At 70.8% G+C, this 57,319-nt stretch carries 46 protein-coding genes (2 of these 46 only partly in view); 30 read left to right on the forward strand and 16 right to left on the reverse strand.

The window, feature by feature from the left end; translation table 11 throughout:
• On the forward strand, positions 1-527 hold the 3' portion of the coding sequence (locus tag OF380_RS04115) for a polyprenyl synthetase family protein (protein ID WP_264049519.1). The gene continues 436 nt to the left of window position 1, outside the view; only the last 527 of its 963 coding nucleotides appear in the window; the start codon falls outside the window, past its left edge; its stop codon occupies positions 525-527.
• Positions 528-575: 48 nt separating this feature from the next.
• Positions 576-1,682, forward strand: coding sequence for a 3-isopropylmalate dehydrogenase (gene leuB, locus OF380_RS04120; RefSeq protein WP_264049520.1), 1,107 nt, complete (start codon positions 576-578; stop codon positions 1,680-1,682).
• 78 nt (positions 1,683-1,760) lie between these two features.
• On the opposite strand, the gene OF380_RS04125 is transcribed toward leuB, so the two are convergent.
• Entirely contained in the window at positions 1,761-2,168 is a 408-nt protein-coding gene (locus OF380_RS04125; protein ID WP_244013682.1) for a hypothetical protein, read from the reverse strand.
• Positions 2,169-2,271: 103 nt separating this feature from the next.
• Positions 2,272-3,138 (reverse strand): hypothetical protein, encoded by an 867-nt coding sequence (locus OF380_RS04130; protein ID WP_264049521.1) that lies wholly within the window; start codon positions 3,136-3,138, stop codon positions 2,272-2,274.
• A gap of 217 nt (positions 3,139-3,355) precedes the next feature.
• On the opposite strand from OF380_RS04130, the gene OF380_RS04135 reads away from it, so the two are divergent.
• From OF380_RS04135 to OF380_RS04150, 4 genes are all read left to right on the forward strand, one after another.
• Entirely contained in the window at positions 3,356-4,366 is a 1,011-nt protein-coding gene (locus OF380_RS04135) for an LLM class flavin-dependent oxidoreductase (RefSeq protein WP_264049522.1), read from the forward strand.
• Between the two features lie 227 nt (positions 4,367-4,593).
• Positions 4,594-5,628, forward strand: a complete 1,035-nt coding sequence (locus OF380_RS04140; RefSeq protein WP_264049523.1) for an aspartate-semialdehyde dehydrogenase — start codon at positions 4,594-4,596, stop codon at positions 5,626-5,628.
• Between the two features lie 471 nt (positions 5,629-6,099).
• Positions 6,100-7,203 carry a hypothetical protein gene (locus OF380_RS04145; protein ID WP_264049524.1) on the forward strand — a complete coding sequence of 368 codons (1,104 nt, stop codon included), beginning with the start codon at positions 6,100-6,102 and terminating at the stop codon, positions 7,201-7,203.
• A complete protein-coding gene (locus OF380_RS04150) occupies positions 7,203-7,886 on the forward strand; it encodes a hypothetical protein (RefSeq protein ID WP_264049525.1) in 684 nt (227 codons plus the stop codon). The genes OF380_RS04145 and OF380_RS04150 overlap by 1 nt, the downstream gene beginning before the upstream one ends.
• A gap of 59 nt (positions 7,887-7,945) precedes the next feature.
• On the opposite strand, the gene OF380_RS04155 is transcribed toward OF380_RS04150, so the two are convergent.
• Positions 7,946-8,614: a CatB-related O-acetyltransferase gene (locus OF380_RS04155; RefSeq protein ID WP_264049526.1), complete on the reverse strand. Its 669-nt coding sequence runs from the start codon at positions 8,612-8,614 to the stop codon at positions 7,946-7,948.
• A gap of 487 nt (positions 8,615-9,101) precedes the next feature.
• Here OF380_RS04155 and rimP point away from each other — a divergent pair, with 487 nt between their 5' ends.
• From rimP to truB, 7 genes are all read left to right on the forward strand, one after another.
• Positions 9,102-9,905 carry a ribosome maturation factor RimP gene (gene rimP / locus OF380_RS04160; protein ID WP_264049527.1) on the forward strand — a complete coding sequence of 268 codons (804 nt, stop codon included), beginning with the start codon at positions 9,102-9,104 and terminating at the stop codon, positions 9,903-9,905.
• An 84-nt stretch (positions 9,906-9,989) separates the two neighbouring features.
• A complete protein-coding gene (gene nusA, locus OF380_RS04165; protein WP_264049528.1) occupies positions 9,990-11,594 on the forward strand; it encodes a transcription termination factor NusA in 1,605 nt (534 codons plus the stop codon).
• 41 nt (positions 11,595-11,635) lie between these two features.
• Complete coding sequence (locus OF380_RS04170) at positions 11,636-12,376, forward strand: RNA-binding protein (protein WP_264049529.1); 741 nt, start codon at positions 11,636-11,638, stop codon at positions 12,374-12,376.
• Positions 12,377-12,449: 73 nt separating this feature from the next.
• Positions 12,450-15,395 carry a translation initiation factor IF-2 gene (infB, locus tag OF380_RS04175; RefSeq protein WP_264049530.1) on the forward strand — a complete coding sequence of 982 codons (2,946 nt, stop codon included), beginning with the start codon at positions 12,450-12,452 and terminating at the stop codon, positions 15,393-15,395.
• Positions 15,396-15,867: 472 nt separating this feature from the next.
• Complete coding sequence (locus OF380_RS04180) at positions 15,868-16,743, forward strand: hypothetical protein (RefSeq protein ID WP_264049531.1); 876 nt, start codon at positions 15,868-15,870, stop codon at positions 16,741-16,743.
• Positions 16,744-16,899: 156 nt separating this feature from the next.
• Positions 16,900-17,334 (forward strand): 30S ribosome-binding factor RbfA, encoded by a 435-nt coding sequence (gene rbfA / locus OF380_RS04185; protein WP_264049532.1) that lies wholly within the window; start codon positions 16,900-16,902, stop codon positions 17,332-17,334.
• Positions 17,335-17,468: 134 nt separating this feature from the next.
• The gene (truB, locus tag OF380_RS04190) at positions 17,469-18,494 is read left to right on the forward strand and encodes a tRNA pseudouridine(55) synthase TruB (RefSeq protein WP_264049533.1); all 1,026 of its coding nucleotides are present in this window, start codon (positions 17,469-17,471) and stop codon (positions 18,492-18,494) included.
• A 13-nt stretch (positions 18,495-18,507) separates the two neighbouring features.
• Here truB and OF380_RS04195 read toward each other — a convergent pair whose 3' ends face one another.
• The 4 genes from OF380_RS04195 to OF380_RS04210 all read right to left on the reverse strand — a co-directional run bounded on the left by OF380_RS04195 (position 18,508) and on the right by OF380_RS04210 (position 24,331).
• Complete coding sequence (locus OF380_RS04195) at positions 18,508-19,680, reverse strand: M20 aminoacylase family protein (protein ID WP_264049534.1); 1,173 nt, start codon at positions 19,678-19,680, stop codon at positions 18,508-18,510.
• 92 nt (positions 19,681-19,772) lie between these two features.
• Complete coding sequence (locus OF380_RS04200; RefSeq protein WP_264051179.1) at positions 19,773-22,331, reverse strand: heavy metal translocating P-type ATPase; 2,559 nt, start codon at positions 22,329-22,331, stop codon at positions 19,773-19,775.
• A gap of 95 nt (positions 22,332-22,426) precedes the next feature.
• On the reverse strand, positions 22,427-23,314 hold the full coding sequence (locus tag OF380_RS04205) for an alpha/beta fold hydrolase (RefSeq protein ID WP_264049535.1): 888 nt from the start codon (positions 23,312-23,314) through the stop codon (positions 22,427-22,429).
• A gap of 270 nt (positions 23,315-23,584) precedes the next feature.
• The gene (locus tag OF380_RS04210) at positions 23,585-24,331 is read right to left on the reverse strand and encodes a glucose 1-dehydrogenase (RefSeq protein WP_264049536.1); all 747 of its coding nucleotides are present in this window, start codon (positions 24,329-24,331) and stop codon (positions 23,585-23,587) included.
• Positions 24,332-24,451: 120 nt separating this feature from the next.
• Between OF380_RS04210 and OF380_RS04215 the strand changes: the two genes are divergently transcribed.
• Positions 24,452-24,820, forward strand: a complete 369-nt coding sequence (locus tag OF380_RS04215; RefSeq protein ID WP_264049537.1) for an ArsR/SmtB family transcription factor — start codon at positions 24,452-24,454, stop codon at positions 24,818-24,820.
• 43 nt (positions 24,821-24,863) lie between these two features.
• Here OF380_RS04215 and OF380_RS04220 read toward each other — a convergent pair whose 3' ends face one another.
• Both OF380_RS04220 and OF380_RS04225 read right to left on the reverse strand, forming a co-directional pair.
• Positions 24,864-27,362: a PBP1A family penicillin-binding protein gene (locus OF380_RS04220; protein ID WP_264049538.1), complete on the reverse strand. Its 2,499-nt coding sequence runs from the start codon at positions 27,360-27,362 to the stop codon at positions 24,864-24,866.
• An 87-nt stretch (positions 27,363-27,449) separates the two neighbouring features.
• Positions 27,450-28,088 carry an HdeD family acid-resistance protein gene (locus OF380_RS04225; RefSeq protein ID WP_264049539.1) on the reverse strand — a complete coding sequence of 213 codons (639 nt, stop codon included), beginning with the start codon at positions 28,086-28,088 and terminating at the stop codon, positions 27,450-27,452.
• A gap of 220 nt (positions 28,089-28,308) precedes the next feature.
• Between OF380_RS04225 and OF380_RS04230 the strand changes: the two genes are divergently transcribed.
• Both OF380_RS04230 and OF380_RS04235 read left to right on the forward strand, forming a co-directional pair.
• Positions 28,309-29,544 carry an HlyD family secretion protein gene (locus tag OF380_RS04230; protein ID WP_264049540.1) on the forward strand — a complete coding sequence of 412 codons (1,236 nt, stop codon included), beginning with the start codon at positions 28,309-28,311 and terminating at the stop codon, positions 29,542-29,544.
• Complete coding sequence (locus OF380_RS04235; RefSeq protein WP_264049541.1) at positions 29,541-31,130, forward strand: DHA2 family efflux MFS transporter permease subunit; 1,590 nt, start codon at positions 29,541-29,543, stop codon at positions 31,128-31,130. The genes OF380_RS04230 and OF380_RS04235 overlap by 4 nt, the downstream gene beginning before the upstream one ends.
• Positions 31,131-31,187: 57 nt before the next feature.
• Here OF380_RS04235 and OF380_RS04240 read toward each other — a convergent pair whose 3' ends face one another.
• Positions 31,188-32,378, reverse strand: coding sequence for a lytic transglycosylase domain-containing protein (locus OF380_RS04240; protein WP_404810597.1), 1,191 nt, complete (start codon positions 32,376-32,378; stop codon positions 31,188-31,190).
• A 318-nt stretch (positions 32,379-32,696) separates the two neighbouring features.
• Here OF380_RS04240 and OF380_RS04245 point away from each other — a divergent pair, with 318 nt between their 5' ends.
• The 11 genes from OF380_RS04245 to OF380_RS04295 are packed head-to-tail and all read left to right on the forward strand — an operon-like array spanning position 32,697 to position 44,583.
• Positions 32,697-33,890: an inositol-3-phosphate synthase gene (locus OF380_RS04245; protein ID WP_264049543.1), complete on the forward strand. Its 1,194-nt coding sequence runs from the start codon at positions 32,697-32,699 to the stop codon at positions 33,888-33,890.
• Positions 33,890-34,813, forward strand: a complete 924-nt coding sequence (locus tag OF380_RS04250; protein WP_264049544.1) for an HD domain-containing protein — start codon at positions 33,890-33,892, stop codon at positions 34,811-34,813. The genes OF380_RS04245 and OF380_RS04250 overlap by 1 nt, the downstream gene beginning before the upstream one ends.
• A gap of 31 nt (positions 34,814-34,844) precedes the next feature.
• A complete protein-coding gene (locus OF380_RS04255) occupies positions 34,845-36,026 on the forward strand; it encodes a class I SAM-dependent methyltransferase (RefSeq protein WP_264049545.1) in 1,182 nt (393 codons plus the stop codon).
• On the forward strand, positions 36,026-37,027 hold the full coding sequence (locus OF380_RS04260) for a Gfo/Idh/MocA family protein (RefSeq protein ID WP_264051180.1): 1,002 nt from the start codon (positions 36,026-36,028) through the stop codon (positions 37,025-37,027). Before OF380_RS04255 ends, OF380_RS04260 begins: the two co-directional genes overlap by 1 nt.
• A 19-nt stretch (positions 37,028-37,046) precedes the next feature.
• Positions 37,047-38,636: a YcaO-like family protein gene (locus tag OF380_RS04265; protein ID WP_264049547.1), complete on the forward strand. Its 1,590-nt coding sequence runs from the start codon at positions 37,047-37,049 to the stop codon at positions 38,634-38,636.
• Positions 38,633-39,478 carry a sugar phosphate isomerase/epimerase family protein gene (locus OF380_RS04270; RefSeq protein WP_264049548.1) on the forward strand — a complete coding sequence of 282 codons (846 nt, stop codon included), beginning with the start codon at positions 38,633-38,635 and terminating at the stop codon, positions 39,476-39,478. The genes OF380_RS04265 and OF380_RS04270 overlap by 4 nt, the downstream gene beginning before the upstream one ends.
• The gene (locus OF380_RS04275) at positions 39,475-40,698 is read left to right on the forward strand and encodes a glycosyltransferase family 4 protein (protein ID WP_264049549.1); all 1,224 of its coding nucleotides are present in this window, start codon (positions 39,475-39,477) and stop codon (positions 40,696-40,698) included. The genes OF380_RS04270 and OF380_RS04275 overlap by 4 nt, the downstream gene beginning before the upstream one ends.
• A 4-nt stretch (positions 40,699-40,702) precedes the next feature.
• On the forward strand, positions 40,703-41,464 hold the full coding sequence (locus OF380_RS04280) for a PIG-L deacetylase family protein (protein WP_264049550.1): 762 nt from the start codon (positions 40,703-40,705) through the stop codon (positions 41,462-41,464).
• A complete protein-coding gene (locus OF380_RS04285; protein ID WP_264049551.1) occupies positions 41,454-42,158 on the forward strand; it encodes a uracil-DNA glycosylase in 705 nt (234 codons plus the stop codon). Before OF380_RS04280 ends, OF380_RS04285 begins: the two co-directional genes overlap by 11 nt.
• Positions 42,159-42,215: 57 nt before the next feature.
• Positions 42,216-43,259: a lysylphosphatidylglycerol synthase domain-containing protein gene (locus tag OF380_RS04290; protein WP_264049552.1), complete on the forward strand. Its 1,044-nt coding sequence runs from the start codon at positions 42,216-42,218 to the stop codon at positions 43,257-43,259.
• Between the two features lie 43 nt (positions 43,260-43,302).
• Entirely contained in the window at positions 43,303-44,583 is a 1,281-nt protein-coding gene (locus OF380_RS04295; protein ID WP_264049553.1) for an ATP-binding protein, read from the forward strand.
• Between the two features lie 27 nt (positions 44,584-44,610).
• Here the strand turns inward: OF380_RS04295 and OF380_RS04300 are convergent, their stop codons facing one another.
• The gene (locus OF380_RS04300; protein WP_404810535.1) at positions 44,611-46,104 is read right to left on the reverse strand and encodes an AMP nucleosidase; all 1,494 of its coding nucleotides are present in this window, start codon (positions 46,102-46,104) and stop codon (positions 44,611-44,613) included.
• Positions 46,105-46,367: 263 nt separating this feature from the next.
• Here OF380_RS04300 and OF380_RS04305 point away from each other — a divergent pair, with 263 nt between their 5' ends.
• Positions 46,368-48,749, forward strand: coding sequence for a bifunctional diguanylate cyclase/phosphodiesterase (locus OF380_RS04305; protein ID WP_264049554.1), 2,382 nt, complete (start codon positions 46,368-46,370; stop codon positions 48,747-48,749).
• A gap of 72 nt (positions 48,750-48,821) precedes the next feature.
• Positions 48,822-49,322, forward strand: a complete 501-nt coding sequence (gene tsaA, locus OF380_RS04310; protein WP_264049555.1) for a tRNA (N6-threonylcarbamoyladenosine(37)-N6)-methyltransferase TrmO — start codon at positions 48,822-48,824, stop codon at positions 49,320-49,322.
• Positions 49,323-49,433: 111 nt separating this feature from the next.
• On the opposite strand, the gene OF380_RS04315 is transcribed toward tsaA, so the two are convergent.
• From OF380_RS04315 to OF380_RS04325, 3 genes are read right to left on the reverse strand one after another with little or no spacing between them, the layout of a single operon-like run.
• Complete coding sequence (locus OF380_RS04315; RefSeq protein ID WP_264049556.1) at positions 49,434-52,547, reverse strand: efflux RND transporter permease subunit; 3,114 nt, start codon at positions 52,545-52,547, stop codon at positions 49,434-49,436.
• A 54-nt stretch (positions 52,548-52,601) separates the two neighbouring features.
• Entirely contained in the window at positions 52,602-53,675 is a 1,074-nt protein-coding gene (locus OF380_RS04320) for an efflux RND transporter periplasmic adaptor subunit (RefSeq protein WP_264051182.1), read from the reverse strand.
• 41 nt (positions 53,676-53,716) lie between these two features.
• On the reverse strand, positions 53,717-54,850 hold the full coding sequence (locus OF380_RS04325; protein WP_264049557.1) for an efflux RND transporter periplasmic adaptor subunit: 1,134 nt from the start codon (positions 54,848-54,850) through the stop codon (positions 53,717-53,719).
• 190 nt (positions 54,851-55,040) lie between these two features.
• On the opposite strand from OF380_RS04325, the gene OF380_RS04330 reads away from it, so the two are divergent.
• A complete protein-coding gene (locus OF380_RS04330) occupies positions 55,041-55,634 on the forward strand; it encodes a TetR/AcrR family transcriptional regulator (protein WP_264049558.1) in 594 nt (197 codons plus the stop codon).
• A gap of 16 nt (positions 55,635-55,650) precedes the next feature.
• Here the strand turns inward: OF380_RS04330 and OF380_RS04335 are convergent, their stop codons facing one another.
• Both OF380_RS04335 and OF380_RS04340 read right to left on the reverse strand, forming a co-directional pair.
• Positions 55,651-56,484, reverse strand: coding sequence for a sterol desaturase family protein (locus OF380_RS04335; protein ID WP_264049559.1), 834 nt, complete (start codon positions 56,482-56,484; stop codon positions 55,651-55,653).
• A gap of 96 nt (positions 56,485-56,580) precedes the next feature.
• Positions 56,581-57,319, reverse strand: partial view of a creatininase family protein gene (locus OF380_RS04340; protein WP_264049560.1) — the 3' portion only. Its footprint extends 128 nt past the window's final position; 739 of the gene's 867 nt are visible here — the last part of the coding sequence; its start codon lies beyond the right edge, outside the window; it ends in the stop codon at positions 56,581-56,583.

The raw sequence follows: 57,319 nt of genomic DNA on the forward strand, positions 1-57,319 counted from the left end.
TTCTCGCCGACGCCACCTGGCAGCCCGATCCGGCGATCCGCGCGGACCTCGTCCTTGGCCTGGCGAAGGCGTCGGGGCTCGGCGGCATGGTCGGCGGCCAACTCCTCGACCTTGGCGCGGAAGGCCGCTTCGGTCCCGTCTCCCTCGGCGTCGACGAGACGCTCCAGCTCCAGGCGATGAAGACGGGCGCGATCCTGGCCTTCTCCGTCGAAGCCGGCGCCATCGTAGGCGGTGCGACGCCGGACCAGCGCAAGGCGCTGTTGCGCTACGGTCATGCGCTCGGCCAGGCCTTCCAGATCGCCGACGACATCCTCGACCGCGAGGCCTCGCCTGAGGCCATGGGCAAGGCGACGGGGAAGGACAAGGATGCCGGCAAGGCCACCCTCGTCGACCGCCTCGGCCTCGACGGCGCACGGGCCGAGTGCGACCGTCTCGTGGGCGTCTGCGACGACGCCGTCTCGGCCTGGGGCGACAAGGCGGAGATCCTGCGGCAGGCGGCCCGTTTCACGGTGGCGCGCAAGGTCTGACATCGGAACCCATTTCGATTCTACGAACCCCTTCTGCGAGTTGATCCCATGACCCCCTACAAGCTCCTGCTCCTGCCCGGCGACGGCATCGGCCCCGAGGTGATGGCCGAGGTGGAGAAGGTGATCGGTACTCTCGCCGAGATGGGTCTGGCCAGATTCGAGATCGAACGCGACCTCGTCGGTGGCAGCGCCATCGACGCGCACGGCAAGCCGCTCACCGACGAGGCCCTGGCGCGGGCGGATGCCGCCGACGCCATCCTGCTCGGCGCCGTGGGCGGCCCGAAATGGGCCGACGTCGCCTACGAGATCCGGCCCGAGGCGGGCCTGCTTCGCCTGCGCAAGGATCTCGGGCTCTTCGCGAATCTGCGCCCGGCCATCTGCTACCCGGCTCTGGCCGACGCCTCGGCTCTCAAGCGCGAGCTGGTCGAAGGCCTCGACATCATGATCGTGCGTGAGCTCACCGGCGGCGTCTATTTCGGCGAGCCGAAGGAGATCACGCTCCTGCCGGACGGCTCCAAGCGCGCCGTCGACACACAGGTCTACACCACGTCCGAGATCGAGCGCATTGCCCACGTGGCCTTCGATCTCGCGCGCAAGCGCTCTGGCCGGGTCGCCTCCGCGGAGAAGCACAACGTGATGAAATCCGGCGTCCTCTGGAAGGAGGTCGTCACGAAGGTCCATGCCGAGTACAGCGACGTCACCCTCGAACACGTGCTCGCCGACAACTGCGCCATGCAGCTCGTACGCCGCCCCAAGCAGTACGACGTCCTCGTGACCGACAACCTGTTCGGCGACGTCCTCTCCGATGTGGCGGCGATGCTCACCGGGTCACTCGGCATGCTGCCCTCCGCCTCTCTCGGCGCGGTCGATACCAGGGGGAGCCGCAAGGCGCTGTACGAGCCCGTGCACGGCTCGGCCCCCGACATCGCGGGCAAGGGCTACGCCAACCCGATCGCCATGATCGGCTCGCTCGCCATGTGCCTGCGCTACTCCTTCGGCCTCGGGGAGGCCGCCGACCTTCTCGAATCGGCCGTCACCCGCACCCTCGCCTCGGGCGCCCGCACTCGGGACATCGCTGGCGAGGGCGTCACGCCGATCAGCACCGGTGAGATGGGCGACGCCATCCTCCGCGAACTGAAGCACGCGGCCACCTGAAGGCCGCGAACTTCCGGTCGGCGCAAACGAAAACGGGCCCCGCAAGGGGCCCGTCGCAGATCCGACTTGCGTCGGAGTTCAGTAGGGGTTGCCGTAGCGCGAGACGTAGGAGGTCGGGTCGATTGCGTCGACCGCCGAGAAGTCCACGTTGCGGATTGCGCTCGACCGGGCGCCGATGAACGGACCGTTGGTGATCGGATCGGGCAGGATGCCGCCACCGAAGCGATCGTTGCGGCCGTAGGGCGGGGAGTTCAGGTAGCTGGCGGTGATGAAGTGCGGGTTCGTGGCCGGGTTGCCCACGGAGCCGTTATTGGCCTCGACCACGTTGCCGGCATCGAGCCAGCTGCGCGGACGAATGCGAATCGGCAGCGGGGCACTGACGCGGTAGCCGGCCGGAGCGTAGCGGCCCTGGGCCTCGGCAGCGGTGTTCGCGCCGACGGCAGCGAGGGTAAGGGCGCCCATCAGGGCAATCGAGGCTGAGCGCATGACGCACCTTCGTTGAGACTGGGGGACTGTAGGCCGCGCTTCCTTAAGAAACTCGGCCTTCTCTCTGGAGGGAAGACGTGCCAGCGCGGCCGTTGTTCCCGCATTATGGCCGCGCTTGGCCCGACGGCCGTAGTTTGGCCTCATTTTTTCGTGCGCGCCGACTCGGGATCGAACCCGTTTCGCCGCCCACATCCCGTTCCGCGACAGCGCGGGGGCCACAGGCCGGATCGCGCAGGGGCGCCAAGGCCGCGAAGGCGCCCTCCCCTTCCGGCCAAGCTTGACCGTTCAGAGTGACCTTGTCGAGGGCGCAGACGACCGCTCGGGGTTCGGGCGCCTGTCCGAGGGGCGCGCAGAGCCACCCATCGAGGCGTAGCAACCCTGGTTTGCGGCTGGTGAAGCCGGCGCAGGTGCGCTTGCCCTCGCCGCCGAGGGTGATCTCGAGGGTCTCGATCGCACCGAACTTGGTCTCGATCGATCCGCGCTCGCCGGTGCGGAGGACGGCGAGGCCCTGCGCCTCGGCCGCGCGCCGGGCAAGGGTGACGAACAGGCTCTGCCCCGCCTCCGAGCCGGGTGTTTCGGTCAGTGTCAGGCGCAGATAGGGCATCTCGATGCTGGCGAAATCGCCCTGAACGAGCACGTCTTCGCGCTGACCGCTCAAGGGGTTGAGCCGGGCAGGCTCCGCGCGCACCGGCTCGAGTGCGGCGGGATCGTCGAGGTGAAAGCGCGGCGCTGTGAGGGCGAGCGGCAGCGCCGGGCGGGCCGCGCGCAGCGAAGGCGCGATGCCGGATCCGGTGGCCTGGGCGGAGGGCGGAGGTACGGCTGGTGCCATTTCCCGTTTCTCACGGGCGAACAGGCTGAGGAGCGCGATGGCGCAGCCCGCGACCGTGACCTGGGCAAGCCGTCTCAGGATCGGGAACGGGCGCACGGGCTCGAGCGCCATCGGGTCGCCAGGATCGAGTGTCGTCGGCATCGCGGTCCGGGGTTCGCCGGCGGCAGGGCTTCGCCACCGGATGCGGATCCTGCGGCGAGGGCCCGACCATCCGGTTTCCGCGTGGGTCGGAGGCGGGGTTTTTCGGTGGGTAGGGTGAATCGTCCGTGCCGGCGAACGGGGTGCCCCGCCTTGAAGCGGCGGGGTGCCGTGGCGATCTGAGGCGAGGGGCACCACCGCGACAGCACACCAGGAATCCATGATCCCCTTGTCCGTCCTCGACCTCGCCTTCGTGCCGGAGGGTGCGACGCCCGCCGATGCGCTGGCCAACAGCGTCGACCTCGCGCGGCATGCCGAAGGGCTCGGCTACCGCCGGTTCTGGCTCGCCGAGCACCACAACATGGTGGGTGTGGCCAGCGCCGCGACCGCCGTGGTGATCGGCCATGTGGCTGCGAACACACGTGAAATCCGCGTCGGCGCCGGCGGGATCATGCTGCCGAACCACGCGCCCCTGGTGATCGCCGAACAGTTCGGCACCCTGGAGACACTGTTCCCCGGCCGGATCGACCTCGGCCTCGGACGGGCGCCCGGCACCGATCCGCGCACGACCCGGGCCCTGCGGCGCTCGGGCGATGCGGACAGCTTCCCGCAGGACGTGCTCGAGGTGCAGGCGCTGCTGGGGGATCCGCTGCCCGGGCAGGCGGTCCAGGCGGTGCCCGGCACCGGCACGAAGGTGCCCCTGTGGATCCTCGGCTCGAGCCTGTACGGGGCGCAGCTCGCGGCGATGCTGGGCCTGAGCTATGCGTTCGCGTCGCATTTCGCGCCCGATCAGCTGCTCGCCGCCGTTGCATCATACCGCGCGCGCTTCCAGCCGTCGCTGCATCATGCGGCACCTTACGCGATGATCGGCATCAACGTCGTTGCAGCCGACACCGACGCCGAGGCGCATCGCCTGTTCACCTCGGCCCAGCAGCAATTCACCAACCTCGTGCGCGGTACGCGCGAGCGCCTGCCCCCGCCGATCGACGACATCGAGGCCTATTGGGCGCCGCACGAGAAGGCCCAGGCCTCGCGGATGCTGGCGCGGTCCCTGGTCGGCTCGCGGGAGACGGTGGCGCGGGGGCTCGCCGACCTCGTGGCCGAGACGGGGGCCGACGAGATCATGGTGGCGAGCGCGATTCACGACCCGGCGGCGCGGCGGCGCTCCTACACGATCCTGGCCGAGGCGCGGGACGCGCTGAGCCGGGGCCCGGCCGCCCGGGTGGCCTGAACCGCGCGACGGCGCTTGACAGCGGCGGGAGCGAGGCGTCTTGCTCCCGCCCTTGGCGACTCATGCTGCGGTGCGCACGCCGCAAGGGGCATGAGCGTCGCGATGCGGCGGACCGGAGGACGGGCCGCCCTCCCCCCGATGGCGCGGAGCGGGGAGGCGAACAGGAGCCGCGCCGGGACGGGACGCCGCGGGCGCCGTCCCCGGGCGCGAGAGTGGAGTGAAGAACCATGGGTTACAAGGTCGCCGTCGTCGGTGCCACGGGCAATGTGGGCCGCGAGATGCTGGACATCCTGTCCGAGCGCGCCTTTCCGGCGGACGAGGTGGTGGCGATCGCGTCGCGCCGCTCGGCCGGGCAGGACGTGTCCTTCGGCGACAAGATCCTGAAGGTGAAGGCGCTCGACACCTACGATTTCTCCGACACGGACATCTGCCTGATGTCGGCCGGCGGCGAGACCTCGAAGGAGTGGTCGCCCCGGATCGGTCAGACCGGCTGCGTGGTCATCGATAACTCGTCGGCCTTCCGCTACCACCAGGACGTGCCGCTGATCGTGCCCGAGGTGAACCCGGAGGCGATCCACGGCTTCTCCAAGCTCAACATCATCGCCAACCCGAACTGCTCCACGGCGCAGCTCGTGGTCGCGCTGAAGCCGCTCCACGACGCGGCCACGATCAAGCGCGTGGTGGTGGCGACCTACCAGTCGGTCTCCGGCGCCGGCAAGGACGCCATGGACGAACTGTTCCAGCAGACCCGCTCGGTCTTCACCGCCGGCGAGATCAAGGCCGAGAAGTTCCCCAAGCGCATCGCCTTCAACGTCATCCCGCACATCGATGTGTTCATGGAGGACGGCTACACGAAGGAAGAGTGGAAGATGGTGGCCGAGACCAAGAAGATGCTCGACCCCAAGATCAAGCTCACGGCCACCGCCGTGCGCGTGCCGGTGTTCATCGGCCACGCCGAGGCGGTCAACGTCGAGTTCGAGCGCCCGATCACCGCCGAGCAGGCCACGGCGCTCCTGCGCTCGGCCCCCGGCATCATGGTGGTCGATAAGCGCGAGCCCGGCGGCTACATGACCCCGCACGAGGCCGCCGGCGAGGACGCCACCTACGTCTCCCGCATCCGCGAGGACGGCACGGTGGAGAACGGCCTCTCGTTCTGGTGCGTCGCCGACAACCTGCGCAAGGGCGCGGCGCTCAACACCGTACAGATCGCCGAGATGCTGGTGAACCGGAAGCTGTTGAAGCGGGCCCAGGCGGCCGCCTGAAGCCAATTTTTCCGACGTCGGCCGCTGGATCACCAGCGGCCGCCAGCGTTGCGACCGACGCCGTCCCATCCCGTGGGGCGGCGTTCTGCGTTTCAGGCGCATCAATGCCTCAGACGGCTTCCGGTTGACGGGTTCGCCAGGTCGAGACGCCTGACGCGGGGCTCCCCGAGAGATGTGGCGGCGAGAGCCTTCGGGCAAAGCGGGGTCATTCATCCCGGTTCTGTCGTGAGAGCGCCACGGTGCTCCTTCTCCGGGAAGGCGTGGCTGCGAGCACCATTCGGGAGAACGAGGGATGCCGACGAATTCGATTCGGTCGGGCAGCGCTTCAGGGTTCCCTTCCGTGGACGCAGAGGGAACGCTTCGTGGGCGCGGCTCCGAAGCGATCAATAGAGCTTGATCTAAGATAATAATCCTTGAAATTTTTCCTAGGCTGAGTTAGAAAAGAACATAACATGAACATAGGCGGTCACGATGTCAGGTCCTCAGCGCCCGAGTCCGTCGTTTCCTGCCAACGAGGCGCGTGATCTGCGCCTACTCCTCGCGGTCCTGAGGACCGAGACGAAGCTGGTTCGGCTGCGCCGCGCCCTGAGCCACAAGTACAATGCCGATCAGCCGCGGGTGCAGGCCGGACAGAGAGACGGCGGGCGCTGGGTCTCGGACGGAGGCGGCTCCGGCGACCCCATCGGCTCGTCGCCCCGAACGGGCGGCCGGTGGGCGTTGCTGGAGGGCGACCCGGATGCCGGGACGCCGCAAAGAACGATGTTGGACGGCGGCGGGGAGGTTCTGTCGATCCGGGTGCGCTCCCGTCGGGGCGAGTGGGACGAGCAGCACGCCGTCGTCACCCCGGACGGCGACAGCCGCGTCTTTGAGAACGCGGGCGAGGTGCAGACGATTCGCGATGGGCAGACCGGCGAGGTGTTGTCGCGATCGACCTTCGCGGGCGTTGGCACCGCGCCCGCAGCGACAGTGCAACCGGCCTTTCTGCCGGCCGTGCCCTTCGTCGTGGCCCCTGCCATCGCGACGACGATCGAAGCTGGCGCGCTGCTTTTCACGTATCTGCGAACGCGGCCGGGCACATTCGGGCGGCAACCGGGTCGGACGGCTTTCAAATATGATTTCCAGGCAGATGCAAAGAATACAGTTTCAAAAATCTGGATCGGGCACGTCGATCAAACGACCTTGAATGTATATTGCCCGCTCAATCCCGAAGTTCAGGAGGTAACCGATGAGGCGACGCGTCGGCTGAAAGCCCTAAATTCCCATCTGAGCGATCCGGAACTGGGTACCCTGATTCATTACGATATCGGCGAGACATTTAAACTGCGGAACTATCCGAACGTTCGTGTCGAATACTCGATCGATAAGACTCAGGGAACGGGAGTTAATTACGGGGAGCATAATTCTGTTCGCCTGGACTTATATGAGTATACCCCCAATCGGATGGTTTGCGTCTACGATTACAAGACGGGCAAAAGAGGCCTTAGCGCGACGAGAGCCCTCCTCCTGGCAAGGATCGCACAGGTGCATTTCCCGGACGCCAAAGGCGTCGTCATTATCCAGGTGAGGCCGAATTGATGACGACGAAACAGCAAATCAAAGGCTTGTACGCGCCACTTCTCCAAGCAAACCCGGATCTGGTCCCGGCCGGCAGGAACAGGGTTTGGCTGAAGCCCGTGGGGCCTGTGGGACGGATGATCCTCGTCGATCGGATCTCGAATCCGCGAGTCTGTGTGGTGAGCTGGCACCTGGTCCCGTTCTTCATGCACGAAACGCGATCCTGGCAAGATCTGGGACGAGGCGGAGATAGAATCCAGCGATCTGCTCACTTCCCCGGAGGCTATGGTTGGTTCTGGTCTGATCCCACCATCTACGAGGATTTCGTGCATCAGGTCGATGCGGTGGCCCTCTCGGCGTTCCGAACCCTGGATACTGGCCGCAAATGCTTGGAATTCGCGAGCACACACCCGGACCGTAAAGGTTTTCTCAATCAGGACTGGCATCTCGCGGCCTGCATTGCCCTCGATGAGCTCAAGAGAGCCCAGGAGATCTGGGCCGAGATGAGGCCTTTCTACTTCAGCGATCACGTCCCGGAGCACGCCTCCCTGCAGCGGATGCGCGACCGGCTCCGCTTGCTCGATCAACCCTTACGCGCGGGAAACCGAGACGTGCTCTTCGCGATCCTGCGCCGCTGGGAAGCGGAGACCATCGCCGGATCGCCGCTGGAACCGTACTGGTCTCCCGGACAATACCCCCTTTGAAGCCGATTGGCGTGTCGAGCCCGGCCGAGGGCAAGACGGCTATCGAGGCCTGGGTCTGGTCAGGTGCCGGTCAGGCTTCCGGTCGCCTCGGCCTCCAACGCCGCCACATCCCCACCGCTGATCGCCGGCAGGCAGCGCGTGATCCGCTCCGGCGTCCAGTCCCACCACGCCAGGGCCTGCAGGCGCTCCGCCACCTCCGGCGGCACCCGCATCCGCACGAAGGTGGCCGGGTTGCCGGCGACGATGGCGTAGGGGGGCACGTCGCGGGTCACCACGGATTTCGCCGCCACGACGGCGCCGTTGCCGATGGTGACGCCCGGCAGGATCGTCGCGTCATGGCCGAGCCAGACATCGTGGCCGATCACCGTATCGCCCCGGTTCGGAAAGACGGTTTCGTCCGCGAAGCGCCCGATCCAGGCCCCGCCGAAGATGGCGAAGGGGTAGGTCGAGGGCGCATCGAGGCGGTGATTGCCGCCGTTCATGAGGAAGCGCGTGCCCGCCGCGAGGGCGCAGAAGCGGCCGATCCGCAGCCGGTCGCCCAGGAAGGCGAAGTGGTAGAGGATGTTGTCGAGGAAGGCCTGCGGCCCGGCGGGATCGTCGTAATAGGTATAGGCGCCGACCTCGACGTTCTCCGGCAGGGGCAGGTTGCGGAGGAAGGTGACGCGCGGGTGGTCCGGCAGGGGGTGCAGGCTGTCGGGGTCGGGGCCGAAGCGGGGATCGTGGGGCATGGTGGGGGCTCCGAGGAGGGCTCGTGTTCGCGCAAGATCGCACGATCCGCTCGTCCCGACGCATCGGCGCGCGTCGACGCCGCCGGACCTGTCGACACCCCTCCTTCTTGAGGAGAGCGCCGCGTCATTCCGGGGCGCCAGAGGCGAGCCCGGAGCCGAAGGGGCGCGCCGGAGGCGTGCAATCCCGGTCCGCCGACGGAGCCGGGCCTTGTACCACCTTCGGCTCTGGATTCCGGACTCCGCTGCGCGGCCCCGGAATGACGGGGTGGTTCGTCCGCCCGCGACGCGCGACGCGACGTCCACGGTGATCGGATCGGCCGAAACCGCTTGAAAATCGAAGTGAACCGGACTACTTTCATCGCATCAGTTCTGGTTGCAGTTGTGAGACTGCGGTTCGGGAGTGGGCCCCACCGGGTCCGCTCTTTTTTATTGCCGCAAGGACTCCCGCGCCGGATCGCCGCCGACAGGGCCGGACCACAAGCGCAGCATGGCAAACACGATCGACAGCGACCTCTCGGAAAAGCGCCTCATCACCGAGACGGGGGTGGCCGCGCGGGTGGTGCAGGTCATCGAGGCCTCGATCCAGGGCCTGGGCTATCGCGTGGTCCGGGTGAAGGTGTCGAGCGCCAACGGCTGCACGGTGCAGATCATGGCCGAGCGGCCGGACGGCACCATGACGGTGGACGATTGCGAGGCGGTGAGCCGGGCGATCTCGCCGCTCCTCGACCTCGATGACCCCATCGGCAAGCCCTACTACCTCGAGATCTCCTCGCCGGGCATCGACCGGCCCCTGGTGCGGGCGGTCGATTTCGCGCGCTGGGCCGGCTACGAGGCCAAGGTGGAACTGGCCGTGCCGATGGAGGGGCGCAAGCGCTTCCGGGGCATCATCGGCCCGCCGAATCCGGACGGGCTCACGGTGCCGATCGACCTGCCCGACGTGAAGGAGGGCCTGCCGAGCCGGATCGACCTGCCCCTGCGCGATCTCGGCGACGCCTACCTCGTGCTCACCGACGAACTGGTGCGCGAATCCCTGCGCCGGGGCGGCCCGCCCGACCTCGACGCGGATGACGACGCGGACGCAGACGACGTGGAGCAGGACGAGACGGAGGCCGAGCCGGCCCCCGCCCCGCTCAAGAAGAAGGTCTCGCGGCCCCTGAAGCCGAAGGCCTCGCAGAGGCCCAAGCCCGTCAAGGTCGAGACCGAGGCGAGCCTCGCCATCAAGGCGAAGAACAAGGCCAAGCCCGTCCGCACCAAGGCGGTGCGGGTGAAGGACGACGGCAAGCTCCACTAGATCTTTCGCGCTCGCTTCCGGTGCCGCAGGGCGGCCCGGGACGGCGGATCCGAACACCCTACGACGAAGAGAAGGACGAAACCGATGGCCGTCGTCAGCGCCAACAGGCTCGAACTCCTGCAGATCGCCGAAGCGGTCGCCCGCGAGAAGGTGATCGACCGCTCCATCGTCATCGACGCGATGGAGGAGGCCATCGCCAAGGCCGCGCGCTCGCGCTATGGCGCCGAGACCGACGTGCATGCCGAGATCGACCCGAAGACCGGCGCCCTGCGCCTCTCGCGCCACCTCGTGGTGGTGGACGAGGTGGAGAACGACGCCCGCGAGGTCACCCTGGAGCAGGCCCGCCGCTACAACCCCGGCGCCCTGGTCGGCGACGTCATCTCCGACACCCTGCCGCCCTTCGATTTCGGCCGCGTGGCCGCCCAGTCGGCCAAGCAGGTCATCGTCCAGAAGGTGCGCGACGCCGAGCGCGACCGCCAGTTCGACGAGTACAAGGACCGCATCGGCGAGGTCGTGAACGGCCTCGTCAAGCGCGTCGAGTACGGCAACGTCATCGTGGATCTCGGGCGCGGCGAGGGCATCGTGCGCCGCGACGAGATGATCCCGCGCGAGACCTTCCGGCCGGGCGACCGCATCCGCTCCTACCTGTTCGACGTGCGCCGCGAGGTGCGCGGACCGCAGATCTTCCTGTCGCGCTCGCATCCGCAATTCATGGCCAAGCTGTTCGGCCAGGAAGTGCCGGAGATCTACGACGGCATCGTCGAGGTGAAGGCGGTGGCCCGCGATCCGGGCTCGCGCGCCAAGATCGCGGTGATCTCCCGCGATGGCTCCATCGATCCCGTCGGCGCCTGCGTGGGCATGCGCGGATCCCGCGTCCAGGCGGTGGTCGGCGAACTCCAGGGCGAGAAGATCGACATCATCCCGTGGTCCGAGGACCAGGCGACCTTCATCGTCAACGCGCTGCAGCCGGCGGAAGTCGTGAAGGTGGTGCTGGACGAGGAGGCCGACCGCATCGAGGTGGTGGTGCCGGACGACCAGCTCTCGCTGGCCATCGGGCGGCGCGGCCAGAACGTGCGCCTCGCCTCCCAGCTCACCGGCTGGGACATCGACATCCTGACCGAGGCCGAGGAATCCGAGCGCCGGCAGAAGGAGTTCGCCGAGCGTACCGCGATCTTCATGGAAGCCCTCGACGTGGACGAGACCGTGGGCCAGCTCCTCGCGGCGGAGGGTTTCCGCAACGTCGAGGAGATCGCCTACGTGGAGGCGGGCGAGCTCGCCAACATCCAGGGCCTCGACGAGGAGAGCGGCACCGAGATCCAGGCCCGCGCGCAGGACCACCTCGCCCGCGTCGAATCGGAGTTCGATGCCAAGCGCCAGGAACTCGGCGTGCAGGACGAGCTGCGTGAGATCGACGGCATCACCACCCCCATGCTGGTGGCGCTCGGCGAGAACGACGTGAAGACCATCGAGGATCTCGCCGGCTGCGCCACCGACGATCTCGTCGGCTACACGGAAGGCCGCGGCCCCGAGGCCAAGCGCCATGCCGGCTACCTCGACGGCTTCGAAGTCTCCCGCGCCGAGGCGGAGGCCATGGTGATGGCCGCGCGCGTCCATGCGGGCTGGATCGAGGCCCCGGTCGAGGCGGACGAGGCCACCGACGCCCCCGAGGACGAGGCGACCCCGGCCTGAGCGCCGCGCCCCCTCCCGACCCCACAGGATCCCGACGCCGCATGACGGGCGACCCCGCCGACACCGAAGACGCCACCGAGGCCGACCCGGGCACCCTGCTCGATGCCGGCCTCGGGCGGGGTCGCGGCAATGCCCTGCGCACATGCCTCGTCACCCGGGTGGCGCAGGCGCCGGCGGGGATGATCCGCTTCGTGCTCGGGCCCGACGGCGCCGTGGTCCCGGACCTGCGCGCCCGCCTGCCCGGGCGCGGGGCCTGGCTCACGCCGACGCGGGCAGTGGTGAACAAGGCGGTGAAGCGCCGCGCCTTCCAGCGCGCCTTCAAGACCAAGGACGCCACCGCCCCCGATCTCGCCGACCGCATCGCCGAGAGCCTGCGGGCGGACCTGCGCCAGTCCCTGTCGCTGGCCAACAAGGCCGGGGCCGTGGTCGCGGGATTCGCCAAGGTCGAGGCGGCGATCGGCGACAAGGCCAGCGTCGCGGCGGTGATCGAGGCCTCCGACGGAAGCCCCGACGGACGCCGGAAGATCGTCGCGGCATTGCACCGGCGGCATGGCAGTGCCATATCCGGCATTCCCGTCATCGATGACCTGTCCAACGAAGAATTGGGCGTGGCCTTGGGTCGGGATCATGTGATACATGCGGCTCTCGTCGCAGGAGTCGGAGCTTCCGGCTGCCTTGCGCGTTGGCGTCGGCTCCGCTCCTTCGAAGGATTGGCGACGACGGCCGAGGAGGCCGGCTCCGCTCCCGACGGGCGGGCCGCTTCCGATCTGCACGATGACTGAGATGACGGCTTTACCCGGCGCACAGCGGTCTGCCGGTTCACGGGACGATGGAAACCCTCAGGGTTTGGACTGAATGAGCGATACGAACAATCCGGGCGACAAGACGCAGGCGAGACCCCCTTCGAAGCCGCTGTCCTTGAAGCGCCCGATCGAGCAGGGAACGGTGCGTCAGAGCTTCTCCCACGGCCGCACCAAGCAGGTCGTGGTCGAGACCGTGAAGCGCCGTGTCATCGGCGCGGCACCGACCGCACCCGCGCGCGAGACGACCCCGGTCGCCCCGGCGACCCGCGTGGCCCCGCCGCCGCCGCCCGCCGCACCGCGTCAGGCCCAGCGTTCCGCCAACGGCGTCGTGCTGCGCACCCTGAGCGAGCAGGAGAGCAACGCCCGCGCGGCGGCGCTCGCCGACGCCAAGCGTCGCGAGGCCGAAGCCCGGCAGCGCGCGGAGGCCGAGGCTGCCGCCGAGCGCGAGCGCCTGGCCGCCGAGCAGCGCGAGCGTGAGGCCGCCGAGGCCCGCAAGCGCGAGGAGGAAGCCCGCCGCCGCAAGGAGGAAGAGGAGCGCCTCGCCGCCGAGGAGGCGCGTCGCGCCGCCGAAGCCGCCGCGCAGGAGGCCGCCCGGGCCTCCAGCGCCGCCGCGAACGCGCCGGCCCCCGCCCCTACGGTGTCGAAGACCGCCCCGATGCCGGCGGCCCCGACCATCGTGCGTGCGGCACCCCCGACCGCCGCGACGCCGCCGGCCGCCGAGCGTCCCGCCCCGGCTCGCCCGGCCGCCCCCGCTCGCCCGGCTGCCGCAGCCGCCGCCCGTCCCGGTGCTCCGGCGGCGCGTCCGCCGCTGACCGCCCGGCCGACGCCCGCCGAGCCGCGCAAGACCATCACGGCCGACGTGCGCAAGCCGCGCGACCTGAACTTCATGGCCCGTCCCGCCCCGGCGCCGGAGCCGGAGCCCACCGCCCCGACCGCGGCCACCGCCGCGCGTCCGGCCGGTGCTGCCACGACCGCCCGCGCGCCGGGCCGTCCCCAGGCCGCTGAGGAGGAGAACGAGCAGAAGCGCGTGATCCGCCGCCCCGGCATGCCGCTCAAGATCATCACGCCGCCCAAGACCCCGAAGCAGCCGGGCGGCGACCGGAACCGCGGCCGACTCACCATCGCCACGGCCACCTCGGGCGAGGACGAGCGCACGCGCTCCGTCGCTTCGTTCCGCCGGCGCCAGCAGCGCATGAGCGGCAACCGCCACGTGGAGCAGAAGGAGAAGCTCTCGCGTGAGGTGACGATCCCGGAGACGATCACGATTCAGGAACTCGCCAACCGCATGTCGGAGCGGGCCGTGGACGTCATCCGCCTGCTGATGAAGCAGGGCGAGATCCACAAGATCACCGACGTGATCGACTCGGACTCGGCACAGCTCATCGCCGAGGAGCTCGGCCACACCGTCCGCCGCGTGGCGGAATCGGACGTGGAAGAGGGCCTGTTCAGCGACGAGCCGGAGCTGGAGGAGGATCTCGATCCGCGTCCCCCGGTCGTCACGATCATGGGCCACGTCGATCACGGCAAGACCTCGCTGCTCGACGCCATCCGCAAGACCACCGTGGTCTCGGGTGAGGCCGGCGGCATCACGCAGCACATCGGTGCCTATCAGGTCGCGTCGCCGAGCGGCGACATGGTCACCTTCATCGACACCCCCGGCCACGCGGCCTTCACCTCCATGCGCGCCCGTGGCGCCAAGGTGACGGATATCGTCGTGCTCGTGGTGGCGGCCGATGACGGCGTCATGCCCCAGACGGTGGAGGCGATCTCCCACGCCAAGGCGGCCGGCGTGCCGCTCATCGTGGCGATCAACAAGATCGACAAGCCCGACGCGAACCCGCAGCGGGTCCGCACCGAGCTGCTCCAGCACGACATCCAGGTCGAATCCATGGGCGGCGAGACCCTCGAATTCGAGGTTTCGGCCAAGACCGGCGACGGTCTGCCGGACCTCCTCGAGGGCCTGCAGCTCCAGGCCGAGATCATGAACCTGCGCGCCAACGAGACGCGCGATGGTGAAGGCACGGTCATCGAGGCCAAGCTCGATCGCGGTCGCGGCCCCGTGGCCACGGTCCTGGTCCAGCGCGGCACCCTGTTCACCGGCGACATCGTGGTGGCCGGCGCCGAGTGGGGCCGCGTCCGCGCCCTCATCGACGACAAGGGCGAGAACGTTCCGTATGCGGGGCCGTCGGTGCCCGTGGAGGTGCTCGGCTTCAACGGCACGCCGGATGCGGGCGACCGCGTCGTGGTGGTTCCGAACGAGGCGCGGGCCCGCGAGGTCACCGAGTACCGTGCCCGCCAGAAGCGCGAGCGCATCGCCGCTCGCACCGGTGGCGCGAACCGCTCGCTGGTCGACATGATGCGCGACCTCAAGGAGGGTGCGGGCCGCAAGGAACTCGCCCTCGTCGTCAAGGGCGACGTACAGGGTTCGGTCGAGGCCATCAACGGCGCGCTGGAGAAGCTCGGCAACGACGAGGTGTCGGCGCGCATCCTGCTCGCGGGCGTCGGCGGCATCACCGAGTCGGACGTCACCCTGGCCGAGGCCTCCAAGGCCGTGGTCATCGGCTTCAACGTGCGGGCCCACAAGGAAGCGCGCGAGTCGGCCGAGAGCAAGGGCGTCGAGATCCGCTACTACAACATCATCTACGACCTCGTGGATGACATTAAGTCGACCCTGTCGGGCATGCTGCCGCCGACGCTTCGCGAGGAGCGCCTCGGCGAGGCCCAGATCCTGCAGATCTTCGACGTGTCGAAGGTCGGCAAGATCGCCGGTTGCCGCATCACCGACGGCATGGTCCAGCGCGGCGCCCACGTTCGCCTCATCCGCGACAGCGTGGTCATCCACGAGGGCAAGCTGTCCCAGCTGAAGCGCCTGAAGGACGACGCGAAGGAAGTCACCGCCGGCTACGAGTGCGGTATGTCCTTCGAGAACTTCCAGGACATGCGGGCCGGCGACACCATCGAGTGCTACCGGGTCGAGGAGATCCGCCGCACGCTCTGAGCGTCCGGCGCTTCATCGAGAACCGAACGGGGTCGCGACATCGGTCGCGGCCCCGTTCTGCGTTTTGGGCTCGCGTCTACCGCTCCTCTTTGTGGGAACGCTTTCTCCGGGGATCATCCCGGTTCGGTCGTGACGCATGCGGGCCTTCCTCTCCTGGAAGGCAGAGCGACGGCGCAGTGCCATCTGCGATCGCCCCGCCTGGACGGAGAGGGAACCGGCACATCTTGCGACAGGCGTCGGTGCGCAAGCCCCGGGGAACCGAGCGCCATCGCGCAGACCGCGCCTCGGTGAGACGCGACACGCATCCTCGCGCGGACACCGGGGTCCCCGACCCAAAGCCCCACTGCCCGCCGCCTTAACCCCATCGGCGAGTTTGCCTGGGGGAAGCGTCCCATCCGCCCCGTCCCGTCGCGCGGGCCCCGTTATGATCGTACGCAGGCGGCCGGCATGGCGGCGCGATCGAGGCGGCACGATGCTGAATTCCTACGCCCTGCGGCGGGCCCTGTCGGACAACAAGTACCGGAAGATCTTCGTGGAGCGGCTCACCGAGCCGCTGCACCTGAACCTCATCTCGGCCGGCGTGGCCCTGTTCGGCAGCTACCGGGCCAAGGTCGCCTTCGACCTGATCGTGCGCCAGCAATACGCGTTCCCGGTGCTGTTCGCGGCCGACGAGGCACGGAAGCTCGGGCTCTCCCGCATTCAGGTGCTCGAATTCGGCGTGGCCACCGGTGCCGGACTGATGAACCTCTGCGACTGCGCCGCCCGCACGGAAGCCGCCACCGGCATCGCCGTCGATGTGATCGGGTTCGACACCGGCAGCGGCATGCCCCCGGCGATCGATTACCGGGACATGCCGGAATATTTCCAGGAGGGCGATTTCCCGATGGATTTCGAGGCCCTGCGCCGCTCCCTGCCCGGGCGCTGCCGGCTCATCATCGGCGATGTCGCCGAGACGATCCCGGCCTATCTCGCCGGCGTCACGGCCGAGGCCCCGATCGGCTTCGTCTCGGTGGACGTGGACTATTACTCCTCCGCCGCGAGCACCCTGACGGTGCTCGACGGGGGCCCCGAGCAGTACCTGCCGCTCCTGCCCGTCTACCTCGACGATGTCGGCATGGACGGCGCGAATCCCTGGACCGGCGAGTTGCTGGCGGCGGCCGAATTCAATGCGCGCCAGCCCCTGCGCAAGATCGCGCCCTTCAACCTCCTGCGCTCGAAGCGGGTGTTCAAGAACGCCCAGTGGATCGACCGCATGTTCACCGCGCATATCCACGATCACCCGGCGCGGACCCCCGCGACGGCGAAACGTGCGCAACAGGCCTATATCCCGAACGAGTATTTGCGCTAAGAGAGGCGCCTTCGGCGTCCGCTTCGTTTCGATCCGCGCCCGGCTTCGGCCGCGCGGCGGCGCATCGCCGTTCCGTTTCAACAACGCTCTCGCGGGCGAGAAACCCATGCGGGCCGGTGTCGAACCGTTTCGACGACAAGACGATCAGAACCCTTCATGGCCCAGAGACAGACCCCCACCGGACCCTCGCAGCGCCAGCAGCGCGTCGCCGAGCTGATCCGCCACGCGATCGCCGAGGTGCTCCAGCGCGGAGACATCCAGGACGCGGTCCTGAACGCGCACGTCATCACGGTGCCGGAGGTCCGCATGTCGCCCGACCTGAAGCTCGCCACGGCCTACATCATGCCGCTCGGCGGCCTCAACGAGGCTCCGGTGATCGCGGCCCTGGAGCGCAACAAGAAGGCGCTCCGGCAGGAGGTCGCCCGCCGGGTGAACCTGAAATTCGCGCCCGACCTGCGCTTCCTGCGCGACGAGACCTTCGACGAGGCCGACCGGATCGACGCCCTGCTGCGCACTGATAAAGTGCGGCGCGACCTCGAATCGCCGGCGTCCGACGACGCGGCCGAATCGTCGGATCCCGACGCGGCCTGACGCGAACCCGACGCGGCCCGCACCGGTTTTCCGGCCCGAGGCGGCGGACGGACCCATCGCAAACGTCCGACCGGGGCGGATGACGGCGCAGCGCGTGCCGCCCGCCCCTCAAAGACCCTTGACCGAGGACCCCCATGATCAACGAACCGACCGTCGAGCGCACCGAAGGCGCCCCCCCGCCGAACCCGGTGGACCGGCCCGCGGCCGCCGAAGGGCGCCGCCCGCCGCGCGGGGCCCCGCGCCCCGACCGGCCCAAGCGCCGCGACGTCAACGGCTGGGTGATCCTCGACAAGGGCGTGGGCATGACCTCGACCCACGCGGTCGCGGTGGTCAAGCGCGCCTTCAACGCCAAGAAGGCGGGGCATGCCGGCACCCTCGACCCGCTCGCCTCCGGCATCCTGCCCATCGCGCTGGGCGAGGCGACCAAGACCGTTCCGTTCGTGATGGACGGGCGCAAGGCCTACGTCTTCACCGTGACCTGGGGCATCGAGACCGACACGGACGACGCCGAGGGGCGCCCGGTCGCCACCAGCGAGGCGCGCCCGACCCGGGAGGCCGTCGAGGCCGCGCTCCCGACCTTCATCGGCGCCATCGAGCAGGTGCCGCCGCGCTACTCGGCGATCAAGATCGCGGGTGAGCGCGCCTACGACCTCGCCCGTGACGGCGAGGAGGTGGTGCTGGTGGCCCGCCCCGTGCAGATCGACCATCTCGGCGTCGTCGAGCACACGCCGGAGCGCACCGTGATCGAGGCCGCCTGCGGCAAGGGCACCTATGTCCGTGCGCTCGCCCGCGATCTCGGCCGCCTGCTCGGCTGCTACGGCCACGTCTCGGGCCTGCGCCGCACCCGCGTCGGCCCCTTCACGGAGGCCGATTCGTGCCAGGTCGCCGCCCTCGAGGCGGCGGGCCCGGACGGCAATGCCGGCCACCTGCATCCGGTCGAGACCGCCCTCGACGCGGTGCCGGCCGTGCCGGTCTCGCGCGACATGGCCCTGCGCCTGATGCGCGGCCAACCGGTGATCCTGCGCGGGCGCGACGCGCCGGTGGAGGGCAAGGCCTTCGCCACCTGCGGCGGCATCCTCGTGGCGGTGGGCGACGTGGAGCGCGGCGAACTCGTGCCGCACCGGGTGTTCCACCTCGGCGGGACCGCGCGCCCGGCCTGACCGGGACGGGGCGTCAGCCCCGGATCGGCAGCCCCGCCTCGATCACCCGCGCCCAGAGGGAGGCGCCGTAGGGGGCGGCGGCGTCGTTGAAGTCGTAGTGCGGGTGGTGCAGGCCCGCGCTGTCGCCGTTGCCGAGGAAGATGTAGGCACCGGGCCGGTGGGCGAGCATGTAGGAGAAATCCTCGGCCGCCATCATCGGCGCCACCGCCCGGTCCACCGCCGCCTCGCCGACGAGGCTCGCCGCCACATCGGCGATGAAGTCGGTCTCGGCCGGATGGTTCTCGGTGACGGGATAGCCGGAATTGAACTCCATCTGCCCCACCGCCCCGAAGGCCCGGGGAACATGGTCGACGATCCCGGCGATGCGAGCCTGGACGAGGTCGCGCACCGGCTGCGACAGGGCCCGCACGGTCCCGCGCAGGCTCACGGTCTGCGGCAGCACGTTGAACGCATCGCCCGCCTCCAGGGCGCAGACCGAGACCACGGCGCTCTCCAGGGGATCGACGCTGCGCGCCACCACGGATTGCAGGGCGACGATGACGTGGCTCGCCACCAGCACGCTGTCGACGGCGTTGTGCGGCTGCGCGGCATGCCCGCCCTTGCCCTCGATGGTGATGGTGAAGCGGTCGGTGGAGGCCATGATCGGGCCCGGCCGGATCGCGAAGGTGCCGAGCGCCTGCCCCGGAATGTTGTGCATGCCGTAGACGGTCTCGACGCCGAAGCGCTCCATCATCCCGTCGCGGACCATGGCCTCGCCGCCGCCGCCGCCCTCCTCCGCCGGCTGGAAGATCAGCACCGCCGTGCCGTCGAAGTCGCGGGTCTCGGCGAGGTACCGGGCCGCGCCGAGCAGCATCGCGGTGTGCCCGTCATGCCCGCAGGCGTGCATCTTGCCCGGCACGGTGGAGCGGTAGGGCAGGTCGCGCACCTCCGCGATGGGCAGCGCGTCCATGTCGGCCCGCAGGCCGATGGCCCGGTTGGAGCCGTGGACGCGCCCCCGGATGACCCCGACCACGCCGGTGCGGCCGATGCCGGTGGCGACCTCGTCGCAGCCGAATTCCCGCAGCTTGTCGGCCACGAAGCCGGCGGTGCGGTGGACGTCGTATTGCAGTTCCGGGTGCGCGTGGAGATCGTGGCGCCAGGCGGCGATCTCGTCCGCGAAGGCGGCGATCCGGTCGAGGACGGGCATGGGAGCGACTTTCGAGAGGCGACGGCTCTCAGGAGGGGACGCGCCGAGGTTGCGACGACGCACCCGCAGCAAACAAGAGGCCAAGGACGCGGTCAACGCATCCTTTGGCCCGCGGGCCCGCGCGGTCCGGCGGCGGCGCGGCGCAGGCGCAGGGCGTTGGCGAGGACGAAGACGCTCGACAGGGCCATGGCGCCGGCCGCCAGCACCGGCGAGAGCAGCGGTCCGCCGAGCGCATGGAGCAGGCCGGCCGCCACCGGGATGAGCGCGACGTTGTAGGCGAAGGCCCAGAACAGGTTCTGGCGGATGTTGGCCATGACCGCCCGCGAGAGCCGCAGGGCCGTGACGATGCCCCCGAGCGCCCCCGACATCAGCACCACGTCGGCGCTCTCCACGGCGATGTCGGTGCCGGTGCCGATGGCGATCCCCACATCGGCCTCCGCCAGGGCCGGCGCGTCGTTGATGCCGTCGCCCACGAAGGCCACCGGTCCAAAGCAGGTGCGCAGGGCCTGCACGGCCGCGACCTTGCCGCCGGGCAGCACCCCGGCCGAGACCTCCGCGATGCCGAGCCGGCGGGCCACGCTCGCGGCGGGCCCCGGCGCGTCGCCGGTGATCATCGCGACCGTGAGGCCCCGGGCCCGCAGGTCGGCCACGGCCTCGGCGGCGCCGGGCTTGACCGGGTCGGACACCGCCACGAGGGCGGCGAGGCGTCCGTCGAGCGCCACGTAGAGGGGGCTGCGGCCTTCGGCCCCGAGGCGTTCCGCCTCCGCCGCCAGGGCCTCGCTGGCGATGCCGTGGCGTGCGAGGAGGCGTTCGGCCCCGACGATCACCGCGCGGCCGTCGACGGTGCCGGCGATCCCGTAGCCCGGCTCCGCCGCGAAGCCGCTCACTGCCCCGAGACCGAGCCCCCGCGCCTCGGCGGCCGCCACGATGCTGCGGGCGACCGGGTGCTCGGAGCGCGATTCGAGGCTGGCGGCGAGGCGCAGGGTCTCGTCGGCGGCAAAGCCCGGCGCGGGCACGAGGTCGGTGAGGGTCGGGCGGCCCTCGGTGAGCGTGCCGGTCTTGTCGAGGGCGACCACCCGGACGTCGCGCAGCCGCTGGAGCGCGCCGCCGTTGCGGAACAGCACGCCCAGTTCCGCCGCCCGGCCGGTGCCCACCATGATGGAGGTCGGGGTGGCGAGCCCCATGGCGCAGGGGCAGGCGATGATGAGGACCGCGACGGCGTTGACGAGGGCGAGTCCCAGGGACGGGCTCGGCCCGAAGGCGAACCAGCCCGCGAAGGTGAGGCCGGCGGCGGCGAGCACCGCCGGGACGAACCAGCCCGTGACCCGGTCGACCACGGCCTGAATCGGGAGCTTGGCCCCCTGCGCCGCCTCGACCATGCGCACGATCCGCGCCAGCACCGTGTCGGCGCCGACGGAGGTGACGCGGAGGTCGAAGCCCCCGTGGGTGTTGAGGGTGCCGCCCACCACCGCGTCGCCCACCCCCTTGGCCACCGGCACCGGCTCGCCCGTGACCATGGCTTCGTCGACGTAGCTCGCACCGGAGACGAGCACGCCGTCGGCGGCCACCCGCTCGCCGGGCCGGACCCGGACCACGTCGCCGAGCGCGAGCCGCGCCTGCGCCACCTCGGCCTCGCGCCCGTCGCGGATCACCCGCGCGGTGGCGGGCGCGAGCCCGACGAGGCGCGCGATCGCCGCCCCGGTCCGGCCCTTGGCACGGGCCTCGAGGGTGCGGCCGAGCAGGATCAGCGTGACGATGAGGACCGCCGCCTCGAAGTAGAGATGCGCCGTGCCGGGCGGGAGCAGGCTCGGGGCCAGCACCGAGACCAGGGAGTACAGGTAGGCGGCGCCCGACCCGAGGGCCACGAGGGCGTTCATGTCCGGGTGCCCGCGCAGCAGGGCGGGCAGGCCCTGCCGGAAGAAGCGGGCGCCGGGCCCCGCGAGCACGAGGGTGGCGAGCACGGCCTGGACCAGCCCGAGCACGGTAACCCCGAACGCGCCGTGGAGGGCATGGGCGAAGGCCGGGGCGAGGTGCCCGCCCATATCGAGGACGACGATGGGGGCCGACAGGATCGCGGCCCGGACGAGGTCGCGCCACAGCGTCCGCATCTCCTCGGTCCGGCGCGCCGCGAGCGCCCCGGTCGGAGACGTCGCCGCGGGCGCCCCCGTCGTGGACACGTCCGTGTCGCCGGCGCCCAACGCCTCGTAACCGGCCTTGGCGATGGCGGCTTCGAGGTCGGCCCGCGTGACGCTTCCCTCGGGATGGTGAATCTCGGCGCGCCCGGTGACGAGATTGACCGAGACGCGGGTGACGTTCGGCAGAGCGGCCAGCGCCCTCTCGACCCGTCCCACGCAGGACGCGCAGGAGAGGCCGCCCACCTCGATCACGGTCACCGCCTCCGGCACCTCGTATCCGGCCTTCACGATGGCGGCGACCGCCTCTGACGCCGATCCGGTCAGGTGAAGGTCGGCCCGTCCGGTCGCGAGGTTGACCGAGACGTCCGAGGCACCGGGCAGCGCCGCCAGCGCCCGCTCGACGCGACCGACGCAGGATGCGCAGGACAGGCCCTCCACCGGGAGGCTGAGGCGCCGGGCGGATGAGGGCGGCAGGGATGAGGGCGGGGCGGAGTCGAGGGTCGGGCGCAGGTCCATATCCGTCATGTGGGGATTGCGGGCGCGGATCGGTCAAGGATGGCGCGCGGCCAGCGCAGGGCTGATGCGGGCTGTGCGCCGGTCCGAGGGATCGCTCAGTCCTCCGCACCCAGCCAGTCGCGGATCCGGGCATGGATGCGCGCGGGCTGCTCCAGGTGCAGCCAGTGGCTCGCGTCGGGCACGAACTCCAGTTTGCCGCGGTCGCACAGGGCCAGCGCGGCTTCGGCCACGTGGGGTTCGAGGAAGGCGTCGTCGGCGCCCCAGAGGATCAGCGTCGGCGGGGCGATGCGGGCGGGCCGCGTGGAGCGGGGCCGGTGGCGCAGGGCCCGGTAGTAGTTGAGCATGGCGGTGAGCGAGCCCGGATGCGCCCAGGCCTCCGCGTAGCGGTCGAGGGCGCCGGGCTCGAAGGTGCCCGCCCGGGCGCTGCGTGCCATCATGCCCCGCAGGCCGGCGAAGTCGAAGCCGCTCAGGGCCGCCTCCGGGAGCCAGGGCAGCTGGAACAGGGCCACGTAGGTGCTGCGCAGGGCCTGGGTCGGGTGGGTCAGGGCCTGGCCGGCCCAGGTGTCCGGATGCGGGCCGTCCATGAGCACCACGCGGCCAAGGCGCTGCGGGTGCCGGGCCGCCACCCACCAGCCGATCACCGCGCCCCAATCGTGCCCGACGAGGTGGATGCGCTCGGCGCCGAACGCATCCGCCAGCGCCACCACGTCGGCCGCGAGGGTGTCGAGGTGGTAGGCGCCGACCGCCTGGGGTGCGTCGCTGGTGTTGTAGCCGCGCAGGTCCGGCACGACGACGTGGTAGCCCGCCTCCGCCAGGGGCGTGATCTGGTGCCGCCACGCCCACCAGAATTCCGGAAAGCCATGAAGCAGGACGACCACCGGATCGCCGGCCCGCCCCGCCTCGACCACGTGGAGGGAGACGCCGTTGACCGCGTGCCGCGCTTCGCGCCAGCCTGCCTCCAGCAGGGTTTCAGTGTCGGGCATGCACGGGATCCTCGGCGACGGCTCGCCCTGCGAGAACCGGCTCCGTGCCGCCGGGGTCCATGTCGTGGCGTCCATGTGTCAGCGTCCATGTCGCAGGAATCGGTGCCACCGGGGCGCAACGCTGCGGGCGGACCGTGTGACCCGGCCCACCCCGCTCGGTTCGAAGGGAATCGTGCCCGCGATGCGAACGCGATCCCGGCCGTCATCCGCGGCGCCGCCCCCACGCACGGCCTTCGTGCACTGTCTTCGCGCGGGGGGCGGACGCGTGGCTCAGTGGACGCCGCCGCTGGCGCCGATCTCCTCGCCGGTCACCCAGCGGGCATCGTCGGACGCGAGGAAGGCCACGAGGCCGGCGATGTCGTCGGGACGGCCGGCGCGGCCCAGCGGGGTCTGGGCGACCATGCCGGCCTCCATCTCCGAGCCGACGATGCCGGCCGTGTGCGTGCCCTCCGTCACCACGTAGCCGGGGCTGACCACGTTGACCCGGATACCGCGCGGAGCCAGCTCGTTGGCCAGCACGCCCGAGATCGCGTTCACGGCGCCCTTGGTGCCCGTGTAGACCGCCGTGGTCGCCGGCTGCACGCTGGCGGCCACCGACGAGATGTTGATGATGCTGCCGCCCGCGCCGAGGTGCCGGGTGGCCGCCTGCGTGGCGAGCAGGACGCCGAGCACGTTGACGTCGAACAGCCGGCGGTAATGCTCCTCGGTCACCTCCCCGATCGGCGCGAATTCGTAGACGCCGGAATTGTTGACGAGCACGTCGAGGCGGCCGAACTCGGCCACCGCCGCATCGACGAGGGCCTGGGCCTGGGCCGCCTTCGAGACGTCCGCCTGTACCGCGATGGCCCGGCCGCCCTCCGCTGCGATCGCCGCCACCACCGCGTCCGCGCCCGCGCGGCTCGACGCGTAATTCACCACCACCGCCGCGCCGTCCTGCGCCAGGGCCTTGGCGATCGCGGCGCCGATGCCCTTCGAGGCGCCGGTGACGACCGCGACCTTGCCATTCAGCTTCGACATCTGTGCTACTTTCCGATCTGGGCTGGCGCCAGGATGGTCGCCTTGGTCCCATAGTTCGGAATTTCGGAACTAATGGCCCCGGGTTCAAGCCCCCGGGTGCACGCCCCATATGGATTGATCATGAGGCCCCTGGTTCACCCCGCCATCGACGACATCCGGCCGGAGGCGGTCCTTCACGCCCTGTCCGATCCGAACCGCGCGGCGATCTTCGCGCGGATCACGACGGCGGGCTGCGTCGACACCTGCACGGCGGTGGCCGCACTAGGGGAACGGGTCATCCCGAAATCCTCCCTGTCCAGCCACTTCAAGGTGCTGCGCGAGGCCGGGCTGATCCGCAGCGAGCGCCACGGCGTCGAGATGCGCAACCATTCGCGCTGCGCGGAGGTGAATGCCCGCTTCCCGGGCCTGCTCGCCGCGATCATGACGGCCTACGCCGCCGAGGGCGGCTCGGGAGCGCCGTCCGCCGACGTGGAGTCCGGTTCGGCCTAGGACCGCGCGTCGGAGCGGCTGCGCGACGCGATCGGGAACGGCCCTAGCGCCGGCCCCAGATCCCGGCGCGCTCCGAGCGGGCCTGCTCCTCGGCGGCGAGGAGGTCGGCCGGGGCGTCCTCGGCGGCGCGGGCACCGCCGGCCGTGAGGATCAGCGAGGCGAGGTCGTCGCCGTCGATCTGGCAGCGCAGCAGCGCGCCGCCCGCCTCGACCCCGGCGGGCGGGGCGCAGCTGACCTCGCGGCGGCGCAGATAGCGGGCGAGCTGGCGGGCGAGCGCCCCGCCCTCCCCCTCGACGCCGAGGAGGCGGACCGTGCGGCCCCGGAAGGCCAGGGTGCCGGTGTCGATCACCTCGGGCACGCCGCGCAGGGCCGCGGCGGGGTTGACCGCGACCTCCTTGGCCGGCGCGGGTTCGGCGCGGGCGGCGGAGGGGCGCTTGCGGCCCTTGGCGAGCTGCGCCGTCGCCCGCTGCACGAAATCGCGAAAGATGCTGGCGGGGATGTCGCCGCCGCCGACGCGGTTCATCGAGGCATTGTCGTCGTTGCCGACCCAGATCCCCACGATGAGGTCCGGCGTCATGCCGATGAACCAGGCATCCCGATAATCCTGCGTCGTACCGGTCTTGCCGCCCACCGGCAGGCCGGAGACGCGCGCCCCCTTGCCGGTGCCGCCATCGACCACGGCCTGAAGCGAATCGAGCATCATCGCCCGCGCCTCGGTGGGGATCGCGGCGCCGGCCTTGGACTCGGCGCGCAGATACAGCGGCTGCGGCTGGGCGCCCCGGATCGCGTGCACGCTGTGCGCGTCCACCGGGGCGGCGCCCGCGAGCACGCCCGCATAGGCGCGGGTCATCTCCAGCAGGGTCACCTCGGCCGAGCCGAGCGCGAGGCTCGGCACGTTGGGCAGGTCCGAGGTCACGCCCATGCGGCGGGTGGTGGCGATGACGGCGGGGATGCCGACCTCGTCGGCGAGCTGCGCCGCCACCGTGTTGACCGATTGCGCGAAGGCGCTGCGCAGGGGCATCGCACCCTTGAAGCGGCCGGTCGAATTCTGCGGCTCCCAGTCGCCGATCTGGATCGGCCGGTCCACCAGCACCGTGTCGGGGTTGAAGCCGTTCTCGTAGGCCGTGAGGTAGACGAACAGCTTGAAGAGCGAGCCGGCCTGGCGCTTGGCCTGGGTGGCGCGGTTGAACTGGCTGTCCTCGTAGTCGCGCCCGCCCACCATGGCGAGGATCGCGCCCTCCTTGTTGAGCACCACCATGGCGCCCTGGCCCGCCTTCTTCTTGGCCCCCTCCGCGTCGAGGCGGCGGGCGACGACGCCCTCCGCCAGGCTCTGGAGGTCGAGGTTGAGGGTGGTCCGCACGGTGACGTCGCCGGGCGCGTCGGCGAGCTTCTTGGCCTCGTTCGAGACCATGTCGAGGAAGTAGTTGGTGCCCGGCGGCGTCTCCGGGGGCGTGCGCAGGGTGATGGTCTGGGCCCGGGCCTTGTCGGCCTCGGCCGCCGTGATCGCGCCGGTCTCCACCATGGTCTGGAGCACCACGTCGGCGCGCTCCTTGGCGCCGCCGAAGTTGCGCGTCGGGGCGAGTTGCGAGGGCGCGCGCACGAGGCCCGCGAGCATCGCGGCCTCGGGCAGGGTCAGGGCCTTGGCGCCCTTGCCGAAGTAGCGCCGGGCGGCGGCGTCGATGCCGTAGGCCCCGGCCCCGAAATAGGCGGTGTTGAGGTAGCCGAGCAGGATCTCGTCCTTCGACATCGTGGCTTCGACGCGCAGGGCCAGGAACGCCTCCTGGATCTTGCGGCGCAGGGTCTTCTCCTGCGTCAGGGAGGTCAGGCGGACGTATTGCTGGGTGATGGTCGAGGCGCCCTCGCGCACGCCGCCGCCGACCACGTTGCGGTACATCGCCCGCAGCATCCCGCGCGGATCGATGCCCCAGTGGGAACGGAAGCGCCGGTCCTCGATGGCGATGACGGCCTGCGCGAGGTGGGGCGGCATCTCGGCGGCGGTGAGCTTCTGGCCCTGGAAGGCGCCGCGCGTGGCGAAGACCCGGCCGTCATCGGCCTCGACGGTGAGCGCGCGCTGGCCGGCCTCGAGCACGGCGCCGCCGAGCGGCGGCAGGGTGGCGAAGCTGTAGATGACGAGCCCGGCCAGCAGGGCGAGCGGGACGAGGACGAGGGCGAGGGCCGCGGCGAGCCAGGGCTTGCGGCGCAGGCGCGCAGCGCGGGACGTGGCCGGCGGCGTCTCGCCGGCCGTCGCGGCGGGCGGCTCGGCGGCGGATGCGGGACCTCGGGCGCGGAAGCGCCGGGCAAACCCGGTCCAGGCCGGCCCGGCCGCCCGCGCCGCGCCGGCGGCCCGGCGTCCGGCTCCGCGCGCGGCGCCCGCCGCCAGGACGCCGAGTTGCCGCCCCAGCACCTTGGCGGCCGCCGCGGCCTCGCGGGCGGCGGCGCGGGTCTCATCGGTCTCCCGGTCCGGCGCGCCGGGTTGACGGGGCGCGGATGGGTTCGGGTCCGGCCTCTCGTGGCTCGGGCGGTCCGGATCGAGAGGGGTCATCGGGGGCCATGGTCGTGGGAACCGGCGCTCGACGGAGAAGCGCCGTATCGTGTCACGCCGGTTCTAGACCATTCCCGGACGCCAAAGCTACGCCGTTCCGGCCCGTCCGAGGGGCGCCGGCCGGCCGGCCTCCGCGTGGCGCCCGCGCAGGCGGAAGGCCAGGAGGATCAGCAGGATTCCGAACGCCACCGTGTAGCTGCCGATCCACCACGTCAGCACCAGGGCCGACACGCCCGGATTGATGAGGAGCGCGATGCCGAACAGGATCGAGACCGCGCCGCCGAGTACCAGCCACCAGCGCCCGTAATGCGCATGCAGGCGGAACGCCGCCGCGATCATCAGGCCGCCGGTGACCAGCGCCCAGAACGCCACGAGGTAGACGAAGGCCCAGATCGCGGCCGCCGGCACCAGCACGGCCGCGACGCCGACCACGATGTCGAGGAGCCCCTCCAGGAGGAGGAAGCCCCAGCGCTCGTGCCGCTGCGCCGCCCGGACCGAGGCGACGACGCCGACCACGCCGTCGACCAACATGTAGGCCGCGAAGAACAGGACGAGGGAGAGCACGAAGGCGCCGGGCGCCACGAAGGCGACGAGGCCGAACAGCACGGCGATCACGCCGCGCAGGGCGACCAGCCACCAGTTGCGGGCCAGCACGATGCTCATCGCGTCGAGGCGCTGGAGGCCGAGGGGCGGCGCTCCGGGCGGGAGGTTGGATCCTGCGGACATGCGGGTCTCCTGCTGCGCGCGACCGCACGGGAAGCGGCCGCGTCTTGGCCCGAGAACGCCGGTCCGATTCCGGACGTTCCGCAGGTTCCGCGCGGGAAACCGGGTCCTCGACCCCGTGAAGGAACAATGCGGTGCGCCGCCCCTTCATCCCATCGAGGCGGGTTATTTGCGTTTCGCGGGATGATTTCGCGAAGCGCGTCGTGCGCGTGGATCGTCATCGATGCTCGAGGACCAGCAGGACGTGGATCGCCGGATCGAGGCCCGGCGGTCCGAACCCGGCGAGACCAGGACGATCCCCGAGGCACGCGAAGGGGACGATCGCAAAGGGGACGATCGCAAGGGGCACGACCGCGGGCCCGATAACGGCGACGATGCGGGCGAGGGAGCGAACGGAGAGCCGGACCCGGATGCCGAGGGGCGCTCCAAGCCCAACATCCTGCGCCGGCATCCGTTCTGGGCCCTGGGAATCGCGGTCGCGGTCCTCGCCCTGGTGGCGGGGGCCTATGTCTACTGGCTGACCTGGCTGCACCCGTTCGAATCCACCGACGACGCCTTCGTGGACGCCCGGCAATTCTCCATCGCCCCGAAGGTCGCCGGCTACATCGTAGACGCGCCGGTGACCGACAACCAGCACGTGGAGGCCGGCACGATCCTCTTCCGGATCGACCCGCGCGACTACGAGGTGGCGCTCGCGCAGGCGCGCGCCCAGGTCGCCTCGGCCGAGGCCGCGATCGCCAATTACGACGCGCAGATCGAGGGCCAGAAGGCGCAGATCGAGGCGTCGCAGGCGGAGGTCACCCAGGCGGAGGCTTCCCTGACCTTCGCCCGCGAGGACGCGGCGCGCTACCGGGATCTCGCCGAGAAGGGCGCCGGCACCATCCAGCGCTCGCAATCCTCCCGCTCGACCCTCGACCAGCAGCAGGCGGCGCTCGCCCGCGCGCAGGCGGCTCTGGCCGGCGCACGCACGCTGGTCGGCGCGCTGGCCGCCCAGAAGGCGGGGGCTGAGGCGAACCGCGCGCAGGGCCAGGCCCAGGTGGCACAGGCCGAACTCAACCTGGGCTACACCACCGTCACGGCGGCGCAGGCGGGGCGCCTCGTCCAGCTTTCCGGCGCCAAGGGACAGTTCGCCCAGGCCGGGCAGACGCTCTCCACCTTCGTGCCCGACGACATCTGGGTGGTGGCGAACTACAAGGAGACGCAGATCACCGACATGCGGCCCGGCCAGCACGCCGACATCACCATCGATGCCTACCCGGATCGCCGGATCACCGGGCACGTGGATTCGGTGCAGCCCGGCTCCGGAACCGCCTTCAGCCTGCTGCCGGCCCAGAACGCCACCGGCAACTACGTGAAGGTGGTCCAGCGCATCCCCGTCAAGATCGTCGTCGATGCGTGGCCCACCGACGTCGCCATCGGCCCCGGCATGTCCATCGTGCCGAAGGTGCATGTGCGATGAGCGCGGCGGCGCTGCCGAAGGCGCCCGGCGGCCACAATCCCTGGGCCATCGCGCTCGTGGTCTCGCTGGCGACCTTCATGGAGGTGCTCGACACCACCATCGCGAACGTGGCGCTGCGCTACATCTCGGGCGGCCTCGCGGTCGGGCCGGACGAGGCGGCCTGGGTGGTGACGAGCTACCTCGTCGCCAACGCCATCGTGCTCACCGCATCGAGCTTCCTCGCCAAGCGCTTCGGCCGCAAGGCGTTCTTCATGTGGAGCATCGCGCTCTTCACGGTGGCGTCGATCCTGTGCGGCTTCGCCTGGAATCTCGAATCGCTCCTGGTCTTCCGGGTGCTGCAGGGCCTCGGCGGCGGCGGCATGGCCCCGCTCGCCCAGTCGATCCTGGCCGACTCGTTCCCGCCGGCCAAGCGCGGTCAGGCCTTCGCCCTCTACGGCCTCGCCGTGGTGGTGGCCCCCGTGGTCGGGCCGACGCTCGGCGGCTGGCTCTCCGACAACGTCTCCTGGCACTGGTGCTTCCTCATCAACGGCCCCATCGGCGTGATCGCGCTGGGGCTGATGCACGTGCTGCTGCAGGATCCGCCGGGGGCGGTGGAGGAGCGAAAGCGCCTGCGCCGCGCGGGCGTGCGCTTCGACCTCGTCGGCTTCCTCCTGGTCGCCACCTTCCTCGGGGCGCTCGAGGTCGTCCTCGACGAGGGCCAGCGCAAGGACTGGTTCGGCTCCACCTTCATCGTGGTGTTCGCGGTGATCTGCGTCGTCGCCTTCGTGGCGATGATCCCCTGGGAACTGACGCGCAAGAACCCGGTCGTCGACCTGCGCCTGCTCGGCACCCGGCAGTTCGGCGCCTGCTTCCTGGTGATGATGGCCACCGGCGCCATCCTCATCGCCACGACGCAGTTCGTGCCGCAACTGGTGCAGGAGTATTTCGGCTACACCGCCACACTGGCCGGCCTCGTGCTGGCGCCGGGCGGCCTCGTCACGGTCTTCATGATGCTGGTGATCGGCCGCATCTCGGGCCGCGTGCAGCCGAAATACCTCATCGCGCTGGGGGCCGCGATCGTCTCGGCGGCGATGTACGACCTCACTCGGCTCTACGGCGACACCAGCTTCTGGTTCTTCGCCTGGTCGCGCATCTATATCGGCATCGGCCTGCCGATGATCTTCATCTCGATCACCGCCGCCTCGTACGAGGGCATCGACAAGTCGCAGACCGACCAGGCCTCGGCACTGATCAACGTCGCCCGCAACGTCGGCGGCTCGATGGGCGTCAGCCTCGCCCAGAACGTGCTCGCCTACCGGCAGCAGTTCCACCAGAGCCGGCTCGGCGAGAGCATCACCAGCGCGAACCCGAACTACCAGGAGACGCTGCGGAGCGCGACGCAGTACTTCCAGGCCCACGGCGCCACGGGCGTGGAGGCGCAGAACCAGGCCATCGCCTGGATCGGCCAGCAACTCCAGACGCAGGTGGCGTACTGGGGCTATATCGACGTGTTCTGGTCCCTCTGCCTCGTCTCCGGGGCGGCGGTGCCGCTCGCGATGATCCTCAGCAAGGTCAAGCTCGGCGGCGGGGCTCCGGCCGGTCATTGAGGGGACGTCGGGTCCGCATGACCGGTTCCGGGCGCCTGGCGCGGCAGGCCAAGGCCCCTACTCCACCGGGTCGAGCGCCTCGGTCACGTGGACGCGCTTGGGCGCGACCTCCACCGGAGCCGGCTCGGACGCGGTCTCGATCTCCGAGAGCATGACCTCGGACTTCAGGTCCGGCGGCGCCAGGGCGACCACGCCCTCGTAACGGTCGAGGCGACGGTCGATCATGCCGCCGATCTTCTCGCGCACCTCGGCGACCGTGAGGCTGCGCCGGCCCTTGCCGGCCTTCTCGGTGAACAGGCTGCGATTGGCCCGCGCCGCCGCCTTGAAGACCTGCCGGGCGGGCTGGTCCGGCTTCTCGGCGGTCAGGGTCAGGAAGCGCCCGGCGCTGGCCGTGCCGAGGAAATGCGCGAAGTAGAGTTCCGCCGTGGAGAGGTCGCGCCCGATGCGCTGCTCGATCCGGCCCTTGTCGCGGTTGATGAGTTCCCCCGCCATGAGGGCGGCGACGTAGGGGTCCTGGCGCAGGCGCAGCACGCGGGTGCGCGTCGCCTCGTCGGGGATCGTGATGGCGCCGCCGCGCCCCTTCACCGCCGCCGCCTCGTCGGCCAGCCCGTGCCTGGCGCCGTAGGTGCGGATGAGTTCGAGCCAGGTGCCGGACAGGAACTGGAACAGCCCCTCGGCGGAGGAGGTCGCGGCCTTCACCGTCGTGGAGAAGCTCGATTCCTTGTCGGCCAGCGCCATCATGTAGACCGGATCGACGCCGGTCTCGGCGGCGGCCCGCAGGATGGTGTCCACGATGTCCCGGGGCACCGCCATGTCGCCGAAGCGCAGGCGCTCGGCACCGGAGGCGTCGCGACTCGGGGCGAGGTTCGCCAGGTTCGCCTCGATCAGCGCCAGGGTGGCGGGTTGTTGATCGACCACGGGAACCCCGGCCCAATCGGACGCGTTAGGCGTCTCAGTGAGGGCGGAGCCCTGAGCACGCGCGAGGCTCTGGGCCGTACCGGCGCGCTCGTCGATCCGGTCATGCGCGGCGGCCGCGGGTGCCAGGGCGTTCTGTGGCAGGGCGGCTCCCAGGATGGATCCCGCGAGCAGGGTCGCCAAGCTGCGGCGACGGAAGGCGGCGAAGTTCCGGCGCGTCCTGCGTCCGGTCCGGGGCAGCCACGCCACGGTCTCGACTGTGTTGAAGGTCCCGTTGGGCACGAGACGGCTCACGTCGTCGGCGCAGGGCGCCGGCTCCGGGAAAACCCCCATCATTGGTCCTTGTTCGTACCGCTGCCTTCGTGGGCGCGGCTTCGTTTTCATTTCTGTCCGGCGGTGTCTCGCCGCTCGCTGTGACCAGAATGGGACAGCGGCGTGATTCAACGATGGCAGCCTTAACGATGGGTTAAGGCTCTGGATTCACGCATTTTTAACGGTCCGTTCGGGCAGCGTTCAGTCGCACCGCGTCAAAAAGGCCGTCCGGCCAGGGTTGGAACGCAGCCCCGGCGGACCAGTTATTGGGACCTGAGCAAGACGGCCTCCGCGTTGGTTAGGGGTCGCGTTCGGCCCAAAGAAGGAAGTCGTTTTCCAATGAGCATGCAGACCGGTCGCCGAGTCGGCGTTGCCTTCGTTGGCATGGGTGGCGCCGTCGCCACCACCGCCATCGCAGGCATCGAGATGATCAAATCCGGATCGAACCGCCTCGACGGCTTGCCCCTGGCGGGCGTGTCCGTAGCCGGCATGGCCGACTACAAGGACCTCGTCTTCGGCGGTTGGGACCTCAACGACGACGACCTCGCCTCGGCCGCCACCGGCCACGGCGTCCTCACCGCCCAGGACATCGAGAACGGCGCCCAGGTCCTGAAGGGCATCAAGCCCTGGCCGGCCGTCGGCAGCGCCAAGTTCTGCAAGAACATCGAGGGCGCCAACCGCATCGTCGCGAAGGATCACCGCGAGGCGGTCTCGGTCATCGCCAACGACCTCCGGCGCTTCAAGGCCGAGAGCAACCTCGACGAAGTCGTGGTCATCAACCTCGCCTCCACCGAGCGCTGGCCCGACCTTTCGGCCGCCGTGCTGAACTCCTCGGCCGCTTTCGAGAAGGGTCTCGACAGCAGCGACGAGTCGATCAGCCCGGCGATGCTCTACGCCTATGCGGCGATCAAGAGCGGCGTGCCCTACGCCAACTTCACGCCCAGCGTCGCGGCGGACGTGCCGGCGCTCCTCGAACTCGCCAAGGACCTCAACGTCCCGGTGGCGGGCAAGGACGGCAAGACCGGCCAGACCATGATGAAGACGGTGCTGGCCCCGGCCCTCAAGGCCCGCGCCCTGCACGTGGACGGCTGGTTCTCCACCAACATCCTCGGCAACCGTGACGGCCTCGCGCTCAACGACAAGGACTCGCTCCAGTCGAAGCTCAACACCAAGGGCACGGTGCTCGACTCGATCCTCGGCTACCCGGTCGAGGACCACCTCGTGCACATCCACTATTACCGCCCGCGCGGCGACGACAAGGAAGCCTGGGACAACATCGACGTCACCGGGTTCCTGGGTCAGCGCATGCAGATCAAGGTCAACTTCCTCTGCAAGGACTCGATCCTGGCCGCCCCCCTCGTGATTGAGATCGCCCGTGTGCTCGACCTCGCCAAGAAGCGTGGCGACGGCGGCCCCCAGGAGCAGCTCTCGAGCTTCTTCAAGGCCCCGATGGTGAAGAACGGCCACGGCCCCGAGCATGATTTCGGCAAGCAGCAGACGATGCTGCTCGATTGGCTCGGCGGCACGCACTGATGTCGTCGCAGACGGAGGGCGCCGGTCCCGCGGCCCCGCTGGCGCTTCGCGCCCTCCTCGTCGAGGTCAACGACCTCAAGCGCGTGCATGCGGCCGGGCGCATCGGCTCGATCGCCGAGCGCCTGTTCGCGCAAGGCTGGGGCGCCCTCACGGGGGGCGCCGCGCCGGAGGCGGTGGCCCTCGACATCACCGCCAAGGCGCTCGCCGCCGCCCGCCTCTGCGACCTCGACGCGGCCTTCCTGGCCGCCGCCGGGCTCGATGAGCGGGCCGCGGCCGACGTGCTCGTCTCGGGGCTCGATGCCGTCGCCGACAGCGTCGACCCCGCCCTTCGGGACCGCCTGCGGGCGGCCCTGCGCCAGCCGGCGTCGTTCGTGCCGGGCCCCTTGCCCGGCTTCGTCGCCGCCCTGGCGCATCAGCCCCGCGCCGGCGTCACCTGCCCGGGCAAGCCCCGCATCCTGCTGGAGCCGCCTGAGAACCACGCCGAGCACTGCCTCATGGTGGCGGTGTATGGTGTCGTGCTGAGCCCGTTCTACCGGGCCGACCCCACGCAGGTCTTCCTCGCCGCCATGGCGCACCACTTCCACAACGCCGCGATGCCGGATGCCGGCTTCACCGGCGAGATGCTGCTCGGCGACCACCTCCTGCCGATCATGGCGCGCACCACGCAATGGGCGCTCGACGAACTCGACCCCGCCCTGCGGGAGACGGTCGAACGGGCGCGGGCCGTGCTGCCGGACGACGCCACGGCGGAGGGCCGCGCCTTCCACGCCGCCGACTGCATCGACCGCGTGCTCCAGATCGCCCAGCACCTGCGCGCTGCGAGCCTGACCATGGACACGGTGCTCCACGAGATGGAACTCGTGCATGCCGGTCCGGTGAAGGGGTTTCACGACCGGGTGCTCAACGACATGCAGATCCCGTGATCCCCCCTCGCACGCGCGGGGCCGACGCGTCATGATCCCCTTCGACCTGCGCTCGCCGGAGACCGGCGAGCCCCTCAAAGCCGACACCCCGCACTCGCTGCGCGAGGCGAGGAGCGGCGCGCGCTGGCCGGTGATCGACGGCATTCCCTACCTGCGCATCAACCGCGCCGATCTGGTCACGCGGACCCTCCGCCTGCTCGATACGGGTCAGGCGGGTCTGGCCCTCGAAGGCCTGCTCGCCGACCAGGACGATTGGTGGACCGGTCCGCCAGCCGACCCCCTCGACCTGCACGAACTCGTGCGCGAGCGCGACACGCGCTCCCTGCGCGACGCCGTGCGTCTCCTCGGCTGGGGCCGGGTCGGCGACTATTTCCTGCACCGCTGGAGCGACCCGACCTTCCTCGCCGGCCTGACGCTGCTCGAGGCGCATTGGAACGATCCCGTCTGCGTCTTCGAGTTCGCCTGCGGCATCGGTCAGTACCTGCGCGAATTCCAGATGCGGGGCATCAAGGTCTCGGGCGCCGACGTGGTCTTCGCCAAGCTCTGGGTGGCCCGGCACTGGGTGGTGGGCAAGTCGGCGCAGCTCGTCTGCTTCGACGCCGGCTCGGCCCATTGGCCGATCCCCGGCGCGCCGGTGGACCTCGTGGTCTGCAACGATGCCTTCTACTTCCTCGACCGGAAGGCCGAGGTGCTGGATTGCCTGCGCCAGAATGCCGGCGACGACGGCTGGCTCGCGGTGAGCCACATCCACAACAGCGACCGCCCCGGCTTCTCCGCCGGCCGCGCCGTCTCCGCCGCCGAGATCGAGGAGCTGTTTCCCGACGGCCTCGTCTACGACGACGACGACCTCACCGGTGCCCTGGTGGAGCGCCGCGCGCCCCATCCGCGCAGCCCGCACGATCTCAAGGGCGTCGAGGCCTTCTCGGTGGTGGCCGGCCCCGGCATGCGCCCGGCGCCCCGCGCCGTGATCGACGGCATCACCGTGCCGCGCCCGAAGCGGCTGCGCCTCAATCCCCTGTACGCTACCGAGGCGGGCGGCCGCCACGCCGTCAACTGGCCCTCCGAGCGCTACGAGGCCGAATACGCCGCCCGCGCCACCTACCCGCTGGCCTTCGTCGGGCCTGAGACCCTCGACTGGCAGGGCGCCCTCGACGCGCCGGAGGCCGCCCGGGTGCGCGACCGGACCTATCTCGACCTGCCGGAGCGCTGGTGATGGAGCCGGTGCGCTGGGGCATCGTCGGCTACGGCTGGGTCGCGCGCGACTACATGGCGCCGGGCATTCGTGACGCCGGCCACCGCCTCGTCGCGGTCGCCGATCCGGGCGAGGCCTCCCGCGCGGCGGCCGAGGCCGAGGGCGCCCGGGCCTACGCGCATCTCGCCGATCTCGTGAACGACCGAGAGGTGGAGGCGGTCTACGTCGCGACCCCGAACCACCTCCACCGCGAGGCGATCGAGGCGCTCGCCGGCTCCGGCAAGGCGATCCTGTGCGAGAAGCCCATGGCGGCCTCGCTCTCCGACGCCGAGGCCATGGTGGCGGCGCTGTCCGGGGGCGAGACCTTCTACGGCACCGCCTTCGACCAGCGCCATCATCCCGCGCACCGGGCCATGCGCGCCGCCATCCGCGACGGCCGCCTCGGCACCGTGACGGCGATCCGCATCGTCTATGCCTGCTGGCTGCCGCGCGCCTGGACCTCCTTCGCGGGCCAGGACAACTGGCGCATCGACCCGGCCAAGGCCGGCGGCGGCGCCCTGATGGACCTCGCCCCGCACGGCCTCGACCTCGTCGACTTCCTCCTCGACGAATCGATCCACGATCTCGCGGCGCTGACCCAGGCGCGGGCGCAGGACTACGCCGTCGACGACGGCGCGCTCCTCATCGGGCGCACCCCGTCCGGCGTGCTCGCCAACCTGCACGTCGCCTACAATTGCCCGGACGCCCTGCCCCGCCGCCGCCTCGAAGTGACCGGCACGAAAGGCCTGCTCACCGCCATCGACACGATGGGCCAGGTGGCGGGCGGCACGCTGTCGTTCACCGACGGGTCAACCGGCGCGTCGGACACTCTGCCCTTCGACGGGGAGGCCTCGCCCTTCCTCGAACAGGTGAAGGCCTTCGGCTCGGCGCTGCGCCGGCCGGAGGAGCGCGAGGCCTACAGTGCGGCCCGCGACCTTCACACCATGCGCTTGCTGGCCCGCGCCTACGCCGCGTTGCCCTGAGGAACGGAACACCACGACCGTGAACGAGCAGGACCAGGACGACCGCGCCCGCCACAGCCGGATCAAGGCGCCGCGCACCTACACCTACGGCGCCCCCCGCCGGATCGAGGGCCTGCCGTCCGCGCTGCCGGAGCCGGTGCGCGCCTACCTCGACATCCTGCCCGAGGGCCGCATCGTCGGCTTCCCCCTGGCGCCCCTGGACCGCACCGGCATCCCGGTCTGGTTCGTGTCGCTGTTCCTCGACGATCCGTTCTTCGTCGGCGCGATGCCGAGCGGGATCGGCTACGGCGCCACCGACGACGAGGCCATCATCGGCGCGGTGGCGGAGATCGCCGAGAACCTGATGCCGTCGCTCGCCGTGATGCCGCGCAAGAAGGAGCGCGCCAGCTACGACGACCTCGTGCGGGTCTACGGGGCGAACGCGGTGGCCGATCCCCTCACCCTGTGCCTGCCGGCCGGCAGCCCGGTCGGGCGCGGCACCGTTCTCGAATGGACGCCGAGCCTCCGCGCCCGCACCGGCGAGACGGTGCTGATGCCGCTCGACATCGCCGCCACCGACTATTTCGAGCTGTCGGAGGGCTACAAGCCCTTCACCAACCTCATCACCAACGGCCTCGGGGCCGGGCCGGACGTGCCCTTCGCCCTCGGCCACGGGCTGCTCGAACTCCTGCAACGCGACGGCAACGGCCTGCTGTTCCGCGCCCTCGACCAGGGCGTGGTGCTCGATCTCTCGGAGGGCCTCGGCCCCGAAACACGGGGCATGCTCGACCGGCTGGACTCCCTCGGGATCAAGGCCCTGCCGAAATTCGCCACCGACCAGTTCGGCCTGACCAACCTCTACGTCGTCGGCCACGACCGCAATCTCGCGGATACGCCGGTGCCGATCGCGCTCTCGGCCTGCGGCGAGGCCTGCGACCCGGACCGCGAGCGGGCCCTGCGCAAGGCGCTCCTCGAATTCCAGGCCGCCCGCGTGCGCAAGGCCTTCGGCCACGGGCCGCTGGCCTTTGCCGAGCGGGTCACGCCCCCCGGCTACGTCAAGGCGTTCATCGACAAGGCCCTGCCGAGCCTCGACCTGGAGGAGAGCCGCGCCCTCAAGGCCATGCTCGAATGGATCGTGCAGCCCCCCGAGGGCATCGCCGCCACCTTGCGCGACACGGTCTATTCCGAGCGCACCACCAAGCGTTTCTCGGACCTGCCGACCACCGAGGCGCCGGACGGCCATGCCCGCGGGCGCATCGCCCGCGAGCGCCTGGAGCAGGCCGGATTCGACGTGCTCTACGTCGATTGTTCACCGCCGGGCGGCAGCGTCGGCGTGGTCAAGGCCATCGTGCCGGGGCTCGAGGTCGAGACCATGAGCTACCACCGCATCGGCGAACGCAACGCGCGCAAGCTCCTCGAGCGCGACCATCCGTTGATCCGCTTCGGCGAGGCCACCGACACCCTCAAGCCCGTGCGCCTGACCCCGGAGGCCATCGAGCGCTTCGGCGGACAGCCGCTCTTCGACACCGCGCTCGCCGACCGGATCGTCGGTTCGCATTACCCGCTCTACCGCGAGCCGGAATCGCACCACGCCCCGTTCCGCCTCGAACAGCAGGGCCGCGCCGCATGAGCCTGCGCTTTGCCTACAACACCAACGGCACCGCCCATCATCGCCTGGACGACGCGATCGACCTGATCGCGGAGGCCGGCTACCAGGGCGTCGCGCTGACCCTCGACATCCATCACCTCGACCCCTTCGCGGAGAACTGGCTGGCGGAAGCCCAGCGCGTGTCGAGCCGCCTGCAGCGCCTCGGCCTCGGCTCGGTGATCGAGACCGGCGCCCGCTTCCTCCTCGACCCCAAGGCCAAGCACGAGCCCACCCTGGTGAGCGGCGACGCCGCCGGCCGGGCTCGGCGCATCGGCTTCCTCAAGCGTGCCATCGACATCGGCGCGATCCTGCATTCGGAAGCCGTCTCGTTCTGGGCCGGGGTGCCGAAGCCCGGCATCGACGGGCTGGCTGCGCAGGGCTGGCTGCGCGACGGGCTGACCGAGGTCGTCGCCTACGCCGCCGAGCGGAACGTGGTCGCCTGCCTGGAGCCCGAGCCCGGCATGCTGATCGAAACCCTGGATGACTACGCCGCCCTCGACATCCCCAGCCTCAGGCTCGCCCTCGACACCGGCCACTGCCTGGTCACCGGCGAACGCGACCCGGCGGCGGCGGTGGGCGAATTCGCCGATCGCCTCGGCACCGTGGCCCTGGAGGACATGGCGCGCGGCGTCCACGTCCACCTGCCCTTCGGCGAGGGCGACATGGACGTCCCCTCCGTGCTGAACGCCCTCGAGGCGATCCACTTCGACAAGCTGATCTGCGTCGAACTCTCCCGCGAGAGCCACCGGGCCGACCTCATGGTGCCGGCTTCGCTGAAGTACCTGCGCGACTGCCGCAACCCGAACCCGGAGGCCTCCGCGTGAGAATCTGCTTCGTCTCGCGCCGCTACTTTCCGGCGATCTCCGGCATGAGCGTCTATGCGCAGAACCTGCTGCGCGAACTGGTCGAGGCCGGTCACGACGTGACGATGATCTCCCAGTATCGCGGCGATGCCTTCGGCACCCGCGTGTATGGCGGTGGCCCGCCCCCCGTCGTTCCGGGCGTCACCGTGATCGGCCTCGAACAGCTCGGCGAGCAGGAGAGCGGCGACTTCGAGCGCGACATCGACACGATGGTGGCGACCATCGAGGCCGAACACGCGAAGAAGCCCTTCGACATCCTGCACGCGCAGTACGGCTACCCGACCGGCTGGGCGACGCTGCTGGCCTCGCGAACCATCGGCGTGCCGAACGTGGTCTCGATCCAGGGCGGGGACGGCCACTGGGTCGGCTCCTGCTGCGAGACCCACCGGGTCGCCATGTGCGAGGTGCTGGCCCATGCCAACGCCCTGCTGATCGGCGGCGCCTCCTTCGTCGGGGAAGTCTGCGACCGGCTGGGATCGGACCCCAAGCGCTTCACCATCGTGCCCGGCGCCGTCGACACCGCGCGCTTCACCCCCGGTCGAAGGGGGCATTCCGGCCCGGTGCGCTTGTTCTATCACGGCCGGGTCGACCGCCGGAAAGGCGTGCTCGACTTCATCGACGCGCTGGGGCTCCTGCGCGCCCGCGCCATCCCGTTCGAAGCCACGATCTCCGGGATCGGGCCGGACGTGGAATCCTCCAAGGCCCGCGCCGCCGAACTGAACTTTTCGGACGAGGCGATCCGCTTCACCGGCTACGCCGATTACGACACCGTGCCGGACCTCTACCGGGCGGCGGACGTGTTCGTGTCGCCGACCTACGCGGAGGGCTTCTCCAATACCATCCTGGAGGCGATGGCGACGGGCCTCGCGGTGGTCTCGACCCATTCGGTGGGCGTCTCCGACTGCCTGCGCGACGGCGAGAACGGACTCCTGGTCCAGCCCGGAGACGTGGCCGCCCTGGCGGACGCCCTGGCCCGGGTGATCGAGGACGAGCCCCTGCGCCGGCGCCTCGCCGAGGATGGTCTCGCCGAGTGCCGCCGGGTCTATTCCTGGCGCGCGGTGGGGCGCCAGATCATGGACGTGTACGGCAGCGTCGCCAACGAGCGCCCGGCGAGCGACTTCGCCGCGAGCCTGCCGCACGACCCCGCCTGCCGCTTCCGCGCCGAACCGCACCTGCTCTGAACGCATGCCGACCGCGCTCGCCCTCTCGCCCCATCTCGACGATGCCGCCTTCTCCTGCGGCGGGCTGCTGCACGGGCTGGCGCGGGACGGTTGGCGGGTGGTGATGGCGACCCTGTTCACCGCCTCGGTGAACCGGCCCAGCGGCTTCGCCCTCGCCTGCCAGACCGACAAGGGCCTGGGTGCCGAGGTCGATTACATGCGCCTGCGCCGGGCCGAGGACGACGCGGCAGCCCGGGCCCTCGGGGTCACGGCGCGACACCTGCCCTTTCGTGAGGCTCCGCACCGCGGCTACGGTTCGGCGCCGGCGCTGTTCGAGGCGGTCCGGGCCGACGACGGTATCGTCCCCGGGCTGACGGCGGCGATCGGCGACCTCCTGGCCGAGCTCCGGCCCGACCTCCTGCTCGCGCCCCAGGCGGTGGGCGGGCACGTGGACCACGTGCAGGTCGTGCGCGCCATCGACGCCGCCGCACCGCACGCGCCGATCCTGTGGTGGCGCGACTTCCCCTACACGGTGCGCGACCGGACCCCGAAGGAGCCGCTGCGGGACCGTTTCGCCGATCTGGCCGACGCAGAATGTCGGTTCGGGCCGGAGGGCCAGGCCGCCAAGGGCGCGGCCTGCGCGGCCTATGCCACGCAGCTCGGGTTCCAGTTCGGCGGTCCCGAGGGCCTCGCGGCGCGCCTGTCCGTGGAAGGCGGGGTCGAGCGCTTCCGCCGCGAGGGCGATCTGCCCGAGGGACTTGGGCGCATCCTCGCCGATGTCGGCTGAGCCGGCCGTTCCGAAGAGCCTGCGGGACCCCGACGCCCTCGCCGCACGAAGGGCCCTCCTGGATCGTCCGCACATCGCCCCGATCCGCGCGCTGGCACGCCGGATCGCCGAGGCGCAGGACGCCGAGGTGCCGGATCCCGACCCCCTCGATGGCGGGGTCGAGGCCCGCCTGCTCCTGCTCCTGGAGACCCCGGGGCCGGCGATCCGGGGCACCGGCTTCGTCTCGCGCGACAACCCCACCGGCACCGCCGCCAACCTGTTCCGGTTTCTGGCCGAGGCGGGCTTGGCGCGCCGCGAGACCCTGATCTGGAACACGATTCCGTGGGTGATCCACGCGCCCGGCGCCCGGAACCGGCCTCCGCGCCGGTCCGAGGTGACACGGGCGCTGCCCTGCCTCGCGCCGCTCCTCGCCTGCCTGCCGCACCTGCGCGTCGTGGTGCTCTCCGGGCGCGTCGCGGGCCTGCTGCAGGGGGAGCTGAAGGCCCTGCGGCCGGACCTGCCCGTGGTGGCGATCCCGCATCCGAGCCCTACCTACGTGTGCACCGCGCCGGAGGTGGCGAGCCGGATTCGCACCGGCTTGGCCCTGGCGGCTGCGTGCATCGCCGGTGGGCATTGCGGTGCGATTGCTGGCAATTGCCCGTCGATGCCCCTAAATGCGGGCGACGGGCCGCGGTCCGGCACAAGCTCGGGTTGAACCCTGCCGGCGGCGAAGCCGAGCGCGGGCAGTCCAGCGGAGGCGGACGCCGACACGATGAATTTTGCGGGACAGCAGAAGCAGATCGAGACCGCCGAGGCGCTCGCGCCGGGCGACGCCTCGGGCGTGTCGCCGGATGTGGTGACGGAGGCCCCGGCCTCCGGCCTGCGCAGCCGCTATGCCTGGCTCGGCACGATCGCCAGCCTCGTGATCTTCGCAGGCTCGCTGTTCGTCCTCTGGAAGCTCGTCCAGAGCGTGACCTGGGCCGAGATGCACGCGGCCTTCACCGCCGCCACGGGCGAGCAGCTCGGCCTCGCCCTGCTGTTCGTCGCCATCAGCTATCTCTTCCTCACCTGCTACGACGCCCTGGCGCTGCGGCAGCTCAAGCTCAAGGTCCCCTACCGGACGACGGCGCTCGCCTCGTTCACGAGCTACGCGGTGAGCTTCACCCTCGGCTTCCCGCTGCTCACCGCGGGGACGATCCGCTACTGGATCTATTCCAGCAAGGGCCTGTCGGCGGCCAAGATCGCGGCGCTCACCGTCATCGCGGGCTTCACCTTCTGGCTCGGCATGGGCGTGGTCCTGGGCTTGAGCCTCGTGGCGGAGGCGGGCCAGCTCGCCGCCCTCACCTTCACCAGCATCGCGTTGAACCAGGGCGTCGGCTTCGGGGCGCTGCTCGCCGTGGTGGCCTACCTGCTCTGGGTCTCGCTCAAGCGCCGCCACGTGCGGGTGAGGAGCTGGCGCCTCGAACTGCCCGGCGCCTCGGTGTCCCTGAGCCAGATGGTGGTGGGCATCGGCGATGTCTGCGCGGCCGCCGCCACGCTCTACGTGCTCCTGCCGGCGGGCACCTCCATCGGCTTCACAACCTTCGTGGCGATCTACGTGCTCGCCGCCATGCTGGGCATCGCCTCGAACGCGCCGGGCGGGATCGGGGTGTTCGAGGCGACCATCCTGCTCGCCCTCTCCAGCCTGCCCCGCGACCAGGTGCTCGGCTCGCTGCTGCTGTTCCGGGTCTGCTACTACCTCGTTCCCTTTGTCATCGCACTGGTCATGCTCACGGTGTACGAGGTCGCCAAGCGCGCGCGGGCCGCCCGGGCCTGACCCACAGGTCCGACGCGCGCGCATCCTCCCGGGGACATTGCCCATGGCACGCGGCGCGCGCCGATCGGCCTGGATCGCCGCCGCCGTCACGGCGGGAGCGGTCGGCCTGTTCTCCACCGGATTTCGAACCCTCGACGGGCCGCTCCTGGCGGCGCTGGCCCTCGCCGCCGCCCTCGGCGGCTTCGTCGGGAGCCTCGGTCGCGCCCGCATCGTGCGCGCGCCGGAGAGCGCGGCCGCCACCCGCCATTCGGTCGCGGAGGCGCTGCTCGCCAACATTCCCGACCCGGTCATCCTGGTCGACCGGCGCGCCGTGGTCATTGAGGTCAACCCGGCCGCGCGCGCGCTGCTGCCCGCCCTGAAGCTGCGCCACCCCCTCTCCTTCGCCCTGCGCGCGCCCGAGATCCTCGACGGGATCGAGGAGGTGCTGCGCACCGGCGCGCCCTTGAAGACCCTCTACGCCACCCGCGTTCCCACCGAGCGGGCCTTCGAGGTCCAGGTCGGCGCCCTGCCGATGCCGGACGGCCCGGCCGGGGGCCAGCCGAACGTGGTCCTGTTCCTGCGCGACCTCACCTCGGCCCGGCGGCTGGAGGCGATGCGGGTGGATTTCGTCGCCAATGCCAGCCACGAGTTGCGCACGCCCCTCGCCTCGCTGCTCGGCTTCATCGAGACCCTGGAGGGTCCGGCGCGCAACGACCCGCCCGCCCGCGAGCGCTTCCTCGGCATCATGAAGAGCCAGGCCCAGCGCATGGCGCGGCTCGTGGACGATCTGCTGTCGCTCTCGCGGATCGAGCTGCGCGAGCACGTGCCCCCGAAGCGGCCCGTGGACCTGACCCGCATCGCCCGCCAGATGGTCGACACCCAGGGGCCGCTCGCCCGGTCGCGCGGCGTCACCCTCACCCTCGACGCGCAGGGCCCCCATCCGATCCTCGGCGAGCGCGACGAGTTGCTGCGCGTGGTCGAGAACCTGATCGAGAACGGGGTGAAGTACGGCGGCGGCGGCGGTCTCGTCGCGGTCTCCCTCGCCCGCCACACCGATGCGGGCACGGGCCGGACCGGCGTGACCCTGGCGGTGCGCGACGAAGGGCCGGGCATCGCCGCCGAGCACATCCCGCGCCTGACCGAACGCTTCTACCGGGTGGACGTCGCCTCCAGCCGCGACCAGGGCGGCACCGGCCTCGGCCTCGCCATCGTCAAGCACATCGTCAACCGCCACCGGGGCCGCCTCGTCATCGTGAGCGTCCCCGACGAGGGCACCACCGTGCGGGCCGTGTTCCCGGCGTATCAGGCGGTCGACGGGGCCGAGGCGGAGATCGAGCCAGCCTGAGCCGCGACGCCCCCGCCGGTTCCGGCGTCAGCGGAACGGCGGCTCGTCGAAGCTGCGCAGCTTGCGCGAATGCAGGCCGTGGCGCTCGGCGCGCAGGTTGTCGAGGGCGGCGAGCCCGATGAGCAGGTGCTCGGCCACCGCGCGCTCGTAGAAGGCGTTGGCGGAGCCCGGCAGCTTGATCTCGCCGTGGAGCGGCTTGTCGGAGACGCAGAGCAGGGTGCCGTAGGGGACGCGCAGGCGGTAGCCCTGGGCCGCGATGGTGCCGCTCTCCATGTCGACGCCGATGGCGCGGGAGAGATTGATGCGGCGGCGCTCCTGGGAGAAGCGCAGTTCCCAGTTGCGGTCGTCGTAGGTCACCACCGTGCCGGTGCGCAGGCGGCGCTTGAGGGCCTCGCTGCGCTCCCCCGTGATGTGCGCGGCCGCCGCCTGGAGGGCGAGTTGCACCTCGGCCAGCGCCGGCACCGGCACGTCGGGGGGCACGAGCTCGTCGAGGATGCGGTCGCGCCGCAGGTAGCCGTGGGCGAGCACGTAGTCGCCGATGGTCTGCGACTGGCGCAGGCCCCCGCAATGCCCCACCATCAGCCAGCAATGCGGGCGCAGGACCGCGAGATGGTCGGTGATCGTCTTCGCGTTCGAGGGGCCGACGCCGATATTCACCAGGGTGGTGCCCTGCTGGCTGCCGTCGGGCCCACGCGCCACGAGGTGGTAGGCGGGCATCTGCGACTTGTGCCAGGGCGAGGCGGCGAGCAGGGCCGCCGGGTCGACGCTGGCCGCCTCGGCCGCCGTGACCGAGACGCCGCCCGGCAGGATCATCCGCTCGAAGCCGTCGTCGCCCCGCGCGAGCCGTTCGAGCCCGTGGCGGATGAAGCCGTCGACGTAGCGGTGGTAGTTCGTCAGCAGGATCCAGGGCTGCACGTGGCGCCAGTCGCTGCCGGTGTAGTGCACGAGCCGCCGCAGGGAATAGTCGGACCGGATCGCGTCGAACAGCGCCAGCGGGCGCGGTACGTCGGGAAGCTCCTGCCAGAGCCCATCGGCGATCTCGTCGCCGACCACCGAGAGCAGCGGCACGGGGAAGTAGGTGGCGAGGTCGCGCGGGCTGACGCCGCTGCGCCCGAGATCGGCGCCGGGCTCGATCACGTACGGATAGGGGATCTCCTGCGCGCTCAGGCCCACCTCGAGGGTGGCGCCGTAATCGCGCACCAGGGGTCCGAGCTGTTCGAGCAGGTAGCCGCGGAAATGCGCCGGCTGGGTCACGGTCGTGGCGTAGGTGCCCGGCGCCTGGAACTTCGCGGTGGCGCGGGACACGCGCGGGATCGGCCCGGTCGGCTGATAGGTCACCCGCAGTTCCGGATAGCGGAACTGCAGCCGCTCGGTGGCGTCGGGGGGCGGCCCGCCGTCGAGGTAGCGCGCCAGCGCCGACCGCAGGGCCTCGATCGCCCCCGCATGCAGGGCAGCCAGCCGGTCCACGGCGGTCTCCGGGTCGGCCACGGATTCCATCGGTCGCAATTCGTCGCGGATCACGCGTCCTCCCGGTGAAAACCCTCGTCACCGCCCCGTCTACAACGACGCGCGCCGGGACGCGACCGTCGGGCGAGGCCGTCAGGTCTTGGGAAATCAGGGGCCCGGATCGAGCCGACAACACACCCGCTGACAAAGTTGGTGGATCACCTCAAGTCAGCGCCGCGATCACGTTAACCTATGCTACGCAGTCAAAGCTTCTCCTTCGGTGACCTCTCGATGTTCTTTTTACGGCAGCCAACGACCACAAGGGGAACATTCCGTTGATGCTTACAGTCATCGGTTGTTTTGCTGCCGACACCGATCCCTGGCTGCTCTCACTGGCGGTGCTCATCTGCGCCCTCGCGGCGAGCGCGACGATCGAATTGATGAACCACGCCCGGAAAACCGTGGGCGGCTGGCGCCGGGGCTGGGTCGCCATCGCGGCGCTCGCCGGCGGCTCCGGCATCTGGGCCACGCATTTCCTCGCGATGCTGTCGGCCAACGCGAATTTTCCAACAGGCTATGCCCCCGGCCAGACCCTGGTATCCCTCGCCCTCGCGGTCCTGCTCACCGGGGCCGGCCTCGCCACCGCGACGGCCTGGCGCGCCCGCCTCGCCCCGCCCCTCGGCGGCGCCATCCTCGGCCTCGGCATCGCGGCGATGCACTATACCGGCATGGCGGCCTACCGCTTCCCGGGCCACATGGTCTGGGATGCCGGCCTCGTCGCGCTCTCGGTCCTCGTCGCCACCGGGCTCGGCGCGGCCGCCCTGGGCATCGGCCTCGCCGGCGGCCGGGCCCGCGACCGCATCCTCGGCGTCGGGCTGCTGGTGGCGGCGATCTGCGGGCATCACGCGGTCGGCATGGTGGCTCTCACGCTCCAACCGGATCCCCGCGTGGCGGTGCCGGAGGAGACGGTGCAGCCGCTCTGGCTCGCCCTGCCGGTGGCCCTCGCGAGCCTGACGATCCTCCTGATGGCGGGCACCGCGCTCATCCTCGATATCCGGGATCGCCAGCGCACGATCTATCGCGAACGCCTGAAGAGCCTCGCCAACGCCGCCGTCGAAGGTCTGGTCATCTGCAACAATGGGCTCATCGTCAGCGCCAACGACAGCTTCGCCGCGCTGACCGGAACGGATGCACGGGCGCTGGCCGGCGCGGCGCTCGCCCGCTTCATCCCCGACCCCGCCACCCGGCGTGCCCTTGCCGCCCGGTCGGAGGATTCGATCGAGGGCACCCTGCGACGGGCGGACGGCACGGACCTGCCCGTCGAGCTGATCCAGCGGCCCGTCGCCTACGGACGCGCGCCGCACCTCGCCCTCGCGGTGCGCGACCTGACCGCCCGGCGGCGGGCGGAGCGGCAGATCCGCTTCCTGGCCGGGCACGACGTCCTGACCGGCCTGCCCAACCGGCAGAACTTCTACGAGAGCCTGGACCGGATGATCCGCCAGGCGGCCGCGTCCGGCGACCGGCTGGCGCTGCTGGCGATCAACCTCGACGGCTTCAAGGAGATCAACGACCTGTTCGGGCACGCCATCGGGGACGCCACCCTGGTCCGGGTCGCCGGCCTCCTCGGCGATCAGCTCGGCACCTCGCAGGTCGCGGCGCGCATCGCGGGCGACGAGTTCGCGGTGGTGACGCCCTGCGCCCACGCGGTCGCGGCCGGACGGCTCGCCGAGGAGATCCGCGCAGCGCTCTACGCCTCGGACGGCCTCACGGGGAGCGAGCCGCTGCCCGAAGCTACCATCGGCATCGCCCTGTTCCCCGACGATGCCGGCGACCGCAACGACCTCCTCAACGCGGCCGACACCGCCCTGGGCCTGGCGAAATCCGCAGGGCGGGGCAGCTACCGATTCTTCGAGGCCGCGATGGGTCGGGAGGTGCGCGAACGGCGCATCCTGGAGAAAGCCCTGCGCCTGGCGCTGGCGCAGGGCGAACTGCGCCTCGTCTACCAGCCGCAGGCCGAGATCCGTACCGGGCGGGTGATCGGTTTCGAGGCCCTGCTGCGCTGGCACCACCCCGTGCGCGGCCTGATTTCGCCCGGCCTGTTCATCCCCATCGCGGAGGAGAGCGGGCTCATTCAGGAGATCGGCGCCTGGGCGCTCGGCGAGGCCTGCCGGGAGGCGGCGAGCTGGACCGTGCCGCTGACCGTGGCGGTCAACGTCTCGGGGCTCCAGGTCCACGATTCCGGCTTCGCCCCCATCGTCCGGGCGATCCTGGCCGAGACCGGCCTCGATCCGGCCCGGCTCGAACTGGAGATCACCGAGACGGCCCTGATCCGCGATCCGGCGCGGGCCTCCGTCAACCTGCGCGAACTGAAGGCGCTCGGCCTGCGCATCGCCATGGACGATTTCGGGACCGGCTACTCCTCCCTGTCGAACCTGCGCCAGTTTCCCTTCGACGCGATCAAGATCGACGGATCGTTCATCGCGGCGGTGGATTCGAACCCGCAGGCCGCCGCCATCGCGCGCTCGGTGCTCGGCCTCGGCGCAGGGCTCGGCCTGCCGGTCATCGCCGAGGGCGTCGAGACCGCCGGGGAACTCGCCTTCCTCGCCGCCGAGAACTGCCATGCCGCGCAGGGCTACTATATCGGCCGCCCCGGGCCGATCGCCGGCTACGCGCGCCACACGCACGCTCCCATCGTGCGGGCCCGGACCGCGACCGGGTGAGGCGGCCTCGCTTGCTCCGCGCGCGCGATTGACGGACACCGGTGCCTTTCAGGCACGGGAGAAAGGTCGAGGATGAGCGACGCGACGGGACACCGCCCCGGCGAGGTGGCGGTCGCGCTGCCCGGGGCCCACGATGCCGGGCTCTACTTCATCGGCCGCATCCGCACGCCCTGGGCAACCCGGGGCGAGTGCCCGAAGAACGGCCTCCAGACCGAGGCGACCTGCACCCTCGTGGTGGACGACGCCTTCGCCGCGGGCCTCCAGAACGTCGAGGGGGCGAGCCACCTCATCGTGCTCTACTGGATGGACGAGGCCGCGCGCGACCTCGTGCTCCAGCGCCCGCGCCACGCGGAGGGCAGCCGGGGCACGTTCTCCCTGCGCTCGCCCGCGCGCCCCAATCCGATCGGCCTCTCGGTGGTGGCGCTTCTGGGCCGCGACGGTGCGACCCTCAGCGTGCGCGGCCTCGATTGCCGGGACGGCACGCCGCTGATCGACATCAAGCCCTACTACGCCAGCACGGATTCACGCCCCGGCGCGACGGTGGACCGGGCCGGGACGGCGAAGCCGGCGTAAGACGGCTTCCGGCTCGGATGCGGCTGACATTCCAAGCCGGGAAAACCAGCGCGGGTCCCCTCTCCATTCAGGAGAGGGCGCGCGCCCTGACCGCAGCAGCCGAGGCGCTCCTCACCCGGCGTGGGCCGGCGCCTCCGCGCCGTGCACTTTCCCATCCGCACCGTGCACCTGGCGCGGGGTCCCCTTCGGCGGCGCCTTGATCCGGTACCAGCCCACGTAGAGGGCGGGCAGGAAGAACAGGGTCAGGAAGGTCGCCGCCAGGATGCCGCCGATCATCGCATAGGCCATCGGCCCCCAGAACACCTCGCGGGCGATGGGCACGAGGCCGAAGCTGGCGGCGGCGGCCGTGAGCAGGATCGGGCGCATGCGGTGGCAGGTGGCGTCCACCACCGCGTCCCAGGGCGCCAGCCCATCGCGCTCGTACTCGTCGATCTGCGTCACCAGGATCACCGAGTTGCGCACGATGATGCCGATCAGCGCCAGCACGCCGAGGATGGCGACGAAGCCCATGGGCTTGTTGAACAGGAGCAGCGCCAGCGCGACACCGATGATCCCGAGCGGGGCCACGCTCGCCACCAGGAACAGCTTCTGGAAGCTCTGGAGCTGGATCATCAGGAACATCGCCATGGTGAGCAGCATCACCGGCGCGACGGCGGCGATCGGCCCCTGGCCCTTGGCGCTCTCCTCCACCGAGCCCCCCACCGCCAGGACGTAGCCGTCCGGCAGGCCCTTGCTGAACGCCTGGATCTGCGCGTCGAGCTGCTGCACCACGGTGGCGGGCTGGGTGTCGTCCGCGATCGAGGCCCGCACCGTGATGGTGGGCAGGCGGTCGCGTCGCCAGACGATGGGCTGCTCGAGCTCGTAGCCGATGGTGGCGAAGGCCAGCAGCGGGACCACGCTGCCGTTGGCCAGCGGAACCTGCAGGCTCTGGAGCGTGTCGGGGGAGTTGCGCTCCACGGCCTGGGCGCGGGCCACCACGTTGACGAGGTAGATCGAGTCCCGGACCTGGGTGATCGCGCGCCCGCCGACGATGCCGTTGAGGAGGCCGGCGATGTCCTCCGAGGTCACGCCGAGCTGGCGCGCCTTGTCCTGGATGATCTCGACCTTGAGCACCTTGCCGGGCTCGTTCCAGTCGAAGGTCGGCACGTCGAGATGCGGGTTGGCGCCCACGATGTTGCCGAGGGTGAGCGCGTGCGCCCGCAGGGTCTGCAGGTCGGGGCCGCTGAGGCGGTACTGGACCGGGCGCCCCACGGGGGGCCCGAGGTCGAGGGAGTGGATGAGGAAGTCGGTGCCGACGAACTGTTCGCGGGCGAGCTTTTCGAGCTTCACCTTCATGCGCTCGCGGGCCTCGATCGACTTCGTCTCGATGACGATCTGGCCGAAGAAGGCGTTGCCGAGCTGCTGGTCGAGGGGCAGGTAGAAGCGCACCGCGCCCTGGCCGACATAGGACGACCAGCGCACGATCTCGGGATCGCCCTGGAGCGTCGCCTCGAAGCGGTCCATCTGGCCCTTCGTCTCCGCGATGCTGGCATTCTGCGGCAGCGTCATGTCGACGAGCAGTTCCGGGCGGTCGGAGGCCGGGAAGAACTGCTGCTGCACGTGCCCCATGCCGACGATGGCCGCCGCCAGCATGCCGATGCAGGCGAGAACGGTGGTCCAGCGCCAGCGCATGGCGCCCAGCAGCATGGCGGTGAAGATCCGCATGGTGCGGCTCGGGGCGTCGTGGTCCTTGTGCTTCATCTTCGAGGACAGGAGCTTCACGCCGATGAGGGGCGCGAACAGCACCGCCACCACCCAGGAGACGAGGAGCGAGGCGGCGATGACCACGAACAGCGAGTAGGTGTACTCACCGGCCGAGGAGCCGTTGAAGCCGATGGGCAGGAAGCCCGCCACGGTGACGAGCGTGCCGGTGAGCATGGGGAAGGCGGTGGAGGTGTAGGCGAAGGTCGCGGCCTTCTTCAGGCTGTCGCCGACTTCCAGGCGCGCCACCATCATCTCGACCGTGATCATGGCGTCGTCGACGAGGAGACCCAGCGCGATGATGAGCGCGCCCAGCGAGATGCGCTGGAGCGTCACCCCCATGACCTGCATGACCACGAACACGATGGCGAGCACGAGCGGGATCGAGAGCGAGACCACGAGCCCCGCCCGCCAGCCCAGCGAGATGAAGCTGACCGCGAGCACGATGACCACCGCCTCCACCAGCGCCTTTGTGAAGCCGCCCACCGCCTCCTCCACGATCTTGGGCTGATCCGAGACGAGGTGGATGCCCACCCCCACCGGTAGCTCGCCCTCGAGCTTGCGCATGCGCTCCTTGAGGTCGTGGCCGAAGGTCAGGAGGTTGCCGGACGGCTGCATCGCGATGGCGAGGCCGATCGCCGGCTGGCCGTTGAACCGGAACAGGTCGGTCGGCGGATCGGTGAAGCCGCGCGAGATCTCGGCGACGTCCGAGAGGCGGAAGAAGCGGTCGTTCACCCGCAGGTTCACGGCCCGCAGGCTCTCCTCGTTGACGAACTGGCCGCCGACCCGGACGGAGACGCGCTCAGGGCCGGCCTGGATCACGCCGGAGGGCGTGATGGCGTTCTGCGCCTGCAGGGTCTTGATCACCGAGTTCGTGTCGAGGCCGAGCCCCGCGAGCTTGCGGGTGGAGAAGTCGAGGTAGATCACCTCGTCCTGCGCGCCGAGGAGCTGCATCTTGCCCGCGGACGGGACCTTCTTCACTTCGGCGCGGACCCGCTCCACGTAGTCGCGCAGCTGGCGCGGGGTCACGCCGTCGGCGGTGAAGGCGTAGACGTTGCCGAAGACGTCGCCGAACTCGTCGTTGAAGAACGGGCCCTGCATGCCCTGCGGGAAGGTGTTCTGGATGTCGCCGATGCGCTTGCGAACCTGGTAGAAGATCGCCGGGATCGTCTTCGGCGGCGTCGTCTCGCGCAATTGCACGAAGACGGTCGCCTGGCCCGGCGTGGTGTAGCTGCGGCTGAAATCGACGGCGTCGATCTGCTGCAGCTCCTTCTCGATCCGCTCCGTGACCTGATCGAGGGTGTCGCCGATGGTGGCGCCGGGCCAGCGCGCCTGCACGATCATGGTCTTGATGGCGAAGGGCGGGTCCTCCTCGCGGCCGAGCCGCTCGTAGGCCAGGAACCCGGCCAGCACCGAGATCAGCATGAGGAACCAGACGAAGGAGCGATGCTCCAGGGCCCATTCGGACAGATTGAAGGACTTCACGGGATTGGCTCTCGCCTCGACGGGGTGGCGACGGGTCTCAGGAACGGCCGCGCCTCACGGCGCCGCGTCGGGCAGGCGCACGGCCTGCCCCTCCTGCAGGGTGTGGACGCCGGCCAGGACCACCCGGTCTCCGGCCTTGAGGCCCTCGCCGATGCTGACGCGGCTTGCCGTGCGGCGGATGACGGTGACGGCCTGCCGGTGGACGCTGCGGCCATCGGGCGCCACGAGCCAGACGGCGTCGCGCCCATCCGCGCTCAGCACGACGCTGGCGGGAAGCTCCACATGCACCGGCTCCGGCCGCGCCAGGGTGACGGTGAGCGTCGAACCGAGGCGGAACGCGTCCGAGGGGTTCAGCAGCGTCATCCGGATGCGCCGGCTGCGGGTGGTGCTGTCGGCGAAGGGCGCCGTCTCGCGTACCCGCGCGGTCGCGGTCACGTCCGGCGCGCTCTGGAGCGACACGGTGAACTGCGCGTCGGTGGGCATGGTGCCGACGAGGTCCTCGGGGATGTCGACCACCGCCTCGCGCTCCTCCGGGCGGGCCAGGGTCGCCACCGCCTGACCGGCGCTGAGCACCTGGCCCACCTCGGCGCTGCGCACCGTGACGACGCCGTCGAAATCCGCGTGCAGCTCGGTGTAGCCGATCTGGTCCCGCGCCTTCTGCAGGTTCGCCTCGGCCTGGGCGACGCGAGCCTGGGCGGTGTCCCGGCTCGCCACCGCCGTGTCGAACTGGGCCTGGGTGACGTTGCCGCCGGCGAGCAGGCGGCGGCGGCGAAGCTCCGTCGCGTTGGCGTTCTCGGCCTGGGCCCGGGCGTCGGCGAGGTCCGCCTCCGCCCGGGTCAGGGCGAAGCGGGACACCACCGGATCGAGGGCGGCGATGCGCTGGCCCTTGTGGACGACGTCGCCCACGGTGACGTCGCGGGCGATCATGCGCCCGGCGATCTGGAAGCCGATCTCCGACTGGTAGCGCGGCGCGACCACCCCCGCGAAGGGGCCGAAGACCCGCGCCTCGACCGGCTTGACGACCCGGTAGAGCACCGGCCGCACGGGCGGAGGCGCGGCGCTCTCCTCTCCCTGGCAGGCACCGAGGCAGACGGCGAGCACGAGGGCGCCGAGGGCGGGACGGATCATGGTGGGCCGGTTGGGGGTGGAATGGATCGGGGTGGAACGGCTCACGGCGTCGCCTCGACGGTCTCGGCGACGGCGACCTTCTGGCCCGGCCGGAGCAGCTGGATGCCCGCCACCACGACCTCCTCGCCGGGCTTCACGCCCCCCTTCAGTGCGATGGTGTCGGAACCGTAGCGCTCGATCACCACGGGCCGGGGCGCGACGGTGCCGGCGCCGGTATCCCGCACCCATACGGCGGGCCCGTTCTCCCAGCGGTAGAGGGCGGACCAGGGCAGCACGATCGCCTGGCGCGGCCGGAACCTGCCGGTGCCGATCACCACGGCGCCGAGGCTCATGGCCGGGGGCGTCGTCTCGAGCCCGACCTTGACCCGCACGGTGCCGGAGGCGGCATCCACGCTCGGCGAGATCTCGCGCACCTGCCCCACCGTCCTGACGCGTGGGTCGGCCTGGAGCGTCACCTCCACAGTCTTGCCCCCGGGGGGCGCCGCCAGCACCGCCTCGAAGATGTTGAACACCGCGTCGCGCGGACCGTCCTCGGCCATCGCCAGCACGACCTGGCCGGCCTGTACCACCTGCCCGACCTCGAAGGTCCGGCTCAGGACGATGCCGTTCACCCCGGCCTTCAGGTCGGTGTAGGAATATTGCTCCTCGGCGCTGCCCAGCGCCGCCTTGGCCGAATCCACCGCGGCCTGGGTGGTGCGCAATTGCTGCTCCGCGTCGTCGTAGCTCGGACGGGTGGTGTAGCCGCTGGCGAGCAGTTGCTCCTGGCGCTTGAAGCTCAGTTTGGCCTGGGTCAGCAGCGCCTCGGCGGAGGTGAGCGCGGCCTGGGCGTTGTTGAGGTTGGCGCGCTGCTCCTGCGGGTCGAGCCTGGCCAGCACCTGGTCGGCGCTGACGTGGTCGCCCACCTCCACCAGGCGCCGGGCGATCTTGCCGTTGGTCCGGAAGGCGACGTTGACCTGCGACTGGGCCTGGATGTCCCCCGTGAAGATCAGGTCGGAGGAGATGGTGCTGGGCTTGGCCACCACGGTGCGCACGAGGGCCGGAGCGGGCGTCCGCTGCGCCGGCGCGTCGCCGGCAGCGCGGGCCGGGGGCGCCGCGGCCAGGAGGGCGGACGAAACAGCGATGCCCAGGGCCGCGATCCCGCATCCGGGCCGCCGAACGGTCGTCCTACCCATCATCGCGTCCTCAAGCCTCGACAGGACCCTATCGGCGGCAACCCATATCGGCTATCTTACCGACCGTCCAGACGGTTTTTTCTCGGGCGAACCGAAATCGTGCTCCCGCGTTTGCCAGGAACGTCCCGATGGACCACATCGTCCGGGCTTCACGGGCCGGCCTCCGGCTCCTCTTTCCCCAGCAGGATCGCTGATGACCAAGGCGCGCACCCGCCGCGAGGACCGGCCGGTGATCATCCTCGACGCCGCCGAGCGCCTGATCCGGCGGGTGGGCACGCGCACGCTGACCATCGACGCGGTGGCGGCGGAAGCGTCCCTGAGCAAGGGCGGCGTCCTGCACCACTACGCCTCCAAGGATGCGCTGATCTCGGCGCTGGCCGAACGCAAGCTGCGGGAGATTCGCGAGAGCGTGGCCGCGCACGAGGCGGAGCAGGGGCCGGGCCCGGCCGCCCTCCCCCTCGCGCTGATCGCCCATGCGCGCCAGGTCTATGCCGACGAGGACGGCTTCCCCCGCGCGCTGCTGCTGGCCTCGGCCGAGAACCCGGAGGCCTTCGCGGGCTTCAACGCCTTCCTCAAGCAGCGCCTCGCGCAGATGGAAGACGTGGCCTGCTGTCCCGGCGCCGGCGCGATGCTGACCTTCGCGACCCTCGGCCTGCTCCTGACCCGGACGCTCGGCTTCCACTGCCTGGAAGGCGCGGAACTCGAAAAGCTGTTCGACGCGATGGAGCAGGCCGCCCGGAGCCTGCCCAAGCCAGCCTCACTGAAGCCCGCCTCACTGAAACCTTGAGCGCAGCGCTCCGGATTCAGGCGCGGTTGCGGAAGGGGTGCAGGATCTGGCCCGCGAAATCCTTGGGGAAGGTCGGGTCGTCGATCCCGAAGCGCTCCGGCCGCTCGCCTTTCGGCATGTAGTAGGTGCCGAACATCAGATCGAGGATCGGAAAGGTCGCCGAGAAGTTCTTCGAGCCGCCCTGGTCGATGCCCGTGTGATGCCAGCGGTGGTAGACCGGGCTGACGATCACGGTCTTCAGGATCCCGAAATCCCAGTTCAGGTTGCTGTGGATCAGGGCGGAATGCCAGACCTGGAAGGGCGCCACGAAGGCGACGACCTCGAGCGGCATGCCGAGCAGGATCAGCACCACGTCCGGAAGCACGATGTGGATGAGGTCGTCGAACGGGTGGAAGCGGCGCGCCGACACCCAGTGCAGCTCCTCCGTGGAGTGATGCACCGCATGGTAGTGCCACAGGGTCATGGTGTGGAAGGCCCGGTGGGTCACGTACATCATGATGTCGATGAGCACGATGTAGACCGCGACGGCGAGCCAGAACGGCATGCCTGCGAGCAGGGACAACCCGATCGACGGCGTGGCCCCCGGGGTGCCGTCACCCATGATCAGCGAGAGCCAGAACGCTCCGGCGATGAGGAGCAGCAGGGCAAGGTAGCGGGTGAACAGCGGCGTGGCGAACCACCAGCAGACATCGGTGATCATCTCCGAGGTCCGCCACCAGGGCTTGCCGGCCCGCGCGGGAAACAGCGCGCACAGGATCGTGAGGACCACGGCCATCGCCAGCGTCGTCGGCAGACCCGTCAGGATCACCTCGCTGAATTGGGTCACGACAGCCTGGGCCCAGTCGGTCATCCGTCATCCTGCACGCGTGGCACTGCTGCAGCCTGATCTGGCAGGTCCGCCTTAAGGTTGGGTTGCGCCGATTCGGCGAAACCCGTGCGCGCCGGCTCAGGGTCCGCCGGGGCGCGTGCCCGTGCGGGCCGCCTCGATCTGAGCCAAAGCCGCCCGGATGCGCAGGTCGATGAGCGTCCGCCCGCGCTCGGCCGAGGCGCGCCGCGGATCGCCGCTGGCACCCGTGGCCTCGGCGCGGAAGCCGATCCCGGCGAGGCGGCCGAGGTCGACCCCTTCGGGTGCGATCGCCAGGAGTTCCGAGGTGTCCTGGATCCCCGCGTGGCGGCCGATCGTGTCCGGCGTCTCGCCCGCGGCCCGCAGCCATTCGAGCTGGGCGGCATCGTCGTAATACGCGCTCACGTCGACGACGCGGACACCCTCGGACAGCCATTCCCGGGACAGGCGCTCCGCGACCTCCCGCTGCGGCCCGGTGCTGGCCCCGTGATCGGCGAGGAAGCCGATGGTCCGGAAGCCGGCGAGCTTCAGGCTGCGGGCGATCCCCTCCAGGGTGCCGGCGAAGACGGCGTCCGGGACGCCGATGGTGCCGGGATAGCGCAGGTGCCCCTCGGGCGGGTCGTAGCTTCCCTGCGGCACGTAGGAGATGACGGGGGCGACCAGGGTCTTGCCCAGCCGCTCGGCGACCTGGCGCGCGGCCCAGCCGACGATGCGGTCGTGCTTGCCGGTGACCATGTGGATGCCGTTCTGCTCGATGCCGCCGCTCGGCACGAGCACGGTCGTGGTGCCGTGCGCGACCGCGCCGCGCACCTCCACCCACGACATCCGCGCGATCTCGACC

Origin of the sequence: Methylobacterium sp. FF17 (assembly GCF_025813715.1) — a bacterium.
Classification (GTDB): domain Bacteria; phylum Pseudomonadota; class Alphaproteobacteria; order Rhizobiales; family Beijerinckiaceae; genus Methylobacterium; species Methylobacterium flocculans.

What these genes read in the sequence shown, in the direction of transcription:
- OF380_RS04245 (WP_264049543.1), top strand. Translation starts at nt 32,697, where the DNA reads ATGAGCATGCAGACCGGTCGCCGAGTCGGCGTTGCCTTCGTTGGCATG.
- OF380_RS04180 (WP_264049531.1), top strand. Translation starts at nt 15,868, where the DNA reads ATGCTGAATTCCTACGCCCTGCGGCGGGCCCTGTCGGACAACAAGTAC.
- OF380_RS04230 (WP_264049540.1), top strand. Translation starts at nt 28,309, where the DNA reads ATGCTCGAGGACCAGCAGGACGTGGATCGCCGGATCGAGGCCCGGCGG.
- OF380_RS04140 (WP_264049523.1), top strand. Translation starts at nt 4,594, where the DNA reads ATGGGTTACAAGGTCGCCGTCGTCGGTGCCACGGGCAATGTGGGCCGC.
- OF380_RS04130 (WP_264049521.1), bottom strand. Translation starts at nt 3,138, where the DNA reads ATGCCGACGACACTCGATCCTGGCGACCCGATGGCGCTCGAGCCCGTG.
- OF380_RS04290 (WP_264049552.1), top strand. Translation starts at nt 42,216, where the DNA reads ATGAATTTTGCGGGACAGCAGAAGCAGATCGAGACCGCCGAGGCGCTC.
- OF380_RS04200 (WP_264051179.1), bottom strand. Translation starts at nt 22,331, where the DNA reads ATGGACCTGCGCCCGACCCTCGACTCCGCCCCGCCCTCATCCCTGCCG.
- OF380_RS04145 (WP_264049524.1), top strand. Translation starts at nt 6,100, where the DNA reads ATGTCAGGTCCTCAGCGCCCGAGTCCGTCGTTTCCTGCCAACGAGGCG.
- OF380_RS04305 (WP_264049554.1), top strand. Translation starts at nt 46,368, where the DNA reads ATGCTTACAGTCATCGGTTGTTTTGCTGCCGACACCGATCCCTGGCTG.
- OF380_RS04330 (WP_264049558.1), top strand. Translation starts at nt 55,041, where the DNA reads ATGACCAAGGCGCGCACCCGCCGCGAGGACCGGCCGGTGATCATCCTC.
- OF380_RS04325 (WP_264049557.1), bottom strand. Translation starts at nt 54,850, where the DNA reads ATGATGGGTAGGACGACCGTTCGGCGGCCCGGATGCGGGATCGCGGCC.
- OF380_RS04240 (WP_404810597.1), bottom strand. Translation starts at nt 32,378, where the DNA reads ATGGGGGTTTTCCCGGAGCCGGCGCCCTGCGCCGACGACGTGAGCCGT.
- leuB (WP_264049520.1), top strand. Translation starts at nt 576, where the DNA reads ATGACCCCCTACAAGCTCCTGCTCCTGCCCGGCGACGGCATCGGCCCC.
- rbfA (WP_264049532.1), top strand. Translation starts at nt 16,900, where the DNA reads ATGGCCCAGAGACAGACCCCCACCGGACCCTCGCAGCGCCAGCAGCGC.
- OF380_RS04320 (WP_264051182.1), bottom strand. Translation starts at nt 53,675, where the DNA reads ATGATCCGTCCCGCCCTCGGCGCCCTCGTGCTCGCCGTCTGCCTCGGT.
- OF380_RS04225 (WP_264049539.1), bottom strand. Translation starts at nt 28,088, where the DNA reads ATGTCCGCAGGATCCAACCTCCCGCCCGGAGCGCCGCCCCTCGGCCTC.
- OF380_RS04285 (WP_264049551.1), top strand. Translation starts at nt 41,454, where the DNA reads ATGTCGGCTGAGCCGGCCGTTCCGAAGAGCCTGCGGGACCCCGACGCC.
- truB (WP_264049533.1), top strand. Translation starts at nt 17,469, where the DNA reads ATGATCAACGAACCGACCGTCGAGCGCACCGAAGGCGCCCCCCCGCCG.
- OF380_RS04295 (WP_264049553.1), top strand. Translation starts at nt 43,303, where the DNA reads ATGGCACGCGGCGCGCGCCGATCGGCCTGGATCGCCGCCGCCGTCACG.
- OF380_RS04255 (WP_264049545.1), top strand. Translation starts at nt 34,845, where the DNA reads ATGATCCCCTTCGACCTGCGCTCGCCGGAGACCGGCGAGCCCCTCAAA.
- nusA (WP_264049528.1), top strand. Translation starts at nt 9,990, where the DNA reads ATGGCCGTCGTCAGCGCCAACAGGCTCGAACTCCTGCAGATCGCCGAA.
- OF380_RS04155 (WP_264049526.1), bottom strand. Translation starts at nt 8,614, where the DNA reads ATGCCCCACGATCCCCGCTTCGGCCCCGACCCCGACAGCCTGCACCCC.
- OF380_RS04210 (WP_264049536.1), bottom strand. Translation starts at nt 24,331, where the DNA reads ATGTCGAAGCTGAATGGCAAGGTCGCGGTCGTCACCGGCGCCTCGAAG.
- tsaA (WP_264049555.1), top strand. Translation starts at nt 48,822, where the DNA reads ATGAGCGACGCGACGGGACACCGCCCCGGCGAGGTGGCGGTCGCGCTG.
- OF380_RS04170 (WP_264049529.1), top strand. Translation starts at nt 11,636, where the DNA reads ATGACGGGCGACCCCGCCGACACCGAAGACGCCACCGAGGCCGACCCG.
- OF380_RS04270 (WP_264049548.1), top strand. Translation starts at nt 38,633, where the DNA reads ATGAGCCTGCGCTTTGCCTACAACACCAACGGCACCGCCCATCATCGC.
- OF380_RS04205 (WP_264049535.1), bottom strand. Translation starts at nt 23,314, where the DNA reads ATGCCCGACACTGAAACCCTGCTGGAGGCAGGCTGGCGCGAAGCGCGG.
- OF380_RS04250 (WP_264049544.1), top strand. Translation starts at nt 33,890, where the DNA reads ATGTCGTCGCAGACGGAGGGCGCCGGTCCCGCGGCCCCGCTGGCGCTT.
- rimP (WP_264049527.1), top strand. Translation starts at nt 9,102, where the DNA reads ATGGCAAACACGATCGACAGCGACCTCTCGGAAAAGCGCCTCATCACC.
- OF380_RS04150 (WP_264049525.1), top strand. Translation starts at nt 7,203, where the DNA reads ATGACGACGAAACAGCAAATCAAAGGCTTGTACGCGCCACTTCTCCAA.
- infB (WP_264049530.1), top strand. Translation starts at nt 12,450, where the DNA reads ATGAGCGATACGAACAATCCGGGCGACAAGACGCAGGCGAGACCCCCT.
- OF380_RS04195 (WP_264049534.1), bottom strand. Translation starts at nt 19,680, where the DNA reads ATGCCCGTCCTCGACCGGATCGCCGCCTTCGCGGACGAGATCGCCGCC.
- OF380_RS04215 (WP_264049537.1), top strand. Translation starts at nt 24,452, where the DNA reads ATGAGGCCCCTGGTTCACCCCGCCATCGACGACATCCGGCCGGAGGCG.
- OF380_RS04125 (WP_244013682.1), bottom strand. Translation starts at nt 2,168, where the DNA reads ATGCGCTCAGCCTCGATTGCCCTGATGGGCGCCCTTACCCTCGCTGCC.
- OF380_RS04280 (WP_264049550.1), top strand. Translation starts at nt 40,703, where the DNA reads ATGCCGACCGCGCTCGCCCTCTCGCCCCATCTCGACGATGCCGCCTTC.
- OF380_RS04135 (WP_264049522.1), top strand. Translation starts at nt 3,356, where the DNA reads ATGATCCCCTTGTCCGTCCTCGACCTCGCCTTCGTGCCGGAGGGTGCG.
- OF380_RS04220 (WP_264049538.1), bottom strand. Translation starts at nt 27,362, where the DNA reads ATGACCCCTCTCGATCCGGACCGCCCGAGCCACGAGAGGCCGGACCCG.
- OF380_RS04235 (WP_264049541.1), top strand. Translation starts at nt 29,541, where the DNA reads ATGAGCGCGGCGGCGCTGCCGAAGGCGCCCGGCGGCCACAATCCCTGG.
- OF380_RS04335 (WP_264049559.1), bottom strand. Translation starts at nt 56,484, where the DNA reads ATGACCGACTGGGCCCAGGCTGTCGTGACCCAATTCAGCGAGGTGATC.
- OF380_RS04260 (WP_264051180.1), top strand. Translation starts at nt 36,026, where the DNA reads ATGGAGCCGGTGCGCTGGGGCATCGTCGGCTACGGCTGGGTCGCGCGC.